Source organism: Segetibacter sp. 3557_3 (assembly GCF_004354985.1).
Lineage (GTDB): Bacteria > Bacteroidota > Bacteroidia > Chitinophagales > Chitinophagaceae > Segetibacter.
The window spans coordinates 1-57,671 of sequence record NZ_SMSK01000020.1 but is presented as its reverse complement, the minus strand read 5'-3'; the positions used below and the strand labels follow the sequence as shown (position 1 = coordinate 57,671).

The following is a 57,671-nucleotide window of genomic DNA, read 5'->3' as shown; positions in this document are numbered from 1 at the left end:
ATCGGCAGCACGTTAAATAGCAGCCTGGAGGGTGGCAATTTTGTGAATACCTACCAGGGCACGTATAACAATTTAAAAACCGACTATTGGACCCCGTTCAATAACCAGAATAGTTTTCCAAAGCCCAACTCGGCAGCAACCAACCCACTTAACCGTTCAGTGTTGAGTTACTTCGATGGCAGCTTTGTAAAAATAAGAAGCATAAGCCTCGGCTATAACCTTCCACCAACTCTTGTACAAAGGATGGGTGGAAGGTCGGTGCGGATTTATGCTACGGCTTCGGATCCGTTTATATTGTTTTCACCCTATCGGAAACAGGGCGGTATCGACCCTGAAGGCGCAGGTACGGTGGGCATTGATACTCCCCCGGTGTGGTCAATGCTTTTCGGCATAAACGTATCATTTTAATTAAACTTACAATGTTTGTAATATGAAAAGGATAAGTAGTTTGATGGTTGTAATCCTGATTACGGCAATGCTTAGTTGCAATAAAAGGTTGATCGAAGAACCACGGTCGGTCCTGGTGCCCGCGGGCATAAATACAAGCCAGGGTTTCCAAATGGCACTTGACGCTGCCTATGCAGGCACCCGCCTGTTTTGGGGCAACCAGGACCTGCTTACCATTACGGTAATAGGGACTGATGAGTTCCAGCGCGGTGTTGACGGAAACAGCGACATCAATGTTTACAGCAGTTCCTATACACCTTCTCACGGCACTGTAAACGCCAATTGGAGAAATGCCTATACATTTATTAATACCTGTAATGCTGTAATTGACAATGCCGAAAAAGTAGACCTCCCTAAAGCAACCAAAGACCGGATGGTTGCAGAAGCAAAATTTTTACGCGCTAATTATTACTTCATACTAGTTCAGTTTTTTGGCGACGTAACCTTGAACAAAAGTTTTCAGGCATCTGCTACCACGTCGGCCAGCCGTACACCAAAGGCCGACGTTTATAACTTTATTATACAGGACCTGAAAGACGCAATTGCCTTGTTGCCTGCTGGACCAAAAAGTAGTGGTGTATTGCCGGGTAAGGCGTCGGCAGCCGCAGCACAACATGTTCTGGCAAAAGTTTATCTCACCCGCGCAGGCAGCGCAGCCAGGCAAGCAGGAGACTACCAGGATGCCTACAACAATGCTACGGAACTGATCAATAAAACAGCATCACTGCAGCTGGCACTGCTACCCGATTTCTCAAAAGTCTTTGCTGAAGGGAATGAAGAGAACAGTGAGGTATTATGGACCGTACAACATACTTCTAATATTGCGTTTAACGGTCCGAACAATAGTGGTGTTTCTAATTTTAGCGCCGACAACGTGCTCAACCATATGTGGGTAGGGCAATACGAACGGAGACCCGGAATGGTACGCGACGTATTTTATGGCCGACCTTACATCCGCTGTATTCCGACACGTTGGTTAACCGATACTGCCTTCCGAGAAAAAATAAAAGATACCCGGTATCATAACACATTTCAAACGGTTTGGTATGCTAATAATCCTGATCCGAAGGGTTACCCGGTGTGGCCCTCAACTTTACCTGCGGGCGCACCTGCTGGAGCCGTTCCAGGGCAGCCAAAATTCAAGTTAGGAGATACAGCCATCTTTATGCCCGGGTATGATGTGAGCGATGCCCAGATTGCGGCATCTCGTTACTTATTAATACCTCCGCGTAAATACGACAATACGCTTGCGCCTACAATGACGAAGTATTTCGATACCAAACGTGCTGATCTAAATTCACCTTCTATCCGGCCGGTTATCGTTTACAGGCTTGCCGAAACTTACCTGGTAGCTGCGGAGGCAGCATTTATGTTAGGTAAAGCGACAGATGCGGCCGCTTTTGTTAACGTAATTCGCGACAGGGCTGCAAGTGCCGGCAGTGTAAACAGGATTACCGCTGCCGATCTCTCGATTGACTTCATGTTGGATGAACGTTCCCGCGAGCTTTGTGGCGAAAACATGCGTTGGTGGGACCTGGTAAGAACAAATAAATTGCTCGAAAGGGTTCGACTTCACAACCCCGAAGCCCGGCCGAACATTCAGCAGAAACATGTGCTACGCCCTATTCCCCAGGCACAAATAGACGCAACAACCACCGGTGATCCCTACACGCAAAATCCGGATTGGTAATAATTCATGATGTGTTTTCTGCAAATGGAGCGAAGCTGTTCGCTCCATTTGCATTTAACTTCCGTTTTTGTAGTCACATTTTGCACCGGTTTTTTATTTAGAAGTCAGGCTTGTTGTGACTAATGCTGACGATTTGAAGGCACCTGCATTGACTGATTTACATTATCCACCAATTGAACCTTTGTAGTTTACCTGGTTTCTGGTTTATACCCGGATCGGAACTTTACTTTACAGTTGCACTCAGCAAATCATACGTACACGTTGCTGACTAAACTTGATCAATGCCCGAATAGTGTAACGGACAAGTTCTCTCACCGGCGGTTCCATTGTTATTAAACCGGAGCAGTAACCCGGCCTGGTCTGCAATCATGATTTCTGAAGAGGGTATACTAAGTGTTGCCTTGCCAGAATTGTTGAATAATTTGCTAATAACAAGGGTTTACCTGCCTTGAAAATTCGCTCAATTGCATCGTTGCTGTATCCAGCTATTTGAGCTGTCCTGATTGCTTAAACGATTCTCCGTATGAAAAAAACAATGTGCGTTTGTTTCGCACTCCTATGTTTATTACTTTTTTTCGACTCCCGTGCGGCAGATACTACCACTGTTTTTAGCCCCGACAAACAAGTCCGCTTCCGGTTATTCCTTCAGCGGGAACAATTAATGTTCAACATAGATTTTAGAGGAATCCACGTTGTTGAGACGTCGCCGTTAATAGCTACTCTTGATCAAAATACAATAACCAATAATGTAGTAATAGCCGGGGCAAAAAATTACTCCCTGACAGAAAGTTACCCCTGGTGGGGAGTGCATTCAACTGCCGTTAACGAATACAATGGCTCGAAGATATTACTGTCGCAAAAGAATTTTTCCTACACCATAGATGTGCGCGTCTTCAACGGCGGCGCTGCATACCAGATGGTTCTGCCAGCCGCTGCAACATCCGCGAGGGTACCCGATGAACAAACCATTTTTAATTTGCCACGCGCAAGTACGGTGTGGTATCATGACCTAAACATGCACTATGAAAGTGTTCATTCGAAAAAACAGGCGGGTAGCTTAGCAGATGGGGAATGGGTGGCTCCACCCGCAACTTACCAGCTGCCACAAGGAGTATATGCTGCAATCACCGAAGCAGACTTGAAAGACTATCCCGGGATGGCACTCCGCCCCAATGGTAAAAGCGGGCTTGAAATTACCCTTGCCCATAAACAACCAACCTCCTACCCATATAAACTTCGATATAGTGCTGCCGATACACAGAGGCTGATGCAGCCTGCCGCGATCGCCGGTTCAATTACCACACCATGGCGGGTTGTAATGGTGGGTGCTGACTTAAACCAGCTGGTAAATAACGATATGGTGCACAATTTATGTCCGCCGCCAGATCCTGCACTGTTTCCGCAGGGTATAAATACATCATGGATCAAACCAGGCAGGGCGGTTTGGAAGTACCTAAACGGCGGCGGGGATGGCACACTGGAGGTGATGAAACATTTTACGGATGGTGCAGCTCTATTGGGCTTCGAGCACAATATCCTCGAGGGTTTTTGGAGCAGGTGGACGGATGCTGAAATCAAAGAACTGGTTCAATATTCCCGTAGCAAAAACGTGGACATATGGTTCTGGAAGCACTCCAGGAATTTGCAGAAGAAAGCTTCCCGGGATTCGTTTTTTGGCAAGTGTGCCGAATTGGGGGTCAGGGGAGTAAAGCTTGATTTCTTTGATCATGAAGCCAAAGAGGTCGTGGACTTATACATGGATATTTTGAAAGAGACGGCAAAGTATCAGCTGATGGTCGATTTCCATGGCGCCAATAAACCGACCGGGCAGGCAAGAACCTATCCCAACGAGATGATCCGCGAAGCGGTGAAAGGCATGGAAGCAAGTAAACTCGCGGATCGGGCAACACATGAAACCACGATACCCTTTACCCGGTTCCTTGCAGGTCCGGCAGAATATACCGTGGTTCACCTGGGGGCGCGCCGTCAAAACACCAGCTGGGCGCACCAGCTTGCCAGCGCTGCAATACTAAGCGCGCCGGTACTTACCTATGCCGCAAACCCTGACACCTTATTGGCACTTCCACGCAAAACTGTAGAAATAATCAAATCGATCCCCGCAACCTGGGATGAAACAATTGTACTTCCACCTTCAGCAATCGGGGAGTTGGCGGTGTATGCCCGCCGGAAAGGCAGCACATGGTTTTTGGCCATAATGAACGGACTCAATTTTAAAAACGTGGAGGTACCCCTTCAATTCTTAGGAGATAGCAAATACAAGGCGCAGGTTGTAAAAGATGCAATGGGGAAAACTGATGAGGTAGTGGAAGAATCGCGAAGCGCTACTGGTGCAGATGTGGTAACCCTGGCTCTTGCAGCAGGCGGAGGTTATTTGTGCATGTTCGAAAAACAGTAGCCTGGCGGTTTATGATAATGCTAAAATGAGGAAAGGCTATGCTAACGATTTGTTGCCCCGATCGGAGGACTGGATACAAATTTGTGCCTGTTCTACGAGCTAGTGATCTTAACTACTGCTTTCCTCAAACCTATTTGCCATGAGTCGAAGTTCATACGCCAGAGCAACATCTGGACTCGCCTTTTTATTCAAGCCCGGTTAAGCTCGGTTGAGCAATACGGGCCTTGCAGTAAAAGTAAATGGTGCCGTAGGTACCGGATCATACGCTTACTGTATATACACTATTAAAGACTGAAGTCAACGAATTGTAATGCTAATTATGTTTCAGGTAAATGGTAAAGCAGATCATTCAAACAATAACCAATGAGCACAAAACCAAATTTCAAAACTACCCTTTTGATGGTGTTTATTGCAGGGGCTTGCCTGCTGCTTAACACCCAGCAGTTGCTTGGCCAGGCAAGTTCAATTGTAGTTAAAGGAACGGTATCCGGTCCCCAGGGTCCGTTAAGCGGGGTATCAGTAAGGGTAGAGGGAGGAGGAACAGGTGTTGCTACCGGCGACAATGGCGCTTACACCATCCAGGCTCCGGCAAATGGTACCCTTGTTTTTACTTCAGTGGGTTATGCCGTTCAGCGTATTCCTGTCAATAACCAAACTACCCACAACGTGGTGCTTTCAGCCGAAACGAAAGCGCTGGAGGAAGTTGTGGTTGTAGGATACGGAACCCAAAGGAGAGGTAGCGTTACCGGTTCAGTAGGAACGGTCAGCGGGGCCGACATCGCGAATACTGCCACCACCGGGGTTGGCCAGGCGATACAGGGTAAGGTTTCCGGTGTGCAGATCACGCGTACATCGGGGCAGCCCGGCGCCGGTGTTGATATTCGGATTAGGGGAGAGGGCACGCTAAATTCCGGCAAGGGGCCCCTGGTAATTGTAGATGGGGTTGAGGGGCAAGACTTGAATACGATCAGCCCGAAAGACATCGAATCGATTACCGTATTAAAAGATGCTTCAGCCAGTGCAATTTATGGCTCACGTGCAGCCAACGGCGTTATCGTGGTTACTACAAGGCGGGGAGCTGCAGGCAAAACTGTTGTAGGTTATTCTTATGTAGCCGGTGCGTCTAATATTATGCGCATGCCGCGTATACTCGGCGCAAAAGATTTTGCCCGCCTTCAGAACGAGGCACGTATAAACAGTAATGCAATTCCTACATGGAGCGACAGCGCCATTGCGTCGTTTGGCGAAGGAACCAATTGGCTTGGTGCAATCCTGGAAACGGGAATTCGGCAGGAGCACAACGTCTCTTTTAGTGGTGGTACCGACAAGATCCGGTACCTGCTTGCTTCAAACTACTTAGATGACAAGGGTATAGTAAAGTATTCATTTTATAAAAGGATCACAGGGCGTGTAAACCTCGATATCAAAATGAGCGACCGCTTCACTATAGGTTTAAACGCCTACGTGTACAACACCAAATCAAGAGGTGGACCTGCACTGCAAAACGCAATTGAGTTTGCCCCAACCATCCCGCTTAATAACCCCGATGGTACCCCAGGCTATCGCTTGCCGGGTGGGCCTACTAACTCCGAAAATGGAGGATTGAACCCTTTGCAAACATTTGCCATTGGCGCCGACTACACAAATCTAAATCCAACTACCGGAACGAATTCTTCAGTTTATATCGAGTACGCAATTCGACCATTTCTTAAGTTCCGCAGTACCGGTGGACTCAACTTAAGTATCAACCACAATAAGACTTTCGATCCATCCTATAGCATCGTTGACCCGTTAGGTGTAACGGTTGGAGAGCGATTAGCGCAGAACAGGCGGCTAGTGGAGCTGAACGCCTATTTCAAAAACTGGATCGTCAATAATGTGCTCACATTTACAAAAACCTATGGCGACCATAATACATCTGCCCTTTTGGGTCACTCCGAACAGTATACCGTTAATGAAACGAACCAGGCAACACGGACCGGTTTTCCGAGTAATGATTTTTTTGTACTTGATGCCGGAAGCAACCTGCTAGACCAGGTTTCGGGCAGTAAAGTGGAATCATCCCTTCGCTCGTTTTTCGGCAGGGTGAATTATGATTATAAACGCCGATACCTGCTTGAACTGGTGGGAAGGTATGATGGCTCATCGCGTTTCTCTCCACGGTTAAAATATGGTTTCTTTCCTTCAGCATCTGTAGGATGGAGGATATCGGATGAAGCTTTTTTCGACCGCTTCAAAGGATTGGTAAACGACCTGAAGTTGAGAGCAAGCTATGGCGCTATCGGCAACGAGGCTATACCAAATTTTGTGTATTTACAGAACATCGGTTTAAATAACCCCTATTTTTTTAATAATACTGCGGTGCAGGGCGCTGCCTTTAGCGGCCTTGTTAATCCCGACATCAAATGGGAGACCTCTTACCTGAGCAACATTGGTCTTGATATAAAGCTGCTGAAAAACAGGGTTACGATTACCCTGGACGCCTATAATAAACTCACGAAAGACATCCTTACATCAGTGCCGGTTCCTTCCACAACAGGTAATTTCAACAACGATATCAATGCCGGAACCCAGGTCAGGAATGTTGGGCAGGTACGTAATAAGGGGATAGAGCTGTTTCTCGAATACAGTAGCAGTGCCGGCAAGGACATCCGGTATTCACTCAGCTTTACGGGTTCTTACAATAAAAACGAAGTCGTGAGTCTCGGTACTCCCGGAACAGTATTATTTGGAGATGCAACGCGCTCAGTAACAAAAGTCGGTTATCCAATTGGAAGTGTATATGGATACCGGTCAAATGGGGTTTGGCAATCAGCGGAAGAGATCAGCAAGAATCCCCACCAGGCAAATGATCAGCCCGGAGACCTCCGCCTGGTAGACCTTAACGGCGACGGTGTAGTTGACGGAGCCGATCGGGAGCCATTGGGTTCATCTGTTCCGAAATACACGATGGGTATCAACGGCGATCTGAGGTTTAAAAACTTTGACTTTAATGTAAGTTCACAAGGAGATTTCGGGCGAAGAATTCTTAGGTATGCAGTAGGTGGCTACTTTGAATTTGGCGCCGGTGTCAGGAACAACTTTGATTATGTGCTTAATCGGTGGCATGGTCCCGGAACTTCAAACCTTATCCCCAGGATCGTAACCTCGGAATACAATACGGGCGAGGCAACGAGCCTGCGTGTTCAGGATGCCTCTTACTTCAAGATCAGGCATATTGAACTTGGTTATACACTTCCGCGCAAACTGCTCGAACAAATGAAAATGGCGAATTTGAGGATCTATATCGCGGCAGAAAACCCCTTCCTGTTTACGCCATTTGTCGGACTGGATCCGGAACGGCCGGGTACCGTGCAACGTCAAAACGAAACCTACCCGCAGGCAAAAACCCTGTTGGCCGGCATCAATCTAAACTTTTAATTTATTTAAAGCATCGATATGAAGTGGTATAAATTAACCCTCGTTTTTGCCTGTACCCTCGGCTTTACCGGTACTTCGTGCAAAAAAAATCTGCTTGAAGTAAGCCCATCAGCGACATATACGGAAGAGAACTTTTTTAAAACTGCAAATGATGCGATACTCGCAGTAAATGGGATTTACGCATATACGCTTAGCGACAATTTCGCACGCGAGATTGTGAATGAAAATGTGTTAACCGACGACCTTGCCCCGCAAATGGAAGGGACTACTGACCACCTCTGGGGATTATCCAACGGCCTTGAAACGCCCTCAGGCCGCAACCACTATCCCTATCGTTTCTGGTCAAGTCATTATGTAATTATCGTTCGTGCAAACGTGTTCCTTGCAAGGGTTGATGCCATACAAATGGACCCTACCCTTAAGAAAAGATTAATCGCTGAAGCGAAATTCCTTCGGGCATTTTGCTACCACCGGTTGGTCTGGCGTTTTGGCGACGTACCCTTGCTCACCAAAGATCCCAATGAAGAACCCGCACTGCCGGAAAGGGCACCAAAGGCTGACGTCGTTAAACAAATCTATGCTGATCTTACTTCTTCGTATGCTGATCTGCCGGTAAAGTATACAGGTGCTGATATCGGTCGTGTTACCCGGGGTGGTGCGCTGCTGTTACTGGCAAAAGAATACCTCTACAACAAAGACTGGGCTAATGCTGCTAAGTTTTCGGGTGAAGCCATGACATTGGGTTATACCCTGTTGCCCAATATGAGTGATTTGTTTAAACCAGGTAATAAAAACACGGCCGAGTCGCTGTTTGAATTCCAGGCAGGCGACGCTAAAGGAGGTGGCTATACCAACCTCGCAACACGGTATCCAAATAATGCAAGCGCCGCTCAACAGGTCCCGGGTGGCGGGGCAAGCTATGGTAACATTTCTGTTTTACAATCGCTGGTAAACGAATTCGAAAGGCTGGATGGATCCCGGTTCGACCCAACTGGAATAGACGTTACCACCAACAATACGCAATATCAAAACCGTGATCCAAGGCTCGGAATTTCAGTGGTGTTTCATGGTGCGCCATATGGCACTGCCACATGGAACCGGGCATGGACCCCTTCAGGTTATACGTTTAGAAAATATACTTCTACACGTACTGAGCAAACTGCACTTAATGGGACCGGTTTAAACTGGATCATGTATCGATATGCCGACGTGCTGCTCGTTTATGCTGAGGCCCAAAATGAAGCCGTTGGCCCTGACGTATCTGTGTTTGCAGCCATCAACCAGGTACGCGCACGGGTAGGCATGCCTCCGCTGCAAAATACCGATCCGTCTAAGCCGACTTATGTGGCCGACAAAAATGCCATGCGCGATCGCATCATGCATGAACGGAGGGTGGAATTTGCTGGGGAGAGTTCACGTTACGAAGACCTGGTGAGGTGGGGCTTATTGAAATCGGCGCTTGAAAATAAACACTTAAGTGTGGGTGCAAATAATTATAGAATTACCAACTGGCAGGAGTTCCGGTATCTGTGGCCGGTCCCCCAGCTGGAAATCGACAACAACCCCAACCTAAAACAAAATCCGGGTTATTAATCTAAAACAGTAAAAGTATGAAGCGACTAAAAAACATCCTCATCCTGGTTTTGTTGGTGCAAGGTGTCGCCCTAGCCGGTTGTGAAAAAAATTTCCCTGATGGTGGCGCATATGAAGAGCCAACATTTTTAAAGATCGTTGGTGGCACAACACAGCCTAAAAACAGTACAAGAGATTATTACACTTACTATCTCGATAATGGCGACTATGTTTGGACAGTTCCTGCAGATGCACAGATTACCAGCCCACAGGGCAAGTCAAAAATGACCGTGAAATTTGGCGTACAAAACGGGAAGATCACCGTTAAAGCAAAGGGTAAAGAAGCGTCTATTGATGTGACACTACAGTAATGATGTATTATGAATTATGAACTATGAATGATGAGACGTGAACTGTCTGTCATTCCGACGAAGGAGGAGTCCTGCAGGGAACGATGAGCCGGTCAACGTTCTTACTTGTTGGAATTTTTTGGTGACCGGCAGAGGAACATCTATGGAGCTCCGGTTACCCGCCCGGCTACCGCCAGTCGGACGGGTGTCACTCCCTTTTACGGCAACAATTCTATTCGGCACGTGTGCGAAGGGGCTTAAGTAAACGACACTTAATTATGAATGATGAATTATCATCGTAGTTCGCTTAATTCATTTACGTGTTTTCTGATCCCCTGACAGTGTCTTCCTGAATGGCCATAAACAAACCATAAGATCTTTCGACTCAACAAGCGCTTGTTGGTGTGCGTGCCATCGTACAAGCGCGTGTCTCAAAGGCTCATACTTAAACAAATTACGGCTTCACAAACAATTAAATTGACCTGTTCAAATATGCAATCAAGAAAGATTATCGCGGGAATTATCCTGCTCGTAGGAACTGCATTAAGCGCACAGGAAATTAAGTTGCCCGACCAAAATGACCGTTGGAAAATTCAGAGCGACGGAAGTATTTCGTGGACAGTAGATAACCGGGTGCCACACCAGGATCATATTGAAATGGGTGGCGAAAAGGTTGCCTTATGGATGCAATACGGCGTTGACAGTATTGCCCGTTCGAAGATTTCGAGAACAATGGTTTTCCCCACGTTCAGGCTCTTGCCGGTAAGAACGATTGCCCATATGACCTATAATGTAGAGGATGGCGACCTTCCAAGAATATTGATCAACGACAGGTTACTTAAGGGTGGTGTGTACAATGCGAACGTTGCTGCCGACTTGCCGGAAAAAGTGACCCGGGTTAAGCATAAAGGCATAATGGAAATGGAGAGTGAAATCGGCCGTGAAGGATTGACCTTAAAACGCACTTACTTCCCGTCTGTAGATAAGCCTGTTGCGATTGAAAAGCTGGTATTTATAAATGGAACAAAGGCGGCGGTAAAAATTGAAATGGAATACCTTGAACGGAAGGTCAGGCCCGCCGCCGAGCGCATGAGTGAAGGTCCACATACTTTTTTCGTGTCCACAATCGGTCACGGACAAAAAACCGTTGCTCCAAACGACAGTGTTGTTTTTGCTATTACTTATCAGGCCGTTCATGGAAACGATGCTCCCCTGGTTGTTGAAGTAAATAATGAAGAGCAACGAAGAAAAATGAGGGTTCAACAACTGTTATCAAAGCTTGTTTTAGAAACCCCCGACCCCATCCTAAACACCATGTTTGCATTCGCGAAAATTAGGGGGACTGAAAGCATTTATAATACGAAGGGCGGCTATATGCATGGGCCGGGTGGCTTACGTTATTATGCAGCAATATGGGCTAATGACCAGGCAGAATACATCAATCCTTTTTTTGCATTTCTTGGTGATACAATTGGTAACAAATCGTCCATGAATGCTTACCGGATGTTTGCCCGCTTTATGAACCCCAACTATAAGCCGATACCCAGTTCGATCATTGCACAAGGCGATGCCACCTGGCAAGGTGCCGGCGACCGCGGCGATATGGCAATGATCGCCTATGGCGCGGGCAGGTATGCCCTCGCATATGGCAATAAGGACTCTGCTGCGGTATTGTGGCCATTGATTGAATGGTGCCTGGAATATTGCCGGCGCAAAGTGAATGCAAACGGGGTGGTTTGGAGTAATAAAGACGAGCTTGAAGGAAGGTTCCCCGCTGGCAATGCGAACTTAAATACGAGCGCTTTATATTATGATGCTTTGGTTTCTGCGGCTTTATTGGGTAAAGAATTAGGTAAGCCAACCTCGCAGCTTAACCAATACCAACAGCAGGCTAAAACGATGCGCACCAACATTGAAAAGTTTTTTGGCGCCACTGTTGAAGGTTTTAAAACATACCGCTATTATGAAGGTAATGATACCCTTCGGGCCTGGATCACCACACCGCTGGTGATGGATATCTTCGAACGGCGGGAGGGTACCATTGCTGCGTTATTTTCACCGAGGTTGTGGACCGAAGATGGGCTTGCATCACTTGCGGGTAACAAAACTTTTTGGGACCGGTCAACCCTGTACGGATTGCGTGGGGTATTCGCTGCGGGAGAAACCGAAAAGGCTGTCCGGTTTCTCAAGTATTATTCCAAACGCCGGTTGCTGGGCGAGCATGTGCCTTATGCGGTTGAAGCATATCCGGAAGGAAATCAACGGCATTTGTCCGCCGAAAGCGGGCTGTACTGTCGCATCTATACCGAAGGCATGTTTGGTATCCGGCCAACGGGTTTTAAATCATTCAACTGCACCCCCCGTTTGCCAAAAGACTGGGATCGCATGTCACTGCGTAACATCAGTGCGTTTGACAATAATTTTGATCTAATGGTGAGTCGAGGTCCGGCTGGTAAACTGGTCATCACGCTGCGGCGGGGAGGAACGGAAAAAAAGTATACGGTTAAAGAAGGTGAGACGTTGAAGATCGGGCTGTAGGGATTAGAGGATTTCGGATTCACGGATGACGGATTCAAGTAACCGCAGAGAACCGGAGAAGCAAAGGTTGCGCAGAGGAAGAAGCGATGAGATACAGGGGTTATGTTGAAGGTTAAATGTTAGATGTTTGATGGTGGTCTCGACGAGCGATGAGATGTGAACGATGAGTGAGTGGCAATTGTCTTGTCATCCTTATGGAGTTGTCCGTCATCCCGAGTAAACGATAAGCGTTGCTTAAGCTCTTTTAAAATGACAAGCAGGAATAAATCGACTTCCAGGCTTTTAGACTCCTATTGAGAATCAAATATTTAAGATACTTGTCATTGGCAAGCACGAGGGATCTCGTCGGGAGCTATGCAATAGGGGTGATAGGATGGAGGATTAGCGAATTGCGGGTTGGAAGAAGAACCGCAGAGAAGGAGAGAGGCAAAGGTTACGCGGAGGAAGTTGTTATGAGAAGATTAGCGGATTACGGATTGGAGAATTTAAGTGATGAGATATGAGTGATGGGATATGAGACGCAATGGTCTGTCATCCCAAGGCACGAGGGATCTCGTGGTTTACCTATGCCTTGCAGCAAACTTTGGCGAATAGAATTGTTGCGGCACAAGAGTGCGACGCAACGATGCCTAATAGAAAGACTCCAGTTGGGTCCACAAAGAAATTCATAACCAAAGCTCCACCAATTTAAAATTCAACATTGAACATCCAACCCAGACCAAACCCTATTCTTCCGTTAGTTCATAAACGTTACTCGTTAACGGCAGTGCCCTGCCGGGTGCAAGGTTAAGGCCAACCTGCATGAGGTATTCACCGGTAAAAACTTTGTCGTTATCGGGTTGGGTTGATTTGGTGTCGGGAAATAAGTTGATTTCTTTTAACCGGTACTTCTTGTTTGCATCAAGGCCCTGCAGCATCACCCTGTTAAAGATGTCTTGTCTGCGGCTGTTGAGATGGTAGTTGAAAAGAACCGCTCTCTTTTTGTCCTCTGCTACATACATTAACACCGCACGGTTTCCCTCGTAAGGCGAAACCAAACGGTACTGTTCGCCAAACCAAATTACAGGACTTATGCCCTTGTAGGTTTGTACTGCAGTATTACTGAACTGCAGTTCCTGGGGCGTAAAATTGTTGGTCCGGATATCGTAGCCCAACTTACCCATCATCGCAACATCAGTTCTGAATTTCAGGCTTTGTTTACCCATGCTGGTGATGTGCGCTGTGAGCGTGTTTGCCGGAAAGAAGTAAGAGTATCCCCACTGTATGAATACCCGTTCAAACGCATCCGTATTGTCGCTCGGCCAAAACTCGGTGAAGTACTTCAGTGCGCCGTAATCAGTCCTTCCACCACCGCCTGAGCACAGCATGATCGGAAGGGTGGGGTATTTGGCGCGGATACGATCCAGTACCTTATAAAAACTGCGGGTATACTCGATGTAAAGGTGGGATTGTTTGTCCTTGAGGTAAGGTGAATAGGCATTTGTCATGCTCCGGTTACAGTCCCATTTGATAAAAGCAAGTCCGGGGCTTTTTACGAGTAGCTCGTCAACGGTATTGAAAACAAAGTCCTGCACTTTCGGGTTAGTGAGGTCAAGAACCAATTGGTTTCTGCCATAGTTCTCGGGCCTGTTGGGTAACTTTAATATCCAGTCCGGATGTTTCTCATACAACTCACTTTTCGGATTTACCATTTCGGGTTCCAGCCATATGCCGAATTTTACACCTCGTTGTTCTGCCTGTTTAACAAGATAGCCAATACCATTAGGCAACTTCTTTTTATCTTCCTGCCAGTCGCCAAGACCTGCCTTATCATCGTTCCTGGGGTACTTATTTCCAAACCAGCCATCGTCGAGTAAAAACAGGTCAACGCCCAGCTTTTTCGCTTCATCAAACAATGTTACCAGTTTGCTTTCATCGAAGTTCATATGGGTAGCCTCCCAATTATTCAAAAGGGTCATTCGGTTACCATTGCCGTTTAGAACGCCATAGTTCCTTGCCCATCTGTGCAGGTTACGGCTGGCCTGTCCTTTACCCTTCCCTGAATAAGTATAGATAAAAGCGGGTGTGGTAAAAGTTTCACCGGGCAACAAATTGTATTCAGAAGCAAATGGGTTTATTCCTGAAATTACCCGAAGGCCATTCCGTTGATCCACTTCAAAGGTGTATTTGAAATTGCCGGTCCACGCGAGTGTGCCTGCGATGAGTTGTCCTTCGGTTTCGGTAGAAGGTTTGTTTAACGAAACAAAAAAGGTTTGGGTCTGGTAGAAGTTTGTTCGGGAGCCCAATTTGCTTTCAACGACTTTGATCCCATTGGTTAGTTTTTCTTCCACCATATTCACTTCCCTGGCCCAATCTCCATGGAATTGTGTAAGGTAATAATCATCGGCATTAAAGTGCAGCATTGAAGACGCATAGTTGCTCACTACTACTGCCTTCTTTTCGTTGTGGTTAATTTCGGTCCAGCTGCTAATGACATCTTCATTATAATATGTTGTATAGTGTAAGGTCACTTTAACCGGATACTGTGGATCCTGTAATGTAATAGACGTAGTAGTTACGTTACTATCCTTGCGGTTAACACTATGGCTGGCATATACGAGCTCCAGAGATGGATTACCATCGTTGTGAACCATTCTGATTGCTGGTTCAAACTGGTTTTCCATGCCAGCTGTAAGCAAAACTTCGCGGCCTCCCTTTAGTTGACTATAGCTGCTTGCAGGTAACCTGTCGCCGAAATACGACTGTAATACCCGTTTGTTATCTCCTATGGTTAATACAAGAGAAGTATGTTTAGTCTCGATTAGAACCGGGTTGTTTTTTTGCCCAAACGCCTGTAAAGTAAACATGGCGGCAAGGGTGATACAAATAAATTTAATCATGGGGCAGGCGTATCGATCTAAGCTGTTTGAAGCAAAGGAAGGACATTAAACAATCTTACGGTTTGGCCGGTTGTCTTTGTATTAAATGATCTTAGCAAGTCCGGTTGCAATAGAGAATGCTAGCTTGTCATAAACTCGCGTTGGTAAGTTAACGGGCTTTTGCCGGTGATTTGCTTAAAGTACTTGTGAAAGCTGGTAAAGTTGTTGAAGCCACTTTCATAACAAAGCTGTTTTATACTGAGGTTATTTTCAATGAGCAACTTGCAGGCATGTCCTACCCGTAATTCAATGAGAAACTGGGAGTATGTCTTTCTTGTTCTTGATTTGAAGTAGCGGCAAAACGAGTTTGGGCTGATGTTGGCTACTGAAGCAATTTCTTCAAGCTGAATCTTACTTTTAAACTTTTTAAGCGAATATTCATAGATATCATTGATCCGGTCTTTTTCGTGGTCCAATAAATCAGGTTTAAACCCAATGGAAGAAAGAGTGCAGACTTCCCTGCTGTTTGCGATGATGTTCAGTGCGTTTAATAATAAGATCAGCCGGGTTGGCCCGTCGGCTTCCAACAGTTGCTCCAAAATCACGGCAACTTCCCGACTGGTTTGTCCGGCGATGCGCAAGCCCCTTTTTCCCTTATCAAGTACAGCTTTAATATTGGTATTTTCCGGTAAGTGCAGGAATGTTTCACCCCAGAAATTTTCATTGAAATGAGCAACGCGAACATCTGATGTGACCTCGCCTTTTTCTGAAAAGTAAATATCATCGAACCTCCAGTAATGTGGAAGATTAGAGCCTACCAGCACCACATCGCCGGGTTGAAAACGTTCTATGCTATCGCCTACAAACTGGGTTCCTTCGCCTTTTTCAAAATGTATGAGCTCTACTTCTGAATGATAGTGCCAACGGTTATTTACATGTGGAACATGATCCTGGCGAACACTAAAGGATATATTCGGCCCCTTTATAACTTTTAATAGCTGAGGTCTCATTCAATCAAATTATCTTATGGTAAAGCGAATCAGTATTTAAAGTGCCAATATAGCTTAATTTTGAGTTTGTAGGGACAAGCAAGTTGCAACAGCACTTCCTTGTTGTTCCGACTTCTTCATGAACATTGACACCTTGATCTAGACATCTTGATTGTCAACAAAAACGAAGAATGAGATTGAGCAGCTGCTAAGGAGAAAACATTTGTTAAACTTCGCTTTTTTTATAGAATGTTTAGTTTGTGGAAGAACGAGCATTATTTTGAAGTCTTTCCATATGCATGATCCTGGGGCCTTTTGAAGCAGAAAACGGTCATAGTTGCGGATTGCTCAGGCGCATGGTTTGTTCGTTGGTTGAAATTCAGTAACCCTCCCCTAAAGATTCTACATCAAATTGTTTGATGCCTGTTTTTCCAATGCAGGGGCTTCTTAAAGGGCAGTTTGCACAGCCTTTCGAACTGCTCCGGTAAACCTTTAAGCGATACGCGAGGTTTGTAGTATATTTTCTTGAAGGGGAGGTGAGCACCGACTGCAGGTACAACAGCCGTTTTACTGATCATAATTAAAGCCCGCCTCTATAAAATTAATTACCAGTTACACGTATATTAAATAGATAGTTTATATCTTACAAAGCGAGTTCTTAGTGCCATATATACATCTGTATGAACAAGATTTCTACTGTAGTAATTTTTAGCGTAGTGTGTTTTTTTACCTTTACAGGCAACGCACAAACTGTTACCGGACCTTTAGGAGAAACGTTTACTTACAGGGTTGTAGCAAATAGTCTTAGCGACCCTTGGGAGATTACTTATGGTCCTGACAACTACTTATGGGTTACAGAAGCTAAGGGATATAAGGTGAGTCGAATAAATCCTGCTACAGGGTCTAAAACAATTTTAGTAGACCTTACTTCAATGCGGAATTTTGGGACAGGCGGATCACCCCAGGGCGGGTTAATGGGTTTAGCACTACATCCGCAACTATTGACCGGTAAGCCATACGTTTACCTTGCATACGTATATTCGTTTTCAGGCTGTGTGACTAATGACGGAGGATGTTTTTATAAGACTAAGATTGTACGCTACAATTACAATTCTACCGCACAAATTCTGACCAGCCCCGTAACTTTGGTAGATACAATACCGGGTAGTAACGATCATAATGGAGGCAGGCTTGCTATTGCTCCTGTTAACGGTATAAACTACTTGTTTTATGGAGTAGGCGAGATGGGTGCTGGCCAGTTTAACAATGCTGGAAGAAAAAATAATGCCCAGGATCCAAACGTTTACGAAGGGAAAATATTACGTTTCAATCTTGAGTCGGATAAGGATAAAGGTTTTGACCAATGGCTGCCAAATGACAATCCTTATATAACAGGGGGAGCTGGCAACGGAAAAAATAATGGCAGGCAAAGTGCAGTGTGGTCGCTTGGGCATCGAAACCCGCAAGGACTGGGAACAGGCGTTTTTTCAGGTGTTACAAGGTTGTTTTCAACAGAGCATGGTCCTTTCTCTGACGATGAACTTAATATAATCGAACGGCGCAGCAATTACGGACATCCATTGATTGTGGGAATGAATGATGGTAATTATAATGGTTTAGCTGCTGCAGCTTCAACCAACACAACACTTTCCGGTATGTGGCAAACTTCCTGCCCGCTAATTACTTCTGAAAATGCAAACTCAACTTCAATCGGACCCGAGTATAAAAATCCTATAAAGACATTTTACCCATCTACTAACACCTATTTAAATACCATTTTAACTGCTGTTAAAAACAGTAATACTGCAACCGGATATCCTAACGGAAATTCAGAGACATGGGAGAGTGAGGCTGTCAGTAATGTTATGCATTATTCATCTTATGCAATTCCAGGTTGGAACAATTCGCTGTTGATTACAACGCTCAAAGGTGGCAAACTTATTAGGTTAAAACTTAGCAGTAGCGGTGATGCAGTTGTTGGTGACACAATTAATTATTTCAAGGCAGCAAACAGGTATCGAGACCTGGCCATTTCACCTGATGGGAACAAAATCTATTTAGCAGTCGATAGTAGTCTTATAACCTCCGGCCCTTCCGCAAATAATCCACAGGTAAATACAAATCGGGGAAGCATTTTAGAGTTTACTTATGTCAGTAATCCTCCAATGGCCAGGTTATTAGGTTTTGCTGCGACAACTTATGCAACTTCAAACAATTTTTATATTTATCCAAACCCTGCTAAAGATTGGCTAAGTGTGACATCTAACTCCAGACATGTTGGTGTCATGAAATATCAGTTGACTGATATAACCGGAAAGTTATTCTTTGAAGGAAGGGGAGATGGTAAAAAGGTCCGTATAAATATCAGGGAACTTTCTGGAGGAATTTATATTTTGAAAGTTGGAAGCAATGAAGCCAAATGGTTAGAAATCCATAAATTCATCAAACAATAAGACTCCCATAGACAAGTTCCTTCTTCTTGTGGCTTTGGACTTGCATAGTTAATACGCAGATAATCCTGGCTATCTAAGAAGTGAAGATAGTTACTTTAGCAAAGGCGCTTTGCAAAAGGAGGTAGTTTTTTGACAGGCAACAGTTGGTAGGTAGGTTGACGTATTATATTGATCAGAAGCCGGTCAATTCTGGATACTCTGTTTTACTTCAGGGGCTTCTGCTTAATAGAGACATATCTTAGCCGAGGCAACGCAAAACCTGTTTGTTAGTGGCCAGCAGGCAATCAGAAAAACAGAATTAATAAGCATCTCATTGGCATTTTATTGAGTGGAACATACAAAGGCACATAACAGGCAGCTTTGGGCAAGTGGGTCACACGGGTAGGAACAATCAGCTCTTTGCATGTCTCGGCACTCAGTTACGGTGGACGAACGGAGCCTGGCAACAGGATAAAACGCTCAACGTTTAATTAATATTTGAAAAGGGGATGTGGGCGGACGTGATACAAGGCTGCAATGGGTATAAGCTTAGAGAATACTACCAGATGAATGCTTTGCGGGTCTTCAATTTCATAGTATTAGGCGTTTGTTTATAGAGCCAGTTTAGAGCTAACAATGTCGTTAGCCCCCCATAGAAGTTGTCTACGCTGAGACGATCTAAAAATTGAAAGCACACTTGCATAAACCTGGGTTCAGCATGAAAAAAACCTTTCTCAAATTGAACAAGATTGTTGGATGCTTGTTAGGTATTTCCCTATAACTGATCATACTGTTAAGTCTGTAGCCTAAACCTTTGCATAAAACACTATTTGAACTTCAAAACATTCATCTAAAAAAAATTGTTGCTTCATGAAAAAAATATGCACGATTGCATTTGTTGGTGGAATTCTATTGTCAGCATGCTCAAAAACATCTCTTACCGACGAACAGCTTTTATCTCCACCCGACAACCAGGTTGCTAATGTAGCAAATCAATCCAACCAGGTACATGATATTGAATTTAACCAGGAAAATCTATTTCCGGAAGGAGTGGTGTACGATAAGTTTAATAACCGCTTTTATGTAAGTAGTACTACCCGCGGGGATATTGGCATAGTTGGTGCCGATGGCAGTTATACTCCCTTTATTACCGATCCTGCGCTAATTGGTAGTACTGGTTTGGAAATTGATGAAGCCCGTAAGTTGCTGTATGTTTCCAATTCAAGTGCAGGCAGTGTTGGTATCTACAACATTAATACAGGTGAAAGGGTAAACTTTATTGATCTGAAACCACTGTCCCCGGGTGCCCCGTTTTTTATAAACGATATAGCATTAGACCCTCAGGGTAACGCTTACGTTACCAATAGTCGCACCCCGGTAATTTACAAAATAAGCGTGGATGGAACTGCCAGCATTTTTTACCAGGATGCAGCTTTTGCAACTACTGGCTTTGGGTTCAACGGCATTGAGTATGGAAACCAAAATGGAGGCTTTTTACTGGTGGCTTTTTCTGTCAACAACCAGGTGATTAAGTTTCCTGTTGCAAACCCTGCTAGTTACAATATAGTTACTTTAAACGCACCATTGGCTGGTCCTGATGGTTTGTTGTTAAGCAAAAATGGTAAAGACTTAATTGTAGTAAGCAATGCAAGTGGCGGCAATGGCAGGGTTACCACATTTACTTCAAAGAATAAATGGGAGAGTGGTGTTGCCGTAAACAACTTTGAAACCGGGGCTGTGTTTCCAACCACCGCAACTACTACGGGCAAAAGCGTTTTTGTATTGTATGCCTATTTAAACAGGCGTGCAGTGGGCCAATCAGTATATACCATAAAGCAAATACCCGGCACTGAGAAGTTTTAAAATCATACCTACTTACTTTTTCTTAAAAGGTTTCAATAAGAGCTTTGGTGAAAACCAGGGCTCTTTTGTTTTAAATCCCCTTCCTTCGCCGGCCTTTGTTTAGCTCGATTAAAATGATAATTGTCAATTGTTTCCGCTGAGGTATTTTGTAACTTCATCAAGTGTTTGATGGATTTTTCGTGCTTTATGTGAAAAGAAAATGTGTGTTATGGAAAAACTAACCAAATCGTGCCATGAGGAGACCTATCCTCACCGGATCTTTGCTGCACGACTTATCACCCTTTATGATCTTGCGCGCTCTAAAAAGCAGTTGGTAGATAAACTTGTAGCTGTTCTTAGCTTGCGTCCACCGTCTCAAACGAAGCGCTGGCTGAAGTCGCAACAAGTGCGAAGAATGTTGAAGATTTCTCCTGGCACCTTCCAATTCTTAACTGGGCTTTGATCCGGCACCTCACTAGGTTTAGAATTGACTCCGGCTCTTCAACCCTTTTTTCAGCTTATCCCGAAGAGAGATACTTGTTATTGTTGAAAGTCGTTTTCGGTAAGTTAAGGCTAAATACTATAGTCAACCCATTTTTAAAACCTAACCAGATCGTGAACCAAACTACCACTAAGGTATCACCCTTGAGAGTGTTACAATGTTAGAATTTTTCAACCTGTAAAAAGAGCTGTATGGAGGTGATATGTATAGAGAGCGAAGCTTTTTACCAGCTTGTCAACCATGTAATTGAGAAACTCACGATTATCAATAAGGTTGAAGCGGACAAATGGATCTCCGGTAAAGAAGCAATGAGAATGCTTCGCATAAAAAGCAAAAGTACGCTTCAGAAATTACGTGACACTGGCGCAATCCGATTTTCTCAACCTGAAAAGAAGCTTATTCTATACGACGTTTCGTCGATTGATGAGTATTTACGAAAAAGTGCTCAAGATGCCTTTTAAATGTCAGGCTGCAGAATTTAAAAATAATCAGGCATTACACGTCCGTTCCAACTGCCGGTTAGAGCCAACCTTAAAGTAATTTGAAGAAGCACATCATCGATGTGGATTTGCGTCGCTGCTTTCCAAAACAGCAGATGGATTTACCATGACTGGCTGAAGTATTAGACGGCAAGTCCAGACAAGTTTGTCGCTCCTAATCCTCGCTCGTTTTACCCGCGCACCTTTTTACTTAAGAAATTTATTGTAGATTATCTTCGGGCAACACCATCATCTTTCCTCGTATATCGAGCCGCAGCATGTTTGCTCCACTAAATTCCAGTCGTTACATTTGGGTTGTATCAACTGTTTCGCCAGATGCTTTTAAGAGCCGATTACGGCGTTTAGACCTTCGTCCAAGTCTTTATGAATAAAATGCCCCTGGTAGCCTATAGTTGTTGCAATTGATGTGTGGCGATAGAGTTTTTGCAGAACACGTATATCAATTCTATCGCCCGCAAGCTGGGCAAAGGTATGGCGGGAAATATGAGCAGTGAGTGGTTTAGTTAACCTTGCTTGTTGCCCAATCAGTTTTAACAGGTCATCAGTGCGACGGGTTCGAGTTTTTATGCGGCGCTGGACTTCCAAAGGATTGTCGAGAGAATCCAAACCTTTGAGATCTGGAAAAACCAGCTTATGCTTCGGCTCGTCATTTCGGTATTGGTCTAAGATCTTAATTGCTTTTTCAGGTATTTTAAGGCTGTCGCCTTTGTTATTTTTACCCATTGAATACCACATTCGACCATCATGAATATCCTTCCAGCTTAGGCGAAAAACATCAGATATGCGCATTCCGGCATGGTAATACGAAAATAGCCAAAGGTTTCTCGCATGGTTCAAATCACGGTCAAGCTGTATTTCCTCAAGTGTTTTCACCTCCTCAGCATTCAATCCAAGCTTATGAGAGTCGGGAAATTTGATTTTTATCTTCCCTCTCCCGAATGGGTAGTACTTAGGATCACATACTTCCTCTTTTATCGCCAGGCTAAACACAGACCTGACCAACACTAGGTGGTTTACTGCTGTTCTTTCTGCCATTGTTCTCTTGAGGTACACTTTGAAACGTTCAAGCGTTCCGATCGTTATATCTTGAAAAGCAACATCAGCTTTCATGAATTCCTTAAAATGCTTTACGCGTGGCTTATCTGCGCTGTATTGGTTATGTTTCCCACCGGCTTTTAATCGTTTAAGATATTTTTCTGCTTGTGCAAAGAAGGTAGAGCAAGCCAATGGCTTGCTCTTTCGCCTCACAGCGGTGGATGTAACGTGAGTTCTGGATGTTTCAAGCTCAAGGGCGCTATCAGTTATTTGTGAAAGTTTTTTTCTCAGGTAATTATTCAGCCTTGCCGAGTTGGAATGGGAGCTTTTTACAGTTGACTTTTTGTTATCCCAGTCTGACTGCCTAATAGCGTATTCTGTATAGACGTAACTTGTTTTTCGATCCTTAGTAATGCGGATACAAAGCGGATAAGTTCCATCTTTTCTAACCTCTTTGCGCAAGACGATTGCTATTGATGCCATACTTGAAAGTAATTAAATCCTACAACAATCCGCAAACATTTTGCATATTAATCTGTTCCATTACGGTTTTAATTATTTGTTCAAAACTGATTATCAGTAGAATGGTACCATATTGAACCATATGAATACATAAATCGCAGAACTTAAAATCCTGTTCGCCGCAACGCGAGTGTGGGTTCAATTCCCATCCCGGGTACAACATAAAAGCCTCATCAGCATCTTGTCTGTGAGGCTTTTTTCATTTATAGAAGTTTACCCAACACCATCGCTAATGGTTAGTTAGATCTGCTTCAACTATTGCTTATCGAGGTTACGCTGACAAGTTTCAACCACCCGGCCTTTCTTCCGCTGCGGCCTTTCTGGCCAGCTCTTCATTGTTAAATTTTTTCATAAGGTCCACGTATTTCTCATTTGCGCTAACAAATGCCTCGTAAACCTTCCGGCTTGCCGCAACATCTTCATGGTCGTAATTGCTTCTTTTTGCGCGCTCAGTTGCGCGGCTAAGCACACGAACCCTTATTTCCACCTGCATCAGTGCCCGATTAAGTTTTTTAACGGTGATCATAGCGCCCTGGATTTGTCATCGTGGAATAAATTTCAATTTCGTTTAAACTAGTTAATGCTTACTGCAACAGGTTTATAGACACAACTGCCGCTTAGCCCATTAGTTGATGGGGTACCAGGAATAACATAGGATATTAATTACCGATCCATTTGTGCGAGGCAAATTTCCATTCTTAGTCAGGTACGGAACTAATTACGCAGATATGTTGAAAAAGGTTCATGTGTTCGAAATTAAAACACCATCGCTAAATATAAATTGCCTGTTTCATTTGCTGAGGATAACCAATGCTCCGAAGGTTCGGTGGTGGTAACCAGGTTGTTGGTATCTACCGCGAGGGCAGACTACCACACAACAAAAAAGCAGCCCTTTAACGGTGCTGCTCTCATTGTTCTCATGTGCCGACTATTGCCTCTCGAGTGGATGGCTATCGCCATTCGTGAGAAGTCTATTTAGTATTCGTTCACTTAATGATGCGCAAACATAGCCCCGGTACTTTGGCCATCCAATCGCATAAACGTGTGACAGTATTTTTCAAACTGGTAATAAATAAATTAGAGCAGGACTTGACCGGTCTAAACACCCGGCTAAATGGAGCGCTTCCGTCGTTGAACAAAAGCAGCCGGACTGCCTAAGCTCTTTTGTGGTGGTTAAGAATACTAGATGAATAGCAGGAGTCCGAGCCTGTTATAATAACCCACATTGCCTACCGGCAATTGTTACAATTCAAACACTTTGATGCGCAGTTGATGAAACCAAAATGGCAATCTGCTATGGGGGGTCTTTCATCCCCCCGGTTTCAATTGCATTTTGTGCTTGTTAATATAAGTAACCCTTCTATGAAAATGTTATTTACCCGGTTTTTGCCAGCATTATGCTTAGTTGCAATTCTGACAGCCTGTACGAAAAGCGTAGAACCTTCAACTTCCGGAGCCGAACAAGGCGCTGTGACCGGCCGCATTACCGACGAAGCCGGCAAACCGCTGGCAGGTATCAGGGTTGTTATTGAACATACGGTTTGGGTGGCCACCTATGTTTATGCCACCACGAATGAAGACGGCTATTATAAAGCCGAACTTCCAAAAGACCCGGCAGGCAGCTGGACCGCCAAAGCACAGGTGAAGAAAAATGCTTATGGCCAACAATATACTTTCGACCTTCATCCTGCGACAGACGAGCCTTTCACCCGCAACGATAAGCCCGTACGCGATTTTACCTGGAAGCTAAGTGGCCCACGGCCCGGGACAGCACAGGTATATGGCGCCCATGTTGACGTGTACCAATGGGGGCTGGACATTCCGATGACAGGCGTTAAGCTGGTTTTTACACCAGTAGCAGGCGAGACACTCGCCGACGGAACAGCGGCTAAACTAATTGAAAGAAACGTGGTGGATCATGCCGGAACCTTTATGGCGCGCGATATTCCCATTGGCAAATACACCGTAAGAGCAGTTTACCCCGGCAAAACCTTGTTGCTGGATAATAGAAAGGACAATGGCGAGCCCGAAGTGCAAAAAACAGTGGTATTTGGTAAAAACGGTTACCTGGCCGAAACAGAATATAATATCGAATTCTGGCTCTCCGAGTAGGCCTTATACAAAGATGAACGTAATAAATAAACATCCTGGCGCCGTAAACGCCAGGATGTTTATTTTAGTAGCATGAGAAAAATCAAACAGGTGCTTATTGCCAGGTACTTAGGTGTATTTATGGGATTAGTTTCCTGCAGTTTAGCCGGAATCCTGAATGCGCAAAACAATGACTCCTTAATTATACAACGCATTGTTGCTGAAGCAAACCAAAATTCCCAGCTTACCACACTCGCCCATGAGCTGCTTGATGTTATAGGCCCGCGTTTAGTTGGTAGCCCCAAAATGCAACAAGCCAACAACTGGGCAGTGGCAAAATACAAGGGCTGGGGCATCGACAGCCGTAACGAAAAATGGGGTGAATGGCGCGGATGGGATCGGGGGATTTCGCATATTGACCTTGTATACCCAAGGGTAAAATCGCTCGAAGGCATGCAACTGGCCTGGAGCCCGTCAACAAACGGTAAAGCGGTAACAGCTGAAACCATCATAGTTCCCGACCTTGCCGACTCAGTGGCTTTTGACAAGTGGTTACCCGCGGTAAAAGGCAAATTTGTATTGATCTCGATGAACCAGCCAACCGGCAGACCTGATTATAACTGGACCGAGTTCGCCACCAAAGAGTCTTTCGACAAAATGAAGCAGCAGCGTGCGGCGCAGACAGAGGCATGGAGGAAGCGGATAGCAAAAACCGGATATACCGCACGAACATTACCCCTGGCACTCGAAAAAGCCGGGGCCCTGGGAATTGTTATGAGTAATTGGTCGCAGGGATTTGGCGTAAACAAAATCTTTAGCGCCTACACCAAAAAGGTTCCAACGATCGATATTTCGCTGGAAGACTATGGCCTGGTTTACCGGTTAACCGAAAACAGCCAAAAGCCAAAGATGAGCATTCGGGCAGAATCGAAAGAAATGGGGATGGTGCCTACTTTTAACACCATTGCAGAAATCAAGGGTACCGAAAAGCCGGATGAATACGTGATGCTAAGTGCGCATTTCGACTCCTGGGACGGTGCGTCGGGTGCAACCGACAACGGTACCGGCACCTTTACTATGATGGAGGCCATGCGCATCCTAAAAAAGTTGTACCCAAATCCAAAGCGGACGATCCTGGTGGGACATTGGGGTAGCGAAGAACAAGGTTTAAATGGATCACGAGCCTTCGTTGAGGACCATCCCGAGATCGTAAAGGGGCTGCAAGCTTTATTCAACCAGGACAATGGCACAGGGCGGGTATCGTCCATTTCCGGTCAGGGCTTTTTAAATTCATACAGCTATATCGGCAAATGGCTGTCGAAAGTTCCCGATAGTGTCCGGTCACATATCACTACAAGTTTCCCCGGATCACCTGGTGCCGGTGGATCCGACTTTGCTTCTTTTGTTGCCGCGGGTGCACCTGCATTTTCGCTCAGCTCGCTTAGCTGGTCATACGGCAATTACACCTGGCACACCAACCGCGATACTTACGACAAGATTGTATTCGATGACTTAAGAAACAACGTTATACTAACCGCCGTATTGGCTTACCTCGCCAGCGAAGACCCAACAACTACCTCGCGCGAAAGGAGCATTTTACCGGTAAACCCGAGAACGGGTGAGCCAGGCCAATGGCCGGAAGTAAGAAAGGCTACGCGGAAAGGAGGAGTGGATTAAGCGAATGCAATTTGAAAATGACCACAATCCATAGGTGTTTAGATCGATTTTGAACAAGCGGGTAGCGATACAAATTTTTATGTGAGCATAGCCGTAGGCAAATAAGTTTACAATCATTATTAATATCAGCAAAACGGCGCAATACATTATCACGAGAAGAGTGGCGTTTGCTGTTGTCAAAAACAGGGGGCAACTGTCTGTTTACAAATTTGATAATTGAAATCAGATGCCGTTTTCGCATGATAGCACGCACAATCATGCGGGGGATTGCAGCGGGCCAAAAAGATAAAGCAGGAGGTTTTACATTCAATTAAGAAGGTTTTTTGTTACTTGCCCAAAAAAAATGGCTTCGAGGTTCCTCATAATTTTCCTTTTTCTTGCAACCGCTGCTGGTGCACAAACCACCATTGTACACTTTGATTTCAACAGTTCTGTGCTTACGAGGGAAACCCGGGAAGTGCTTAACGATCTTATTGCTTCCCGTAACATCCGTTCGCTTGGCATTTTTGGCCATACCGATCAGATGGGTAGTGATCCTTATAATGAATGGTTGTCGTTAAAAAGAGCAAGGGCGGTAAAAGACTACCTCGTATCAAGAGGGGTTAAGGAAAACATGATCGGTGTAGTTCGTGGTTTCGGAGCAGAACGACTGATCAGTAACCAGGATGACTCGCTTTCCCGCCAGCTAAACAGGCGTGTCGTATTGATGAACAACTACACGGTGCTGGCTTCAGATTCGGCCGTAGCTGCCCGGCAATCAACCCTTACAGCTGAACCTTCAAGGACAACTGCTGATAGTATTACCAAAACGAATGCACCTGGCCCTACGCCCGGACTTGACATCGTAAAGCGTCCTGAACCCGTGGTAAAACAGCAGCGAAATGAAAAACTTATCGAAGACATTAAGGATAAAAACACGAGGGCGGGCGAAAATATCGTTCTTAAAAACATCAACTTTTTACCTGGTAGTCACCAGTTTTTAGAGGGTGCATATAGTTCGCTTAACGATCTGCTCGAGACCATGCAAAAAGTTCCGACACTCGAAGTGGAAATACAAGGGCATGTTTGCTGCCAGGATGGTGAAACTGATGCGCTGGACAATGCTACAGGCGAGTTGGCCCTATCGGTGAACCGGGCAAGGGCTGTTCATGACTACCTCGTTGAAAAAGGAATACAAAAGAGTCGGCTCAGCTACAAAGGCCTCGCGCACCAGTTTCCACTAATCAATCCCGAAGTAACGGAGGCTGACCGTGTAGCTAACAGGAGAGTAGAGATCAAGATCATTAAAAAGTAATAATGCCGGTGCACAATAACGCATGAAGTACAAGAGTCCAACACTTGTCCGACCGGCGACAGTAGGGCCGACAACGATCTACAATTGAAATATTACCGCTGGGTCCCAAAAAGATTTTACGCAAACAGGCAGAAGATTAATCCACCATTTGAAACAACGGGTGCGCTACCAGGATTGATTCTTTTGGGGGACCGGCTCCAGGAATACTATGAGGCATCCTTGCGTCGCACTCTTTTGCGGCATTGCTACATTCGGCCCTAAATGCCTGTGTAAAATGTAATATGCAAATTGTAAAAATAAATACCTGCAAAGCATTATTCGTAGTGCAGCAAACATGTATAGTGTCTGGTATTTAGCAGTTAATAAATCAATGCCGTTTAGTTAAGCTGCTTGTCAATTGTTTAGCTCAATAATGCGAGGCTGTACAAGAGTGCGACGCAACGATGTTCAATAGCAATCCTGTAGTTGGGTCCAAAAAAGTTGCTTAAATAAGCGACATTGGTTAATAAATCAGCATTCAACTGTTCGACTTTTTCCCTGGACTAAACTGTTCTTTCGTTAGTCCCTAATCCGCAATTCGGGAATTCACCAGTCAACCTATTCACTGATCAAGTATTCTCCTGAACCATTCCCCAAATTCGCCAATCCGTAATCCGCTAATCCGTAGTCTTCAGCCTTATCTTTGCCGCATGCATTATGTAACTGTTGAGGGACTCACCAAGAGTTTCGGGATTAATCCATTATTTAACAATATTTCATTTCACATAAACGAAGGAGATAAGATTGCGCTTGTTGCAAGAAATGGTGTTGGAAAAAGTACCCTGCTCCGTATTCTTAGCGGACAGGAGACCGCAGACGAAGGCACCGTTTGGATCAATAAAGACGTAACCGTCGCCTTATTTGAACAGGATCCGAAGTTCGACGAGAATAAAACAATACTCGACAATATCTTCCATACCGAAAACCCGGTGTTGAAGGTGATCCGCGAGTACGAAGCCGCGGTTGAAGCAGATGACGGGCATGCAATCTCTGATGCGCTTTCAACAATGGATGAGTTGGATGCCTGGACGTTTGAGGCCAAAGTAAAAGAGATCCTGACCAAATTAAACATTCATAACCTGCAACAGCCGGTTAATAACCTGAGCGGCGGACAACGTAAAAGGGTGGCACTGGCGCAGACACTGATCGACATCGGTTTTGAGCACCAGCACACCTTGTTGATAATGGATGAACCAACCAACCACCTCGACGTAGAAATGGTGGAATGGCTGGAGCACTATCTAAACGGCGAGCACGTAACCTTGCTGATGGTTACCCACGACCGTTATTTTCTGGATGCAGTTTGCGACGAGATCTGGGAGATGGACCGTTCGGAAATACACAGTTATAAAGGCGACTATGCCAATTACCTCGAGAAAAAGACGGCACGCATCGAAAGTGAGCTAAGTACGATCGATAAAGCGAAAAACACCTATCGCAAAGAGTTGGAGTGGATGCGCAAGCAACCTAAGGCACGTACTACCAAAAGCAAAAGCCGGCAGGATAACTTTTACGAGGTAGAAGTGATTGCCAAGAAGAAAATCGAAGACGCGCAACTACAATTGAACGTTAAGATGAGCCGGCTTGGTGGCAAGATTGCTGAGTTTAAAAAAGTTAACAAAGCTTATGGGGATAAAACCATAATGCGAGGCTTTGATTATACTTTTAGTAAGGGCGAAAGAATAGGCGTAATTGGTAAAAACGGGGTAGGTAAGTCAACGTTTTTAAATATTCTGCAAGGCATTGAAAAACCCGACAGCGGTAAAATCAACATTGGGGAAACGGTCATTTTTGGTAACTTCTCGCAGCAGGGTCTTGAGTTTAAAGACGACATGCGGATCATTGAATATGTAAAAACCTTTGCCGAAAGCTTTCCACTTGCAAAAGGAGGCAGTATAAGTGCCTCCCAGTTTCTTGAATTGTTTTTATTTCCCGGCGACAAGCAATATACTTACCTGAGCTCCTTGAGCGGCGGTGAAAAAAAACGCCTTCAGTTATTGGTAATCCTTTTCAGGAACCCGAACTTTCTTATTCTCGATGAACCGACGAACGATCTTGACCTGCCCACACTCGGGGTACTCGAAAATTTCCTGGTTGACTTCCAGGGCTGTTTGCTAATTGTTAGTCACGACCGTTACTTTATGGACCGGTTGGTTGATCACCTGTTTGTATTTGAAGGAGACGGCGAAATCAGGGACTTTCCGGGAAACTATACGCTCTACCGCGAATGGATTAAGACAAACGAGAAAAAAGCAAATAAATGGGATGCCCTCACGGACAAAAAGAACAAAGGCGAAACAACCGAAGCTGTTGCCGGTATGGAACAAAATAAGCCGCTGGTAGCTGCAGCTGCTACAACTTTAAAAAAGGCGAATTTTAAGGAAAAGCGGGAGTTTGAGATGTTGGAAAAAGAAATTGCAGAACTCGAAGCGGAGAAGCAACAAGTGGAGCAAAACCTGAGCAACCCGGAAGCACCTTTTGAACAGTTGAACCTTTTAAGCAAACGAATAGGGGAAATCGACAATGCGCTCGCACAAAAGGAAATGCGTTGGCTCGAATTAAGCGAGCTGATGTAAGCCTAAACGGTTCAACATATTCTATTACCTGAACACCCAAAAACAATACGCATGGAACTCCTCGGAGTTGGATCAAGGGTTAATCATCCGTCATTCGGAACAGGTGTGGTCATCCGCCTGCACAAACGTGTTTATGAGGTTTGCTTTATCGACCAGGGCATAAAAACCGTAGCAAAAGACTTTCAGCTCGAAGTAATTGATCGTATTGAGCCGGAATATAACGTGAGTTTCAGCGAAGCAGAAGATGCACTCATCAAAATTCTTCGCGAATGGAGTGATGTTTCCGAAGTGGTGTCTATTGGCGATCGCTGGAAAAATGGGATGATGGTGTTGCAGCCCGGCGATAAAAAACTGTCGTCGAAAGAAGTGCCGATAGAAGGCTTTTTTCATAAGATCGTCATGCTTCGGGACAGGCTGAGGGTAATGGAGCAAAAGATCAATGCACACAAGTTGTTGAGCGATGCTGAAAAAGTAGATCTTCAGCAATACATCACCCGTATCTATGGCAGCCTCACTACTTTCAATGTTTTATTCAAACACCAGTTCGATCAGTTTGAAGGCACGTCCAGCTAAATTGCCAGCACTTCCAAAGTGGCAGGTGTCTGCAGCACAGTAATCGTGCAGGCGGAGCAAGCTGCAGCGGTTTGCCACCATTATGTCGCTTTTAACGCTTTATAGAGACGCTTATACCGGGTTATCACGCAAAACCTGGTACTTGTCTGCGGTGATGCTCATCAATCGGAGCGGCACCATGGTGGTCCCATTTATGACGATGTATGCCACCCAGCAGCTTGGCTTTTCAATTGCCCAGGCTGGCATCATCATGGGTATATTTGGGGTAGGAGCCATTGTAGGAACCTATCTCGGGGGAAGGCTCACCGACAAAATTGGTTTCTACAAGATCCAGTTGTTTGCCCTTCTTGTTGGAGGGGTATTGTTTATCGTTCTTGGTCACCTGCGTAGCTATACGGGTATTTGCATTGGAACGTTTTTGCTAAGCATGGTAAATGAATCGTTCAGGCCAGCAAACTCCACGGCGATTGCACACTATAGTATACCCGAAAACCGAACACGATCGTATTCTTTGAATCGCCTGGCCATTAACCTGGGATGGGCCGTGGGCGGGGCAGTCGGTGGGTTACTTGCAGAGATGGATTACCAATTGCTGTTTTGGGTAGATGGGATTACAAATATCTCGGCTGCGATCATCTTATTTTTTGTGTTGCCGGTACCAGCAAAAACGGTTAAGACATTATCGGGAGAAGCAAAGCCGGACAGGGCTGGTACATCAGCTTACCGGGACAAGATTTACCTGGGTTTCATTTGCCTGACCGTTCTCTTTGCCTTTTGTTTCTTTCAATTGTTTACCATCTTACCAGTTTACTACCGCCAATCTCTTCGGCTTACCGAAAGGCATATCGGGTTTCTTATGGCCCTAAACGGAATCATCATTGCGTTAACTGAGATGGTACTGGTACACAGTCTCGACGGTAAACACCCACCATTATATTACATTAAATATGGGGTTGTGCTTGTGGGCATTTCCTTCGGCATCTTCAACCTGCTTACGGGCGGGTTTTTGCTTGCCATCATCTCCATACTTATTATAACGGTGGGTGAAATGTTATCGATGCCATTCATGAATACCTTTTGGATCAGCCGGAGTTATGATCATAACCGTGGGGAATATGCGGCACTATACAGTATGGGTTGGGCCAGTGCGCAAATTGCGGCACCATCCATTGGTGGATGGGTTGCGGATCACCTTGGTTTTGATGTACTCTGGTGGATCATCCTGGGTGTTTCACTACTGGCAAGTGTTGGTTTTATTGTACTGGCCAGGTATTCGGCTATTGAATTCCGAGAAGCTCCACGTCGAAAATAAGCGTGCTATTTGGACCAATCTGCGCACTAACCTGGCGATCGCCATAACCTAATGACGGCGGAATAAACAAGCGCCATTTACTGCCGACAGACATTAACTGCAAAGCTTCGGTCCAACCTTTAATAACCATGTTTAACGGAAAGCTTGCTGCTACCCCACGCTGAACTGAACTGTCGAATACGGTGCCATCGATCAGTGTTCCATGGTAGTGGCACTTTACTTTATCGGTGGCTGAAGGTTTACTACCTGTACCCTCGGTGAGCACCTGGTATTGTAAACCGCTTGCCAGTTCAACAACACCTTCTTTCTTCTTGTTTTCGCTTAAAAAATCCTGGCCTGCCTGAAGGTTTGCAGCTGCCTTGTCATTTTTTAGTTGAGATAGCTTATCTGAAATAGACATATGATATATTTAGGCGTGCAAGATAAGGTTACAGTTGAAAGATTACCTGATCACAACGGCATTTCTTGCGTGAACAAAGAGAGAACATTTGAAGACATGTCTACCGGCAACCGAATGAATAGGACTCACCAAAAACAGAGGGTCGCTATACTGGACCACCTGTAAAGTGTTAAGACTAAACGGGCAGGTATAGTTCACATTTAGCTGCAACTTGTGCTACATCTACGTATAGTATAACTAAAATAACTACCTGGAGTATGCAAACTTTTCAAAAGCCGATCGATATACGCTGGAGTGATATTGACATGAATGGTCATGTGAGACACAGCGCCTTTTACGATTTCGGGGCATTTTGCCGGATCAGTTACCTGGCTGAGCATGGTTTAGGGCAACAACAGCTGCTTTCGTACCAGATTGGTCCCGTGCTTTTCAGGGAGGAATGTGTGTTTAAACGGGAACTTACGTTTGGCGACAAGGTTTGGATCAATATGACCCTGCTCAGTTCGCGGCGCGACAGCAGTCGTTGGACGATGCAGCACGAGATATGGAAAAACGATGATGTTCTGGCAGCTATCATCACGATTGATGGCGCATGGATCGATGTTGTGAAACGAAAGCTTACAGGACTTCCGGCCGAAGCGATCGACTCTTTTGCACAGATACCCCGGGCAGCAAATTTCGCGTGGTCGGATTAGGTGGTCAATTGTAGGCGGTGCAGCGCCCGAACAAGTACAACCGCCCATCGGCTACCAATAAATTCTATTAAGCTTTTCCGGCAATTTGGTAGATAATAAGCCCAACTACCTCTTTATTTAAATAAGCCCATTTATCGAGTATGTCGAGCTTAGGCAGAAGATAGTCGTCAGCCTGGAACTTTCTGTCGAGTACCCGGTAGTCACAGGGAAAGGGTTGTATCGCAATCCCGGCTGACTTAAACAGCTGACTTGCCCGTTTCATGTGCAGGGCGGATGTGATCAGCAAAGCCGGCGCAGGAAGCTGAAGAGAATCCATTATCCGCTTTGAGAAAAGTGCGTTTTCATATGTATTTCTTGACCGCAGTTCCTGCAAAACATCATTTGGATTAACGCCGGAGGCAATCAGTTCATTGCGAACAAAGGCTGCTTCGGAAGGTTCATTTCCCCAGAGACTGCCCCCACTGACAATAATTTTCTTAATCACGCCTTGTTGATACAGTTTATTTGCTTGAATAAAGCGATCAGCCGCAGTATTGAAGTATCCTTTTCCTAGCCTGTCAAAACTTGTGAAGCCACCAAGAACAATTCCCACCTGAAAAGTGTTGTTCATTTCAGGTGGTCGTACGGGTTGCCATTGCTGAACAACTTTGCTAAACAGGAATTCATTGCTGAATACCAGGAAAAGCAAGATGGCAGTTGTCAGGAGCCGTTTTTTTAAGATCCTGCTTATGGTGAAATACCGTAAGATGATCAGGCCGGCAATCCAGTACACGGGCGCCAAAAAAAAAGTAAAAAGTTTCGAAAGAACAAGGATCAGGCTCATCAAACTAAGTTATACAATTAGGTACCTGGAACACCAGATTTTAGAATTAGAATATTCGCAGGAACAATTGAGTTTCACTTGACTTAGTTGGTCGCCGACCTGATAATTGTTTACGAACATGGTATAATTTTTAACTTTAGAATGCCATCCAAATCACTATAACTCTCTAAAACATCATATTATGTCAATCAATCTTGTTGAAGCCGTTCAGGCAAAACTCGGGTGTCCGGCGTTACATAAAATTGATCCAAATACCCAGGAGATCATTAAAGACGATAAACCAGTTGACTTGCTGGCCCAGGCTGCCATTCCTACTGTACTGATAGAAATGTATAAAGCTTCAACCAACGAGCAACAAGCAGCTAATTTGTTGCGTGAAAATTCTTCCTCATCGGGAGCAAAAGACTTATTCAAAGACGATTATACATCGGTGGTGGAGCGGGTTGCGGCGTACAGCCACAAGAGCGTTGAAGAAGCCGGACATGAAATGGATAAGGTTACCCATGCATCCCATGCAGTATTGCGTGAAAACCTGAAAGGAACTGATGGAAAGTCGGTTAAAAGTTTCTTTAATTCTCAGATTGCTAACCTAAAGAAATACATTCCTGGGGCCTTGCATATTGGTGACGCATTACACGACAATACCATTGACGACCGTACACATAAGATGGAAGGTCCCATGTCGGATGCTATGCATGCTATAGAGCGTTTGTTTTCGGATGGAACAAATCAGAAAAAAGCATTCAACCCTACCGACGATACCATACACTATAAAAAATAGCTACGGCCTGTTAAGGAATGTGAACAGGTGTTGCATGAAAATATCCGGTGTTTGTATATGAGGTATATGTCCGACACCGGGTATTTCTATAAGTTTAGCCGCAGGTATTTGAGCTTTCAATTGTTTACCCAATTTCGGGTAATTGCCCCTTACTTTTTTCTCTTGCTCCGAAAGAAGGTTTTTTCCTACGACCGTGCGGTCCTCCTGGCCCATTATAAGTAGCACGGGCAGCTTCAGTCTCCTGAATTCATAAGCCACCGGCTGTTCGTAAATCATTTGATAGGTTAATGCGTTTACCCATGCCGCGCTATCAAACTCCGGCGTGCCAAGCGCTTCAGCCTGTGCCTGCACATATTGCTCATATTCCGGCTTCCATTGCGGGTAATACGATTGCTGGTATTTTTTATAAGATTCATAAGATGCTGATTTTTCACCAGCATACGACTCGGAAATGGTTTTATAGGGCACAAAGGTTTTATAATCTTCGAGTCCAATCGGATTTTCGAGTACCAGTTGCTTAACCATCGAAGGAAACATCAGGCTAAAGCGTGTAGCCAGCATTCCACCCATTGAATGTCCCACCACCGTACAATTCTTCACGCCTATGCTATCGAGTAAAAGGCGGGTATTGTTAGCGAGCATATGAAAACTATAGTGCAAATTGGGTTTTGAAGAACGGCCCCATCCTACCTGGTCGGGAACAATCACTCGGTACCCGGCCTCAGCAAGAAAGGGGATAACCGTGCGCCAGTAATATCCATTAAAGTTTTTTCCATGTAATAACAAGATACTCTGGCCGTTTGGCTTTGAAGGAGCAATGTCCATATATGCCATCTGAACAGGCCGACCTTCCAGCGTAAGTTGGAATTGCTGAACGGGGTAGGGGTATTCTACCTTTTGAGCCGGGATATCCACCACAAAAAACAAGAACAAGGCAACCACTGTGAGACGAACCATATCAGCTTTTCTCATCAGGCGTTCAAAAAATGTACCTTGTCAGCTGCCGTTGTTTCCTTTTCGTCTTCCTTCCATGGCAACATAATGTTTAGTTGCCGGGGTTGTATGGCGGCAGTAACTTTCTGAACCTTTCCCAGGTACTCCCCATCTACCTGGAAGTGAACCTTATGGGATGTTTCTATTGTTACAGCAGTAGCATGTAATACTTCTATTTTCTTGGGATTAAATGGTTGAGGCCTGAACCACATTTTAACGAGTTCCGAAAAAGCAAGTTTTCGAACGATAATAACCTCGAACAAACCATCGTAAAGATCACCCTCGGGATTAATTACCGCCCCTGTTCCGTATTTACTTGCATTGGCAAGCACGAGCATCACTGCATTTCTTTTTAGTTGCTCATTTGCGGTTTCAACAACCACCCGCATGACACGACGTTTCAACAAGACTTTAAAAACCATGCGTGCATAGCCTAACTTGCCACGCATATTGCTTTCCTCGAAGTACTTTACAAGTTGGGCATTCAGGCCGATATCGCTCAGGTGCAAACAAATTTCTTTGTTGATTTTTATTACGTCGCAACACTTTACCTGCCCTTTCAGAACGATGTCAAGAGCAGCAGTTATATTTTCAGGAATGTCGAGTTCGCGAGCCATGCCATTAGCAGATCCTGCAGGTAAAATGCCGAGTGGTATGCCGGTTCCCAATAGCTGTTTAGCCACCATAGTTATGGTACCATCACCCCCTACGCCAACAACTCTTTGTGGGTTGAGTCGTTTAATTTCTTTTTGTACGAGTTCTTCATCATTTTTGCCCGTGAGAAAAACGATATTTAAATCGTGCGGCAGGCTTTCGCAATGCTCTTTTATTGCTATCTCAAAATCTGTTTTTTTCTTGCCACCTGAAATAGGATTGATGACAAACAACAGGTTTAATTTTTCTGGCTGGTCCATTTTTTATATTTAATAAAGCTGCTTCATGAATAGTTCGACAAATACACCAAACGTACCTGATCGCCCATTTGTTAAGCGAATAAAGAAAAAGTTACTGCATTGGGTAAGACTTACAAACGACCCGGTTGTTAAGGTTTACCAAGGTTATGGCTTTGGATCTCGATTAGTGGTATTTGGACATGTGTTTACGTTGAGTCCGTTACCACGTAAAAAATATCGAAAGAATCTCTGGACAAATACACTTGCATTATTGCGTTCTTTTATGGTTCGTCCTGTACGCGATGCGAGCGTCAGGTTACGGTGGAAGGATAAATGTGTACAGGTTAGTACCGCAGCCGATGGTTTCTTTAGGTTCGAATTGGACATTGAACAACAATTGCCGCCGGGCAAACACCAGGTAGAAGTTGAGTGGGTTCATGATAGTCCGAATTCGCACGTGGTGAAAGGCGCCGGTAAAGGTTCCGTACTGATCTCTCCACCAAATAAGTTTACGTGTATTTCCGATATTGACGACACATTCCTGATTTCTCATTCGTCCAATCTTCGCAAGCGACTATACGTGCTTTTTACCAAAAATGCTCACAGCAGGAAACCCTTTGAAGGAGTTGTAAGCCACTACAGGCTGCTCGCCAAATCAGGCTCACGCGACACCAATATGCCAAACCCGTTTTTCTTCGTTTCCAGCAGTGAATGGAACCTGCATGATTTTATCACAGAATTTTCGAATAAGAATAGCCTGCCACAGGGCGTGTACCTGCTTAACCAGGTAAAGCGACTCCGGCAACTGCTAAACACCGGACAAAATAATCACTCAACCAAATTTACGCGCATCGTTCGTATTATCGAAGCCTTTCCCAACCAGTCGTATGTGCTGCTAGGCGACGACTCTCAACAGGATCCTTACATATATGCCGCGATTGTAGAACACTTTCCGGGGCGGATCAAAAGCGTTTACCTAAGGCATGTTTACGACAAAAATGTTGATAAGGTTAAAGAAGTTGTCAAAAAGATTGAAGCTAAGGGAATTCCGTGCTGTCACTTTACCAGTAGTGCCGAAGCTATCGAACATTCTTTTAATATTGGACTGCTTACGCTTCAATAGTCTTGATGAAATCCGGCCTTAAAACAGGAGCCGTTCACCTATTCAATAATAGCCATTCCAGGAATAAAGCAGAGAGGAACAGCATGACAAAAAATTGTCCCGGAAATTAAACCGGGACAATTTGAATTTTTCAGCAACTAGAACTGTGGCCTGGTTTCAATTGCTTTCTTATTGGTCTGGCCACTCCAGTGTTCGAGTACCGGCCCCATGTTACCAAAAACAGGATCTGTTTCCGGGATAGGCACCGCTTTAATGTTCTGCTCAGCTAGTTCCCGCTCGCCCGGTTCGCCGCGCATCATATCGTAGTCGGCTCCTTTCGGATAAGCACCGACACATTCAAAATCATCACTGCTGCCCACATTTTTGTGAGATACACCAGCGGGTATTAAAACAACATCTCCTTTCTCGAGCGTTGTAAGAATAGAGTCATCACCCCCTAGCAACAACATGCACCTTCCGCGACTCACACCAACTACCTCATGGGTGTTGCTGTGGTAGTGGTGGTAGGTATAAATCGAGTCTGTCCAGCTATTGCTCCAGCCATTTTGCTCAAATATGCCTTTAATGAACTCAGACTCACCTGATGCCGGCACGTTAAGAATAGCCTGGTAGACGATAACGGGCAGATCGATGTTATTAGGGAACTTTTGATTGCCTGGTATAATGATTTGTTTTACTTCTGATGAAGCATTTAAGTGTGGTGCCATAAATTAAACAGTTTGGATTATTTGGCTTTCATGAAAATGGCGGAACCGGAATGCAAAACTTTTTACGCTTGTTTAAAGCGATTTTAACCATTTTACGATTTCATCGCGGCCCTTACCAAGCTTGGTTTGAAGCCGACCTAAAAATTCCTCGTCTTTACCGTCTTCATATTTCAGGTCGTCGTCTGTAAGGTGGCCATGGGCTTGTTTTACTTTGCCGCGGAGTTCATGCCACTTGCCTCTTAATTCAAGATTGTCTTCCATAATAAATGTTTAGCAAATAAGTGTAAAAACCATGCCATGCGACCATGTGGTTTACAGGTGTAATTACCTGATTTTAAACTGGAAAGACAGCGGAGTAATTTTGTATATCAGGCGCAAATTCCATCGTTGGATAACTGTTCTGTTGCCGGCGGGAATTCAGCGCATTTGGAAGCTGAAACGTAGTTAACGCCGGCAATGCAAAACACCGGGCTTTTTTACAACAATGTGTAGGCGGGCTGCTCTAAGCCAGAATAGGAAGCCTGCAGCCGTTATGCCGGGATAAGATCAGCCGGCCGGAAAATAGCCCTGATTGGAGCGGATAGCCCCACCCCTGTATTTGGGTTTTGGGGTGGGCTATAAGCGGAAAGCAGGACCAATGATGCTAGCGGGCAAACTGATCAGCTCCAAAAAAAGGGCATAAAAAAAGGGCGTAACTGGTACGCCCTTAAATGAGTTTTTAACTAAAAGTTATTGAATGAGTCTTACGTTTACTGCATTCATACCTTTTTTACCGCTTTGTAAATCGAATTCAACACGATCACCTTCCTTAATATCGTCCATAAGGCCGCTTGCATGCACAAACGTCTCATTTTTTCCATCATCGTGTTTAATAAAACCGAACCCTTTTTCAGTGTTGAAAAATTTTACTGTTCCTTGTGTTTTCGTCTCCATCATTAAAAATTAAAATAATTAATGGGTGAAGGTAAGCGTAAAAGTTGAAAACTGTTAGCCAATTCTACTGGAAGGGCGCCTACTTGTTTAGAATTCGATCACGAATGGTTTGCTGCAGTATTTCACCGGTGGGATCGAGCCCTGTTTTCAGGTGGGTAAATTCTTTTGCACTGTCTGAAGTAAGGTACCTGAGTTTTGGTGCAGGATCGGCGATGCAATCAGCAATTACCTGCGCAACCTGCCCCGCGGTTTGAAAAACACGCGCCCTTACTTCGTCGGTAAAAACCTTGCGGTAGTTCATGTAGTCGGTTGCAAGCGGTTCATATGCATCATTGCGTACCCCGCCACTGTCGTCGAAATTCTTCATAACAGTATTGGTAAATTCTGTTATAACCCCACCGGGTTCAACCAGGGAAGTATGGATGCCAAAGTATGGCTTAAGGTAGGTGGCCATGCTTTCGGTAAGACCTTCGAGGGCGAATTTTGCGGCACAATAAATTTCGTTCATGGGCTGACCTACAAGACCGCCCACGGATGAAACATTAATGATGTGCCCGGATTTATGTTCCCGCATAGATGGCAGTACGGCTTTCATACAGCGGATCGGTCCGTAAAAGTTTACCTCCATTACCTGCTGGATATCCTCCATGGTTGCGTGTTCCATTGTTCGCACAAAGCCCGAACCGGCATTGTTGATGAGCACATCGATACGGCTTTCCTGGCTTAAGATAGCACTGACTGCCTTCGTGATCGTGCTATCGTCGAGTACATCGAGAGGCAAGACGGCAACCTCAACATTTTTTTCGTTCGCTAAAAGGTCAAGTTTTTCGCGCCTTGCCGTATCACGCATTGTTGCGTAAACCTTGTAACCCAGTTCTGCGAGCAGAACCGCAGTATGTAAACCAATACCGGAAGAAGTTCCGGTGATTAAAATGACTTTTGACATAGATGATTGTATTTGTACTGCCGGGTGAATGTGTTCGAAATTTATAAAAACATTCCATTGCATTTAAAGGTAGCGGCTTCTGGCCCTACTTCGCCGTGTACCCTACTAAATGTGATTAGTTATGATGACTACGACGTTTGGTGAAGGTGCCTGTTTTAATCTGGTGTCACGGCCGTATGCCGGTGAAGCCTGTGGTAATGTACCCGGGCTGTTGTTTAGAATTCGGATGTAATTGCTGGTCTAAACCGCTTATAAGCATTGTTGCGCATTGTATTTCAATGTGATGTGACGTAAGTGGTACAGTTTTTTAAGCAGGTATCGGACTAAAACTCGTGATATGAAAAAGACCTTAATGGCAATGGCTGCCGTTGCATTGCTTACAACCGTTGGATGTGGCGACACAGCAACCGAAACCCATTCTGAAACAACCAGCGACTCGATGGCTCCCTCCACAGGCGCGGGCAACACAACCGGAACCAATATGGAAACTTCCGGCGACCCGGATCCTTCCGGAACTTATGTGGACCTGGCAAGCGGCAAAGCGGTTAAACTGAAAAGAGACTCTGTGTCGCACTACATCGTTGATGAGTCAACAAGTTCACCGGTATCTTATTATGTAAATACTGCTACCAGCGACACTTTTGACCGCTCGGGCAGGGTAGTTAACAATGCGTTGATTAAAGATGCAAACAATATGTGGTCTGTTGATGAGTCACGTATCAAAATCAAAACCCAGAATGATGGTGATGTGAAGATAAAAGATCGGAATACGGATACAAAGGTGAAACTCGAAACCAATGGCGACGGAAAAATAAAAACAGACTCAGGTAAGATAAAGGTGAAGGACGGAGAAATTAAAGAAAAGAAAAACTAAGCCCGGAATCTTACTAACTTAAAGCTGCTCCCACCGGGGCAGTTTTTGTTTCAGCTCACTAATTTTTGTAACCATGAAAAGGCTCAACCCTTTACCCCTCTTGTTTTTAATTATGCTTTCCTGCAACATTTCAGGTTCGCCGGAAAAAGATTATGAAGCAAGTAAAGAACGTGTTAAGAAGAATGAACGCGAAAACGCATTACGTTTTATCAAGGTAATTGCATCAAACAAAAGAAACCTGTTGGGCAAAACTGTCGTGCGTACGAGCATTTCCAATGCTGCTTCTGTAACCTCGTATAATGACGTCAGGTTGAAGTTCCTATTTTTTCGGCAGGGCCAGGTTGTTGAAAATCACGAAGAGGTTGTTGGGAAAACCCTCGGGCCCAATAGTACCATCGACTTTACGGTACGTTATACAACGCCTAAGGGTACAGATAGCGTGTCAGTTTCCGTGATGGACGCCAAGTTGGAACGTTGACCCGCAAATAAAAAGGCTGCCCCAAAGGGCAGCCTTTAAATAATCACAAAAGTTATTAAGAGATGTTAATCAGGCGTGATGGTTTTTGTTTTACTTCTTCACGTTTAGGTATCAACAAACGTAGCACACCATTTTCATATTTTGCCTGAATGTTGTCAGCATCAACAGACTCCCTTGAGAGTTGAAAACTTCTTCGGAATGATTGGTAGCTAAATTCGCGGCGAGAGAATTTTTCTTCTTCCCTTTGCTCATTTTCATGGGTCTTTTCCGAAGAGATTGTAAGCATATCATTATTCAACTCAACCTTAAAGTCTTCTTTACTCATACCTGGAGCGGCAACTTCCACTTCATATTGGTCATTGGTTTCTTTGATATTCACCATTGGAATGCTGGTGCCGGTTGATGAACTATTAGAAAGTCCCCAGTCAAAGAAGTTGTTGGTGAAAAAGTCGTTAAATAGTCCTGGCAATTGGTTTTGAAGATTGCCATTTTTTTTCATAAGTGTCATAGTTCCTCCTTTTAGTTTAGGTTTTTGTTGGTTTGGTTAGAAGAATAATAACAGATACATGAGGTATAAATCAACTAGAATACCAAAAGGAAAAACTTGCAATTTTTGCAGTGCTGATGGATAGTGTAACTGTCAAAATTTAAGTAAAAAAGAAATTTTTTCAGTTTTGCTTGCGCGGGGCTGAGCGTTCGGCCGTATGCGGCGACCTTAGGAAGCGTTTAAGCGACCGCTACCGGGATATGAGATTTTCGGATAAACCTAAGGTTCAATAATATCGAAGAGGTAGTCAGGCCGGCAATGAACCCGATCCAAATGCCGGAAGCGCCCATGCCCATATGAAAAGCAAGGTAATAGCCAGCCGGTAACCCGATTGCCCAATAGGCAATGGCCACAAAGGCGGTCGGCAATTTCACGTCTCTTACTCCCCTGAGCAGGCCCACCCCGATCGCCTGCGTAGCGTCGGATATTTGAAACAAAGCACCAAGCACCATCAGGCCGGCTGCTAATGATACCACCTCGGGATTACTGGTAAACAGATAAGGAAGATAATCCTGGAACAGGACAAATAGCAGTGCGCAAACCGATCCATAAACAAGACTCCCAAGGATGGTGCTTTTGCCAATGATCTTTAATTCGGTGAGGTCGTTCCTGCCATACGCATTGCTCACGCGTATCGAACCTGCAAGCGAAAGCCCGAGTGCGGCCATAAAAGTTGTAGATGCGAGGTTAAGCGCTATTTGGTGTGCTGCCTGGGTTGTAGCCCCCAGCCAGCCAATCATAATGCCTGATACCGCAAAAGCACCTGACTCCAAGCCGTATTGAATGCTGCTGGGAATGCCAATTTGTAAAAGCTCCTTCCAGCTCCTCCCATCGATTTTCCAGGCATAATAACGTTGTTGTATATAGGGCTGGAATAGCTTATGCCGGTACACGATAACAGCCAGGGTTACGGCCATAATCAAGCGGGTGATCAATGTTGCGATGCCGGTACCAACAAGTTCCAGCCTGGGCAGGCCGAGGTGACCATATATAAAGATCCAGTTGAGCAATGCATTAAGTGGCAGTGACAGGAGGGCGAGGACCATGGCTGTTTTTGTAAATTCCAGAGCGTCGCAAAATTGTTTGATTGCCGTAAATATGATCATAGGAATTAGCGAACATGCCATCACCTGGTAGTAGGGAAGGGCAAGTCGAACAACCTCAGTATCCTGCCCCAATTTTGTCATCAGGTTTTTAGAAAGCAATACGGCTGCTACAATAATGGCGGTGATAATCGTACAAAGCCAAACACCGTTGTATAAGACCCTTGAGGCGGCCCCATGATCCTGTTTGCCGTTTGCAATCGCGACCAGGGGTGAAATTGCCATCGTCATCCCGATACAAAGAATCTGTGGTATTGCAAGCATGTTAATCGCCAGTGCTGAGGCAGCAAGTTGGCGGTAATCTATTGCCCCGATCATTGCACTATCGATCAATCCCAATGCTATCTGTGAAACATTGCTGATGATGAGCGGAATTGCAATTACAAGTGTTTTTAGAAATTCTTTTTTCATCGGGGCGCAAAAGTAGTTATGATTGGCCGACCTGCGATTTAATGGGCGGATGATCAGGGCGAAATACGCTTAGTTGCGTGTTTTCCATGGTTCATTTTTTGCATGGGTTAACGAAAAGCTTGTATGGATACGAAAAACAATGATGCGAACAACAAAGGAAATTCGGCAGAAAACAAAAGTTCATCAAACCAGGACCAAAACATACCCGGCTCTAATACCGTTAAAGATCCGGATGATTGGACAACGGGCGACGAGTCAATGACTGGTGCGCAGCGCTCTTATTTAAAAACGTTGTCGGATGAAGCGGGTGAGGAACTAGATGAAAACCTCACCAAGGCTGAAGCTTCGAAAAAGATCAACGAATTGCAACAAAAAACAGGACGGGGTATAGACGATAACAAATAAATCTTGCCCTTGTAACTAAAAGGCCCGGTTTAGCCGGGCCTTTTACGTTTTGCCGGTTACGGCTAAGGTGTTCCTTCAGTTACAGGATCGTTGTCGGCACTTCCCAAACTATACAGGTTATTTTCTTCATCTTCTTCGCCAATTGCTTCCATTGCATCGTCTGCATCAACTCCGGAGGTATCAAGGTCAGACCCGGATTGGTTCGACGATAAAGCAGTCTCATTTAATGGATCGCCTTCCATGTCGGTATCATCAAGTTCCGCCCTTCTCAAGTTGGTATCATCATCGGTTTGCATATCGAGATCTGCGGTTTCAAGCACTTTTCGCTCCTCAGGGGTAGTATCGGCATCAGTACCCATGATGAAATCGGTATCAGTTTCTTCATCGTCTTCATCGCCAAAAACGGAAACACCCTCTTCATCATCTGAGGAGATCGTAGTGTCGGAAAACTCGCCAAATACCGGGGGCACCACATGTTCCTGGCCGGGAATGTCTTTGACTTCCGGAAGGTCCATGATGATCTCTTCCGATTGCATTCTTTCCAGGTCATGGGGGGAGTCCTGCAAATCGCCTCCGTCGGATAAGTTCTTGTTTAATGGGTCCAGCGGCCGGCCGCCGCTATTGTTGGTGGATTGCTCCCTTTCTGCGTTCATAATCGTTTTTTAAAATGAATGAAAAAGTTGTGCCGAATGGTTTATGAGATTTATGTGTTTGAAAATGCTATCGACCCTTATTCCCCATTTGGATGTAAGCTTAAAAGGTGCCTGGCAGCATCGAGGCCGCTGTGTAAAGCGGATTCAACCGTTCCCATCTCTGGACCATCGTAAAAACCATCGCCCGCAAAATATAGGGTTTCGTTTTCCGGTGCCATCAAAACTTTTCTGGCTTCGCTGGTGTCAACAGTAGAATAGGCATAACCTCCCCGTGTAAAAGGATCTGCGGGCCAATTAAAAACCTCCGAGTGTTCGAGCAGTCTTTGCAGTTCATCGCCTGGTAGCTGAAAGATGGACTGCAACGAAACAAGCGCAGCTTCAAGAATTGCTTCATCTGGTGCCTGTTTGTACGCATCAGCCTTTGGCCCGGCAAGCCAACCGGTGAGCATGGCCACTTGTTTGGGTAACTGCGTCCACCAGGTTGGAACAGGCTGACCTGAAAATACAAAGCTTGCGTTCGAAATATTCCTGTTAAGTTTCAGGAGTAGTTGTTCGTCTTTCCAAAACGCTTCTTTAAAATATAGCAGCACCTTTATGGCCGATCCAAATCCGGCCTTAAGTGCGGCGGCTCTTTTAGCGGGAAGTTCAGGGGAAAACATGATTGCCCCCGGCTCATCCTCCCCGGCTCTCCAAACCCCAAGTGGAATGGTGATTACACATTTGTCAGCGTTGTAAACTGCTCCGGAAACGTCGGTTACAGACACCTGGTTTGTTGACCATTGAATAAGTTTTACAGGCGTATCCAATTTTAAAGATCCTCTGTTGGCCTCGATTTGCCTGCAAAGCGCAGCCATTAATTTTTTATAACCACCTTCAACCCGGTACTGCTGCTCATCTTCGTTCATCCACTCAACGTAAAAAGCCATGGCACTCATCCTTTCGGCATGGCCTGCATAATAGCCTTCGATATACGATAATAAGGATGCGCGTAAATCACTGAATTGGGATCCGGCAAATTCTTGTTGCAGGAACCGGGCAATAGAAATATTATCTTTTAACGCCTTTAGCTTTTCCATCAGCAGGTCTTCGTGCTCAAAGGATTGTTGCCCCGAGCTCCACTGGCCCTCTTCAACCTGCCAGAACTCGCCGTCCATTTCAGTATAGCCGATGTTTGCCTCGTCTAACGCTTTAATTGTAACGTCAAGATTGCCGTGAATAAACTCTGCCCCACCTTCACACACAATGCCATTGTGTTCGAAAGTTTGAACCCTTCCGCCTATTCGATCCCGCGCTTCTAAAACCATTACCTCAGCGCCATTTACTGCAAGTTCTTTCGCAGCCATTAAACCGGCTGCGCCAGCGCCGATAACTATAACTTTCATGGTTAATCTTTTAAAAAGGTAGTAAGTACCATAGTGTTTGGAACGACTTTAACCGGGATGGATCTGGAGTAACAGCTGCACGCAACATTAATCAGGCGTAGGCTTTATCAATGCCGACGCTTTTTCTCCGAAGTTGCCGAACAATGGTTATAACAATCATGATCACGATTATGGCAATACACATTTGTGCGCTACGAATAATAGCAGCACTGCCGGTATCATTCACTGCTTGTTGCTTTACGATAATGCCGTAAAATGCCCAGATAGGTACAAGTGAAAAAAAGATATTGCCCCGGCTTGCCAGCAGTAATAAGGTGATGAGTGTTCCGGCAGCAATCATGATCTGGGTCCAGGTGGGCGCGGTAAACGGTCCGCCGTTCCAGTTGTATGCGGTGAGCAGTGCTGCCATATTCGCTATTGTTGCAATGGTTATCCAACCCAGGTAGAGGCTGAATGGAAGGTCAACGAAAAGCAACCCTCCAACTGGTTTCCATGGGCGCGGAAGCCGGAGCTTATTGTGAATGACAATCAGGGTAAACAGCAGGAGAATGATAATTACCAGCGAGAGTTCAATAAGCAGGTAGTGCCACACGAATATCCAGGTAGCATTTAGCAGGCAGTTTAAAATAAAGTAGGGTAATATGGTCAACACGAGCATGGGCACACGCCGTGCCCGCGCAAATTCATGCACCAGCACGTAAACAATAAATCCAAGTAGTGTAAGATAAATCAATCCCCAGATGGAAAAAGTAATTCCGGCGGGCGTGAAGTAGTTGGGATATAAGGCTGATACATCTCCCGTAGTTTTCCCATTTATGGGGAGCGTATTGGCAAGGGTATTTGCAACAACCATCACGAGGTAAGCAAATACACTTGCAATTACCAGTCTTCTCTGCTGCATAAGATTTTTCATAAGAACAATTATAAAACAATGTCGTTTAGTAAAGAGAAATCTTTGGTGACCAGCTTAAGGAATACTAATCTCCATCGTTGTCCGCCCGGATGAACTCCCGCCAGAATGAATTCTTTCGGGCTGGCCGTTCGCCCGCCCGCCCGGATGAACCGGTTCGGACGGGGGTGTCACTCCCTTGTACCGCATCCCTTTATTCACCAATTTTTGCCACTCACCTTAAGTAAACGAGATTGAATTATAAAGGAAAAAGTCCGGCGCGTTAATTCTTTTAACCGGATGATTCATTCCTGAATAACAGAAACAACCAGGCAGTTACCGGCGCTGCATACCGTCGGTACCAATGCTAAGCCCGATAATCTGAGCAAAAGAATCCTCAGAAGAGCTAATCTGTTTAACCTTGTTTAAAGGATCAAACCAGAGCATACGACAGGATCTACAATACGACAAGCCATTAATAGTGGTATGCGAATTAAAGCTGTTTTTCAAAAAACGCGTTATGGGAGATGTTAAACATTTAAGCAGCCTGGATGCCATTGAAAAGCTCCAGGAGCTTGCAACAGAAGAAACATGTTTGTTTGGAACTTTTACTGGTGAATTTGCGTTGCGGTCACGCCCGATGTCAACGCAGAAGATTGAAGACGACGGCTCATTCTGGTTCTTTAGTGGTAAAGACAGCCATAAAAACCGGGAGATTGCTCAGAACGACAAAGTTGAATTGTTGTATGCCAATTCAAGCAAAGAAAACTACCTGGCGGTTCATGGTAAAGCGGAGATTACAACCGATCGTGCTAAAATAGAAGAATTGTGGACCCCGTTAATTAAAACATGGTTCCAGGAAGGTAAAGATGATCCAAACTTAAGCCTGATAAAGGTTACTCCCCAGGATGCCTACTATTGGGACACCAAACACGGCAAAATGGTCGCATTCGCAAAAATGCTGACTTCGGTAGTGGTGGGTAAAACAATGGATGATGGTATTGAAGGCTCACTTAATGTATAAGCTATTCATAAACGGTTTGGGTCTTAAAGCCAAACCGTTTTTTTCTCGTATCAAAATTTATAGACCAGGACAAACAGGACCAGTTGTAACTCTTGATTCAATGTCGTTTACTTAAGAGAAATCTTTGGTGACCAGCTGTGGAAATTCTATTTGCCATCGTTGTGTCACTCCCTTGTACCGCATCACTTTATTCACCAATTTCTGCCACTCACCTTAAGTAAACGACATCGACTCTTGATTGTAGATCGGTACCCTGGCTTAGTGCTTTTAATTAACTACCTCTTCTCCGATTTTGGTTTTTTTTGGGACCAACATCAGGAATGCTATTTTACATCGTTGCCCGCCCGGATGAACCCTGTTCGGACGCCCGCCCGGATGAACCGGTTCGGACGGGGGTGTCAATCACTTTCTCCACATGATTCGCCACGTTTTTCATTGCAAAAACCCTTGCTGACAATGCGAGAAAACACTCATGGATTGTCGCTGGCAAATTGTTATCGGTTGGGTAAACTGTGCTGCTCCTGGGCGCTTCATCGTAATTCAAACAAAGGCCATTTGGCAGTATGCTTAATCACGTTGACACAATTTGACAATGACTTTTTTTGTTTGTAATTGATAAATGTTTGAATTTGCTGTTATGGCATTTATCAACATTGATGATCTCCCCTCTAAAGAAATTATTAAGGGTTATACAGCCCGTGCAATACATACCGGAACCATGAGTTTTATATATTGGTCGGTTGAAGCAGGTGCAACTATGCCGCTTCACAATCATATGCATGAACAGGTTGCTCATGTACTTTCCGGGTCCTTCGAATTGTCGGTAGCTGGCGAAACAAAGTTGCTTGAACCTGGTTTGGTTGCGGTAATCCCGCCATTTGTTGAACACGGTGGAAGGGCGATCACCGCATGCGAACTTCTGGATGTTTTTTATCCGGAAAGAGATGATTACAAGTTTGCCGATTAAACATTAGGTAGGCGGTACGATCTTCCTTGCGAACTCCACATACGCGAAGCTGTGAATTGTATTTGTTGATTTAAAGGCTGCTATCGCGTCATACTTTGATCAGCTTAACAGGAGCTGTTATAAATTCTTGCCCGGCCGGGTGCAGTTGCTTCGATTGTAATATATTTAGCCAACTGAAAAAGTATTCCATGCGCCTTGCTATTATCATCATTGCTACACTTGTTTTGACCTCCGGCTGTAAATCAAGCTCTACCGAAAAGACATCTCCGGACTTTCTCGCAAAGAATGTTGACACCACCGTTAACCCCGCTGATGACTTTTTCGATTATGCGCTGGGCAACTGGCTTAAAAATACACCCATTCCTGAGGCGGAGAGCTCATGGGGGATCGCTAACCTGGTACAGGAAGAAATCTATACCCGGTTAAGGAAAATTAATGAAGATGCTTCCCGGGAGAAAAGTGCATCAGGTGTACAACAAAAGATCGGTGATTTCTGGTACAGCGGAATGGATACCTTGTCAATTGAACAACAGGGCTTAAAACCGCTTGCAGTGGATCTCGATAAGATTAACCGGATGCAAACGATTACCGACATCGTTGACGTTACTGCCGATCTCCATATCAAAGGCATTGGGGTACTTTTTACCGACTACGTTGCGCAGGACGACAAAAACAGTGATGTTTATGCCTTCCAGATGATGCAGGGTGGGTTGGGTATGCCAAACCGTGACTATTATTTTAATAATGATGAGCGTACAGCAGGGGTGCGTAAGGCATATGCTGAGTACCTGGTAAAAACGTTTATGCAATTGGGCAATGATAGTATTGTTGCCCTTGCAAACGCAAAGTCGGTCATGGCCCTGGAAACTGAAATGGCCAAAAACAGTCGCAAGCTGGCCGACCTCCGCGACCCATACCGCAATTACAATAAAATGGCGGTAAATGCTTTGGGCCAGCTTTCTCCGAATTTTGCCTGGACCAACTACCTGGCTAAAACACGCATTTCAAAGCTTGACTCCGTAATAGTGGGACAGCCTGAGTTTTACAAAGCACTCAACAGCCTGCTCACCACTACACCGCTGGATGTCTGGAAAAATTACCTCCGTTTTCACCTTGTGCGCGCAAGTGCACCTTACCTCGATACCAGGTCGTTTAACAACTTCTTTGTCTATCGGAAAAGCCTGACAGGAACATCGCAACCACGGCCTCGCTGGAAAAGGGTTTTGGATGCAGAAGAACAGGCCATCGGCGAGGCCCTTGGGCAAATCTTTGTAAAAGAGTATTTCAACGAAACTGCGAAAAAGCGGTATTCCGACCTGGTGGAAAACATCAGGGATGCTTACCGCGAGCGTATCGAAAAACTTACCTGGATGAGCGATAGCACCAAGCAGAAGGCTTATCGTAAACTGTCGGGCATAAAAAAGAAAGTGGGCTACCCGGATAAATGGAAAGATTTCAGTGCACTTAAAATAGACCGCGGACCGTTTATTTTGAACGTTCAACGCGCACAGGAGTGGTGGCATAACTACGAGGTAAGCAAATTGGGAAAACCCGTAAACCGCGACGAATGGGAGATGACACCCCAAACATGGAATGCCTACTATAATCCCAGTAACAACGAAATCGTGTTGCCAGCCGGAATATTTGCCGTGCCTGGTATGAAAGATGAGGACCTTGATGACGCCTTTGTTTATGGCTATGCAGGAGCTTCAACAATAGGTCATGAAATCACGCATGGCTTTGACGACCAGGGCAGGCAATACGATGAAAAAGGTAACTTAACAGATTGGTGGTTGCCTGCAGATGCGGAACAGTTTAAGAGCCGGGCAAAGCGGATCATTAACCAGTTTAACGCTTATGTTCCGGTTGATACCCTTCATATCAATGGCGAAGCAACACAGGGAGAAAACATCGCAGACCTCGGCGGTGTCCTCCTGGGGCTTGATGCGTTCAAAAAGACGGCTGCCTACAAGAACAATGAACAGATTGGCGGGTTCACACCGCTACAGCGTTATTTCCTGGGTTATAGCTATAGCTGGATGTTCAAGGAGCGGAAAGAACGCTTGGCCAACCAGGTCATGACCGATGTACATTCTCCCGCGAAACAACGGGTAAACGGAGCTGTCGTAAACGTGCCTGAATTTTACCAGGCGTTCAATGTAAAGCCGGGAAGTAAGATGTACCAGGCAGATAGCGTGCGCGTAAACATCTGGTAACAGCGGTGAAAACCGGATACCGGATGTTTAAAAGCTTTACCGGTTACTCTTCCAGCTTGTATATCAGGGAAGCCAGTTTCTAATCAGGAATACGGCCAGCATTAAAAGCCCAAAGTTGATGCTCAGGTGATTTTGCACTAGTTTGGCTTTTGCACTTTCCATTGAATTACTGTAGTGGATTTCCGCTGGCGGAAAGTAGATCATATGAACTGCTTTCCAATTGGGAGATTTGTATTTCGCAAAAACAAAATACTTTGCCAGCAAGATAACTTTCATCATCATTAAGGACACAGCCTGTACTTTAAACAGTACGGTAAATAGTGTTTCAGTCATTATAGTAGGATATTGGAACCCTTCTAACGCATTCCGCTACAGGTATATTTTAGTACAACCCCGGCACAGGTAAACTATTTTTTGCCCCTGTTATAATCCGATCTAAATACCCTACAATACGGGATAGGGAAAGCTGAAATAAATCATCGGTTTTCACCCCTGTTAAGGGCCTTAATATGTACCTTTCTTAATTCAAACCGGTTCTTATACCAACTAAAATCCTGTTGAAGGATCAGTATTATATGGAGAAAAATAAATCCTGCATGGAAAATGAAAGTGCGAGCCATGCTCCTAACGGATCACGCAGAGACTTTTTAAAGCAATCGTCGCTGCTTACTGCTCTCGCGCTCACCCCTACGGCGGTAATCAAAGCTGCAGAAAACGACGAGGAAATTGCATCTGTGTTTGAAAAAGTGCCTTTGAAATTTGAAGTAAATGGAGTTAAACATTCCCTTTCCATTGAGCCCCGGGTAACCTTGTTGGATTTACTACGTGAGCAAATGAAGCTTACAGGTACCAAGAAGGGCTGCGATCATGGTCAGTGTGGTGCCTGTACCGTGCACATTGACGGACGTCGGGTAAACAGTTGTCTCACCCTCGCCGTAATGCAGGAAGGTAAAAAGGTAACAACAATTGAGGGTCTTGCAAATGGCGATAAACTACACCCGATGCAGGAAGCTTTCATCAAGCATGATGGTTTCCAGTGCGGGTATTGCACCCCCGGGCAAATTATGTCGGCTGTCGCCTGCGTTCGCGAGGGGCATGCCAGTTCTCCCGAGCAGGTTCGCGAATATATGAGTGGAAATATTTGCCGTTGCGGGGCTTATCCCAATATTGTTGATGCCATTATGGAAGTTAAAAACGGAGGCAATAAGATATGATACCTTTTCAATACGTAAGGGCGCTTAAACAGCGATCAGCAATAGATGCAGTGTTAAAGGACAAGTCGGCCCAGTTCATTGCTGGTGGTACCAACCTTGTTGACCTGATGAAAAGAGGGGTTACAGCACCTCAGAAGGTGGTGGATATTACCAATCTGCCGCTTAAGGAAGTGGTGTTGAAAAACAACAAACTTCTAATCGGTGCTCTGGCGCTGAACGCCGATGTGGCGGAACATCCTTTTGTCGTCAAGCATTTTCCTTTGTTGTCGTTGGCGCTTCAGGCGGGCGCATCAGCGCAATTGAGAAATATGGCTACAACAGGCGGAAACATGCTGCAACGCACAAGGTGCCCATACTTCTACGATACCGTGTTACCGTGCAATAAACGAAATCCGGGTAGTGGTTGCGGTGCCCTGGAAGGCTATAACCGTATGCACGCCATCTTTGGCGCAAGCGATAAGTGTATTGCGGTTCACCCCAGCGATATGGCAATTGCTCTTGCCGCACTTGATGCGGTTGTGCTGGTGAGTGGCGCTAAAGGGGATCGCCGTATTCCTTTCACCGACTTTCACCGTCTACCTGGTGACCGGCCGGAAATCGATAACAACCTTGTTCGGGGCGACCTGGTGGTTGGTGTTGAACTGAGCCAAAACGCGTTTAGTAAACACGCACACTATCTTAAGATCCGCGACCGGGCTTCCTATGCCTTTGCCCTTGTTTCTGTCGCGGCTGCGCTGGATATCAACGGCAATACCATCAACAATGCACGACTGGCCATGGGTGGAGTTGCGCATAAGCCATGGCGCCTGTTTACGGCTGAAAAATTCCTTGCGGGCAAACCGGCAACTGAAGAAAACTTTAAGGCAGCAGCAGCACTGGAAATGCAAACCGCAAAAGCCTATGAGCACAATAAGTTCAAGTTAACACTTGCGCCAAACACAGTTGTGGAAGCGTTGAAGATTGCTGCGAAGGTTTAGGGCTTATCACGGCTTTCCCGTTGCCCACAGCATAGGAAAGCTTTCAAAAAATTATACGTTTGTTATGGGTAAGGAATATTTGTTCATCGACGAAAAAGAAGGACTGGACAGGGTTGACGGTAAAATGAAAGTTACCGGTAAAGCCAAATATGCAGCAGAGCACCACCCCGCAGGGTTGGTATATGCTATACTAGTTAATAGTGCTGCTACAAAAGGAAGAATAAAAAGCATCGATACAAAAAAGGCAGAGCGGGCCGCAGGGGTCATCAAGGTCATCACCCATGCAAACGCCCCCAAGGTACCGGGGTATGAAAACGCTCCCCGCACAGGCGGCAACCCCGAAAAGGGACCAACATTAGGGCAGCCACTCCGGATCTTTCATGACGATACGATTTATTTCAATAATCAGCCCATAGCCATGGTAATTGCCGATACGCTCGAAAGGGCAATGCATGCCGCCACACTGGTGAAAGCTGAATTTGACACGGAAACATTTAGCACCAACCTTGCCGCAAATGCGGCCAAAGGAGTTCCCCCATCCAATGCCGGTCGTGCGTTGTATAAGAGAGGGGACGCAGACGCATACAAAAACGCAGAGGTACAGGTTGAGCAAAATTATGTGCTGGCAAGAGAAGTGCACAATCCTATGGAGCTGCATAGCCTTGTTGCTATTTGGGATGGTGACGACAAGGTTAAGGTGTACGAAAAAACGCAGGGGGTGAAGTCATCGCAGCGTGCTATTATGGACGCTTTCAAACTACCAGAGGCAAATGTGCAGGTTATTGCAGAATATGTTGGCGGAGGTTTTGGTGCGGCCCTACGCACCTGGCCGCATACGATAGCGGCGGTACTTGGTGCCAAAGCAGTAAAGCGTCCGGTTAAACTAATGCTTACCCGCGAACAGATGTTTACCCTGGTGGGTTACCGCCCCATGACCGTTCAGAAAATCGGCCTTGGCGCTACCAAAGACGGAAAGCTCACCGGCATAACGCACGAGGCAGTTGCCGAAACTTCGATGTACGAAGAGTTTACCGAGGGTACAGTAAACATGTCGAAATTCTTATACGAATGCCCGAATGTAAATACGGTTTACAAGATTTTGCCGCTTGATATAAGCACACCAACCTGGATGCGCGGTCCCGGTGAAGCAACCGGGGCATGGGCACTCGAAAGCGCCATGGATGAAATGGCTTATGCGCTGAATATGGATCCGATCGAATTCAGGTTGAAGAATTATGCAGAACGCGATCCTGAACGAAACCTGCCCTTTTCCAGTAAGTTTTTAAAAGAGTGTTACCAAAAAGGTGCGGAACAAATCGGCTGGTTTAAACGCAACCGCCAACCACGTTCGATGCAGGAAGATGGCTGGCTTGTTGGCTATGGCATGAGTACCGGTACCTTCGGCGCAGGTCGGGGGAGAGCAAGTGTAAGGGGAACCCTGTCTGCTGATGGCACCATGACAATACAAAGTGCCGTAAGCGATAGCGGTCCTGGTACTGCAACCGCTATGACGGAAATTGCGGCAAATCGCATGGGACTTCCACCACAGAAAATCATATTTGAACTTGGTGACTCATCTATGCCTCCCGGTCCGACACAGGGTGGCTCAACAACAACGTCCACCCTCGGTTCAGCAGTCGTTGATGTAAGTGAGGCCATCAAAAAAAAGATGTTTGAACTTGTTGCAAAAGAGGGTAGGGGATTTGCCAGCGCCAAATACGAAGACCTGAGTTTTAGCCGTGGCGAAATATCTCAGGCAAATGGCCGGGGAGCAAAGATTGCTTATACCGAGCTTCTGCGTAAAAACAACCTTCCGTCAATCGAGATAACGCTTAACTCGCAAGGCGGTAATGAACGCGATCGGTATTCCATGTATTCTTTTTCGGTGCACTTTGTAATTGTGCGTGTGCACCCGACAACAGGTGTTGTTCGCGTTCACCGGGCTGTTGGGGTATCCGATGCGGGTAAGATTGTAAGCAGGAAAACTGCCGAGAGCCAGGCAATTGGCGGCGTTGTTGGGGGTATAGGTATGGCCCTGATGGAAGATGCGGTTATCGATCACCGCTTTGGCCGCTATGTTAACAGCAACCTTGCCGATTACCATGTGCCGGTTCATGCCGACGTTCCAAAAATAGAAGCCTTGTTTATCGATAAACCCGATCCACATACCAACCCTATGGGTTCAAAAGGACTTGGGGAAATAGCGCTGATTGGTTTTGCTGCTGCAGTAGCTAATGCTGTTTACCACGCAACCGGAAAGCGCATCAGGGAATTGCCGATTACGCCGGATAAGTTGACTGGGTAAGATTGGGATTCGCGGATTACGGATGGGCGGATTGAGGATTGAAGAATGGGATGTAGGTATTAGGGTATTAGGGTATTGGGATTTGCGGATTACGGATGGGCGGATTGCGGATCGAGAATGGAATGTAGGTATTAGGGTATTAAGGTATTGGGATTTGCGGATTGCGGATGGGCGGATTGAGGATTGGAGAATGGGATTCAGGTATTGAGGTTATAGGTATAGGGGGGAGTTGATTGGTTGATAAGTTGATAGGTTGATTGGTTGAGAAGTTGATTGGTTGATAAGTTGATTGGTTGATAGGTTGATTGGTTGATAAGCCAGGCAGGTAGGGCTGAGGTATGCTTAATTGTGGAATAGGAAAGTATTCGGTGGTTTGTTTAAGTTGCCTGTGGCCAGGTGGAGGGGTTGAGTAGAAAGTTAAATGCTATTTTGCAAGTATCTCAAGCATTGAATTGCCGTAAAACCAATACTTAATCGGGTGAATATTTTTAATGGTACGTTTTTGCTTCGCTTTGCTGCTGCTGTTATCTTGTTAATGCATAGTATTCCGAGCATAGTTACCAACGACGTAGCTGATTTTGGTAATCGATATTTGAATGCGGTTGGGCTTGCGCCATTTGGATTGCCACTGGCCTGGGCCATCAAATTGTCGCATGTGGCAAGTGCCGTTTGCCTCCTTTTTCAAGTCTTTGTGAAATGGGCTGTTTTAATAACGATCTTGATTTTGGTCGCTGGGATCGTAATGATTCATTTCAAGGAAGGCTGGTTTGTTGTGGGCTTCGGGCGGAATGGCATGGAGTTCAATTTCCTTCTCATATTTGTTCTGTTAGCTATAGCGTTCCCCAACGGGTTCAAAAGAAACAGCCGCTAACATCCCCATTACGTAATAGTCCATCACCGGAAAGGGGGGGAGGATAGTTCTATAATCTGCTTCACCGGTTATGTGCTGCAAGAGATCAACACACCATTATTGTGAGGAATTATTTGTCGTAACATCCACGAAACGGTGTACAAAATCTGCCAGTCGAGTCCTGATTTTGGCAGCGCGTATAAAGTTTATAAGCCCCTTAAGGAAAGTTCCGGTTCCGGCGGGCGGAGTATCGAACAGCTGGTTTGGTTTGTTGCACAATGGTTTATTGTACAAGAGTGTCCTTATAAGCACGCTGATGTTTCCTGGATTGCAACTTTGGGGTAATTTGTAAAACCAAAAACCCTTTGCAATTAAGACCGTTACGCAAATTGAATGCTTACTTCAAA

The 57,671-nt window shown here is 45.2% G+C and carries 48 protein-coding genes (1 of these 48 running past the window's edge); 30 read left to right on the top strand and 18 right to left on the bottom strand.

Annotated elements, in window-relative coordinates; genetic code table 11:
• From EXU57_RS21790 to EXU57_RS21760, 7 genes are all read left to right on the top strand, one after another.
• Positions 1-408 carry the 3' portion of a SusC/RagA family TonB-linked outer membrane protein gene (locus EXU57_RS21790; protein ID WP_133270383.1) on the top strand. Its footprint begins 2,733 nt before the window's first position, so 408 of the gene's 3,141 nt are visible here — the last part of the coding sequence; its start codon lies beyond the left edge, outside the window; the stop codon is at positions 406-408.
• A 22-nt stretch (positions 409-430) separates the two neighbouring features.
• Entirely contained in the window at positions 431-2,137 is a 1,707-nt protein-coding gene (locus EXU57_RS21785) for a RagB/SusD family nutrient uptake outer membrane protein (RefSeq protein WP_133270382.1), read from the top strand.
• 523 nt (positions 2,138-2,660) lie between these two features.
• Positions 2,661-4,553 (top strand): glycoside hydrolase family 97 protein, encoded by a 1,893-nt coding sequence (locus EXU57_RS21780; RefSeq protein ID WP_133270381.1) that lies wholly within the window; start codon positions 2,661-2,663, stop codon positions 4,551-4,553.
• A 363-nt stretch (positions 4,554-4,916) separates the two neighbouring features.
• Entirely contained in the window at positions 4,917-7,973 is a 3,057-nt protein-coding gene (locus EXU57_RS21775; protein WP_133270380.1) for a SusC/RagA family TonB-linked outer membrane protein, read from the top strand.
• Between the two features lie 18 nt (positions 7,974-7,991).
• Positions 7,992-9,566 carry a RagB/SusD family nutrient uptake outer membrane protein gene (locus EXU57_RS21770; RefSeq protein WP_133270379.1) on the top strand — a complete coding sequence of 525 codons (1,575 nt, stop codon included), beginning with the start codon at positions 7,992-7,994 and terminating at the stop codon, positions 9,564-9,566.
• Between the two features lie 17 nt (positions 9,567-9,583).
• On the top strand, positions 9,584-9,916 hold the full coding sequence (locus tag EXU57_RS21765; protein WP_133270378.1) for a hypothetical protein: 333 nt from the start codon (positions 9,584-9,586) through the stop codon (positions 9,914-9,916).
• Positions 9,917-10,387: 471 nt separating this feature from the next.
• Positions 10,388-12,433, top strand: a complete 2,046-nt coding sequence (locus EXU57_RS21760; protein ID WP_207955566.1) for a hypothetical protein — start codon at positions 10,388-10,390, stop codon at positions 12,431-12,433.
• Between the two features lie 725 nt (positions 12,434-13,158).
• On the opposite strand, the gene EXU57_RS21755 is transcribed toward EXU57_RS21760, so the two are convergent.
• Both EXU57_RS21755 and EXU57_RS21750 read right to left on the bottom strand, forming a co-directional pair.
• On the bottom strand, positions 13,159-15,312 hold the full coding sequence (locus EXU57_RS21755) for an alpha-galactosidase (RefSeq protein ID WP_133270377.1): 2,154 nt from the start codon (positions 15,310-15,312) through the stop codon (positions 13,159-13,161).
• A 119-nt stretch (positions 15,313-15,431) separates the two neighbouring features.
• On the bottom strand, positions 15,432-16,301 hold the full coding sequence (locus EXU57_RS21750) for an AraC family transcriptional regulator (RefSeq protein ID WP_133270376.1): 870 nt from the start codon (positions 16,299-16,301) through the stop codon (positions 15,432-15,434).
• Between the two features lie 659 nt (positions 16,302-16,960).
• Here EXU57_RS21750 and EXU57_RS21745 point away from each other — a divergent pair.
• From EXU57_RS21745 to EXU57_RS21730, 4 genes are all read left to right on the top strand, one after another.
• Positions 16,961-18,733 (top strand): PQQ-dependent sugar dehydrogenase, encoded by a 1,773-nt coding sequence (locus EXU57_RS21745; RefSeq protein WP_133270375.1) that lies wholly within the window; start codon positions 16,961-16,963, stop codon positions 18,731-18,733.
• Between the two features lie 849 nt (positions 18,734-19,582).
• Entirely contained in the window at positions 19,583-20,575 is a 993-nt protein-coding gene (locus tag EXU57_RS21740) for an SMP-30/gluconolactonase/LRE family protein (RefSeq protein ID WP_133270374.1), read from the top strand.
• 208 nt (positions 20,576-20,783) lie between these two features.
• On the top strand, positions 20,784-21,017 hold the full coding sequence (locus EXU57_RS21735) for a DNA-binding protein (RefSeq protein ID WP_133270373.1): 234 nt from the start codon (positions 20,784-20,786) through the stop codon (positions 21,015-21,017).
• 230 nt (positions 21,018-21,247) lie between these two features.
• Entirely contained in the window at positions 21,248-21,517 is a 270-nt protein-coding gene (locus EXU57_RS21730) for a helix-turn-helix domain-containing protein (protein ID WP_133270372.1), read from the top strand.
• 360 nt (positions 21,518-21,877) lie between these two features.
• Here the strand turns inward: EXU57_RS21730 and EXU57_RS21725 are convergent, their stop codons facing one another.
• Together EXU57_RS21725 and EXU57_RS21720 are read right to left on the bottom strand one after the other, a co-directional pair.
• Positions 21,878-23,074 (bottom strand): site-specific integrase, encoded by a 1,197-nt coding sequence (locus tag EXU57_RS21725; protein WP_133270371.1) that lies wholly within the window; start codon positions 23,072-23,074, stop codon positions 21,878-21,880.
• 325 nt (positions 23,075-23,399) lie between these two features.
• Positions 23,400-23,639, bottom strand: coding sequence for a hypothetical protein (locus EXU57_RS21720; RefSeq protein WP_133270370.1), 240 nt, complete (start codon positions 23,637-23,639; stop codon positions 23,400-23,402).
• 836 nt (positions 23,640-24,475) lie between these two features.
• Here EXU57_RS21720 and EXU57_RS21715 point away from each other — a divergent pair.
• From EXU57_RS21715 to EXU57_RS21690, 6 genes are all read left to right on the top strand, one after another.
• The gene (locus EXU57_RS21715) at positions 24,476-25,225 is read left to right on the top strand and encodes a carboxypeptidase-like regulatory domain-containing protein (protein ID WP_165958237.1); all 750 of its coding nucleotides are present in this window, start codon (positions 24,476-24,478) and stop codon (positions 25,223-25,225) included.
• A gap of 72 nt (positions 25,226-25,297) precedes the next feature.
• Positions 25,298-26,881, top strand: a complete 1,584-nt coding sequence (locus tag EXU57_RS21710; protein ID WP_133270368.1) for a M20/M25/M40 family metallo-hydrolase — start codon at positions 25,298-25,300, stop codon at positions 26,879-26,881.
• Positions 26,882-27,224: 343 nt separating this feature from the next.
• Positions 27,225-28,175: an OmpA family protein gene (locus EXU57_RS21705; protein WP_133270367.1), complete on the top strand. Its 951-nt coding sequence runs from the start codon at positions 27,225-27,227 to the stop codon at positions 28,173-28,175.
• A gap of 689 nt (positions 28,176-28,864) precedes the next feature.
• Positions 28,865-30,790: an ABC-F family ATP-binding cassette domain-containing protein gene (locus EXU57_RS21700; RefSeq protein WP_133270366.1), complete on the top strand. Its 1,926-nt coding sequence runs from the start codon at positions 28,865-28,867 to the stop codon at positions 30,788-30,790.
• 51 nt (positions 30,791-30,841) lie between these two features.
• Positions 30,842-31,363 carry a hypothetical protein gene (locus EXU57_RS21695; RefSeq protein WP_133270365.1) on the top strand — a complete coding sequence of 174 codons (522 nt, stop codon included), beginning with the start codon at positions 30,842-30,844 and terminating at the stop codon, positions 31,361-31,363.
• An 82-nt stretch (positions 31,364-31,445) separates the two neighbouring features.
• Positions 31,446-32,675 (top strand): MFS transporter, encoded by a 1,230-nt coding sequence (locus EXU57_RS21690; protein WP_165958236.1) that lies wholly within the window; start codon positions 31,446-31,448, stop codon positions 32,673-32,675.
• Here EXU57_RS21690 and EXU57_RS21685 read toward each other — a convergent pair.
• Positions 32,641-33,075, bottom strand: coding sequence for an FKBP-type peptidyl-prolyl cis-trans isomerase (locus EXU57_RS21685; RefSeq protein ID WP_133270363.1), 435 nt, complete (start codon positions 33,073-33,075; stop codon positions 32,641-32,643). The genes EXU57_RS21690 and EXU57_RS21685 overlap by 35 nt on opposite strands.
• A 257-nt stretch (positions 33,076-33,332) precedes the next feature.
• Between EXU57_RS21685 and EXU57_RS21680 the strand changes: the two genes are divergently transcribed.
• Positions 33,333-33,770, top strand: a complete 438-nt coding sequence (locus EXU57_RS21680; protein WP_133270362.1) for an acyl-CoA thioesterase — start codon at positions 33,333-33,335, stop codon at positions 33,768-33,770.
• Positions 33,771-33,837: 67 nt separating this feature from the next.
• Here the strand turns inward: EXU57_RS21680 and EXU57_RS21675 are convergent, their stop codons facing one another.
• On the bottom strand, positions 33,838-34,593 hold the full coding sequence (locus EXU57_RS21675) for a YdcF family protein (RefSeq protein WP_133270361.1): 756 nt from the start codon (positions 34,591-34,593) through the stop codon (positions 33,838-33,840).
• 181 nt (positions 34,594-34,774) lie between these two features.
• Between EXU57_RS21675 and EXU57_RS21670 the strand changes: the two genes are divergently transcribed.
• Positions 34,775-35,374: a hypothetical protein gene (locus EXU57_RS21670; RefSeq protein ID WP_133270360.1), complete on the top strand. Its 600-nt coding sequence runs from the start codon at positions 34,775-34,777 to the stop codon at positions 35,372-35,374.
• Here the strand turns inward: EXU57_RS21670 and EXU57_RS21665 are convergent, their stop codons facing one another.
• Both EXU57_RS21665 and EXU57_RS21660 read right to left on the bottom strand, forming a co-directional pair.
• On the bottom strand, positions 35,375-36,346 hold the full coding sequence (locus tag EXU57_RS21665; RefSeq protein WP_133270359.1) for an alpha/beta fold hydrolase: 972 nt from the start codon (positions 36,344-36,346) through the stop codon (positions 35,375-35,377).
• Positions 36,346-37,281, bottom strand: coding sequence for a diacylglycerol/lipid kinase family protein (locus EXU57_RS21660; RefSeq protein ID WP_133270358.1), 936 nt, complete (start codon positions 37,279-37,281; stop codon positions 36,346-36,348). The genes EXU57_RS21665 and EXU57_RS21660 overlap by 1 nt, the downstream gene beginning before the upstream one ends.
• A gap of 25 nt (positions 37,282-37,306) precedes the next feature.
• On the opposite strand from EXU57_RS21660, the gene EXU57_RS21655 reads away from it, so the two are divergent.
• Entirely contained in the window at positions 37,307-38,383 is a 1,077-nt protein-coding gene (locus EXU57_RS21655) for an App1 family protein (protein WP_133270357.1), read from the top strand.
• 137 nt (positions 38,384-38,520) lie between these two features.
• Here the strand turns inward: EXU57_RS21655 and EXU57_RS21650 are convergent, their stop codons facing one another.
• The 4 genes from EXU57_RS21650 to EXU57_RS21635 form a co-directional block, all read right to left on the bottom strand.
• Positions 38,521-39,090, bottom strand: a complete 570-nt coding sequence (locus tag EXU57_RS21650) for a cupin domain-containing protein (protein ID WP_133270356.1) — start codon at positions 39,088-39,090, stop codon at positions 38,521-38,523.
• A 72-nt stretch (positions 39,091-39,162) separates the two neighbouring features.
• Positions 39,163-39,351: a CsbD family protein gene (locus EXU57_RS21645; protein WP_133270355.1), complete on the bottom strand. Its 189-nt coding sequence runs from the start codon at positions 39,349-39,351 to the stop codon at positions 39,163-39,165.
• Positions 39,352-39,819: 468 nt separating this feature from the next.
• On the bottom strand, positions 39,820-40,023 hold the full coding sequence (locus tag EXU57_RS21640; RefSeq protein ID WP_133270354.1) for a cold-shock protein: 204 nt from the start codon (positions 40,021-40,023) through the stop codon (positions 39,820-39,822).
• 79 nt (positions 40,024-40,102) lie between these two features.
• On the bottom strand, positions 40,103-40,969 hold the full coding sequence (locus tag EXU57_RS21635; RefSeq protein ID WP_133270353.1) for an SDR family oxidoreductase: 867 nt from the start codon (positions 40,967-40,969) through the stop codon (positions 40,103-40,105).
• Positions 40,970-41,306: 337 nt separating this feature from the next.
• Between EXU57_RS21635 and EXU57_RS21630 the strand changes: the two genes are divergently transcribed.
• Both EXU57_RS21630 and EXU57_RS21625 read left to right on the top strand, forming a co-directional pair.
• Entirely contained in the window at positions 41,307-41,843 is a 537-nt protein-coding gene (locus tag EXU57_RS21630; protein ID WP_133270352.1) for a hypothetical protein, read from the top strand.
• A gap of 73 nt (positions 41,844-41,916) precedes the next feature.
• Positions 41,917-42,321, top strand: coding sequence for a hypothetical protein (locus tag EXU57_RS21625; protein WP_133270351.1), 405 nt, complete (start codon positions 41,917-41,919; stop codon positions 42,319-42,321).
• 55 nt (positions 42,322-42,376) lie between these two features.
• Here the strand turns inward: EXU57_RS21625 and EXU57_RS21620 are convergent, their stop codons facing one another.
• Both EXU57_RS21620 and EXU57_RS21615 read right to left on the bottom strand, forming a co-directional pair.
• Positions 42,377-42,820 (bottom strand): Hsp20/alpha crystallin family protein, encoded by a 444-nt coding sequence (locus EXU57_RS21620; protein WP_317130037.1) that lies wholly within the window; start codon positions 42,818-42,820, stop codon positions 42,377-42,379.
• Positions 42,821-43,047: 227 nt separating this feature from the next.
• On the bottom strand, positions 43,048-44,382 hold the full coding sequence (locus tag EXU57_RS21615) for an MATE family efflux transporter (protein ID WP_133270349.1): 1,335 nt from the start codon (positions 44,380-44,382) through the stop codon (positions 43,048-43,050).
• A gap of 123 nt (positions 44,383-44,505) precedes the next feature.
• On the opposite strand from EXU57_RS21615, the gene EXU57_RS21610 reads away from it, so the two are divergent.
• Positions 44,506-44,787: a DUF3072 domain-containing protein gene (locus EXU57_RS21610; protein WP_133270348.1), complete on the top strand. Its 282-nt coding sequence runs from the start codon at positions 44,506-44,508 to the stop codon at positions 44,785-44,787.
• Positions 44,788-44,849: 62 nt separating this feature from the next.
• Here the strand turns inward: EXU57_RS21610 and EXU57_RS21605 are convergent, their stop codons facing one another.
• From EXU57_RS21605 to EXU57_RS21595, 3 genes are all read right to left on the bottom strand, one after another.
• Positions 44,850-45,440 (bottom strand): hypothetical protein, encoded by a 591-nt coding sequence (locus EXU57_RS21605; RefSeq protein WP_133270347.1) that lies wholly within the window; start codon positions 45,438-45,440, stop codon positions 44,850-44,852.
• Between the two features lie 77 nt (positions 45,441-45,517).
• Entirely contained in the window at positions 45,518-46,822 is a 1,305-nt protein-coding gene (locus tag EXU57_RS21600) for a flavin monoamine oxidase family protein (RefSeq protein WP_133270346.1), read from the bottom strand.
• 91 nt (positions 46,823-46,913) lie between these two features.
• Complete coding sequence (locus tag EXU57_RS21595; protein ID WP_133270345.1) at positions 46,914-47,735, bottom strand: hypothetical protein; 822 nt, start codon at positions 47,733-47,735, stop codon at positions 46,914-46,916.
• A gap of 496 nt (positions 47,736-48,231) precedes the next feature.
• Here EXU57_RS21595 and EXU57_RS21590 point away from each other — a divergent pair, with 496 nt between their 5' ends.
• From EXU57_RS21590 to EXU57_RS21580, 3 genes are all read left to right on the top strand, one after another.
• Positions 48,232-48,735, top strand: a complete 504-nt coding sequence (locus tag EXU57_RS21590) for a pyridoxamine 5'-phosphate oxidase family protein (RefSeq protein ID WP_133270344.1) — start codon at positions 48,232-48,234, stop codon at positions 48,733-48,735.
• A 637-nt stretch (positions 48,736-49,372) separates the two neighbouring features.
• Positions 49,373-49,702, top strand: a complete 330-nt coding sequence (locus tag EXU57_RS21585; RefSeq protein WP_207955565.1) for a cupin domain-containing protein — start codon at positions 49,373-49,375, stop codon at positions 49,700-49,702.
• A gap of 188 nt (positions 49,703-49,890) precedes the next feature.
• Positions 49,891-51,918, top strand: a complete 2,028-nt coding sequence (locus EXU57_RS21580; RefSeq protein WP_133270343.1) for a M13 family metallopeptidase — start codon at positions 49,891-49,893, stop codon at positions 51,916-51,918.
• 63 nt (positions 51,919-51,981) lie between these two features.
• Here EXU57_RS21580 and EXU57_RS21575 read toward each other — a convergent pair whose 3' ends face one another.
• Positions 51,982-52,251, bottom strand: coding sequence for a hypothetical protein (locus tag EXU57_RS21575; protein ID WP_133270342.1), 270 nt, complete (start codon positions 52,249-52,251; stop codon positions 51,982-51,984).
• A gap of 263 nt (positions 52,252-52,514) precedes the next feature.
• On the opposite strand from EXU57_RS21575, the gene EXU57_RS21570 reads away from it, so the two are divergent.
• The 4 genes from EXU57_RS21570 to EXU57_RS21555 all read left to right on the top strand — a co-directional run bounded on the left by EXU57_RS21570 (position 52,515) and on the right by EXU57_RS21555 (position 57,285).
• The gene (locus EXU57_RS21570) at positions 52,515-53,132 is read left to right on the top strand and encodes a (2Fe-2S)-binding protein (RefSeq protein WP_133270341.1); all 618 of its coding nucleotides are present in this window, start codon (positions 52,515-52,517) and stop codon (positions 53,130-53,132) included.
• A complete protein-coding gene (locus tag EXU57_RS21565; protein WP_133270340.1) occupies positions 53,129-54,109 on the top strand; it encodes an FAD binding domain-containing protein in 981 nt (326 codons plus the stop codon). Before EXU57_RS21570 ends, EXU57_RS21565 begins: the two co-directional genes overlap by 4 nt.
• A 64-nt stretch (positions 54,110-54,173) precedes the next feature.
• A complete protein-coding gene (locus EXU57_RS21560) occupies positions 54,174-56,414 on the top strand; it encodes a xanthine dehydrogenase family protein molybdopterin-binding subunit (RefSeq protein WP_133270339.1) in 2,241 nt (746 codons plus the stop codon).
• Positions 56,415-56,892: 478 nt separating this feature from the next.
• Positions 56,893-57,285 carry a DoxX family protein gene (locus EXU57_RS21555; RefSeq protein WP_207955564.1) on the top strand — a complete coding sequence of 131 codons (393 nt, stop codon included), beginning with the start codon at positions 56,893-56,895 and terminating at the stop codon, positions 57,283-57,285.
• The last annotated feature ends 386 nt before the right edge of the window (positions 57,286-57,671 follow it).

Excerpts from the sequence above, each read along its gene's own strand:
- EXU57_RS21620 (WP_317130037.1), bottom strand. The coding sequence starts at position 42,820 with ATGAAAAAAAATGGCAATCTTCAAAACCAATTGCCAGGACTATTTAAC.
- EXU57_RS21575 (WP_133270342.1), bottom strand. The coding sequence starts at position 52,251 with ATGACTGAAACACTATTTACCGTACTGTTTAAAGTACAGGCTGTGTCC.
- EXU57_RS21715 (WP_165958237.1), top strand. The coding sequence starts at position 24,476 with ATGAAAATGTTATTTACCCGGTTTTTGCCAGCATTATGCTTAGTTGCA.
- EXU57_RS21710 (WP_133270368.1), top strand. The coding sequence starts at position 25,298 with ATGAGAAAAATCAAACAGGTGCTTATTGCCAGGTACTTAGGTGTATTT.
- EXU57_RS21780 (WP_133270381.1), top strand. The coding sequence starts at position 2,661 with ATGAAAAAAACAATGTGCGTTTGTTTCGCACTCCTATGTTTATTACTT.
- EXU57_RS21675 (WP_133270361.1), bottom strand. The coding sequence starts at position 34,593 with ATGAGCCTGATCCTTGTTCTTTCGAAACTTTTTACTTTTTTTTTGGCG.
- EXU57_RS21630 (WP_133270352.1), top strand. The coding sequence starts at position 41,307 with ATGAAAAAGACCTTAATGGCAATGGCTGCCGTTGCATTGCTTACAACC.
- EXU57_RS21605 (WP_133270347.1), bottom strand. The coding sequence starts at position 45,440 with ATGAACGCAGAAAGGGAGCAATCCACCAACAATAGCGGCGGCCGGCCG.
- EXU57_RS21705 (WP_133270367.1), top strand. The coding sequence starts at position 27,225 with ATGGCTTCGAGGTTCCTCATAATTTTCCTTTTTCTTGCAACCGCTGCT.
- EXU57_RS21785 (WP_133270382.1), top strand. The coding sequence starts at position 431 with ATGAAAAGGATAAGTAGTTTGATGGTTGTAATCCTGATTACGGCAATG.
- EXU57_RS21725 (WP_133270371.1), bottom strand. The coding sequence starts at position 23,074 with ATGGCATCAATAGCAATCGTCTTGCGCAAAGAGGTTAGAAAAGATGGA.
- EXU57_RS21765 (WP_133270378.1), top strand. The coding sequence starts at position 9,584 with ATGAAGCGACTAAAAAACATCCTCATCCTGGTTTTGTTGGTGCAAGGT.
- EXU57_RS21610 (WP_133270348.1), top strand. The coding sequence starts at position 44,506 with ATGGATACGAAAAACAATGATGCGAACAACAAAGGAAATTCGGCAGAA.
- EXU57_RS21655 (WP_133270357.1), top strand. The coding sequence starts at position 37,307 with ATGAATAGTTCGACAAATACACCAAACGTACCTGATCGCCCATTTGTT.
- EXU57_RS21570 (WP_133270341.1), top strand. The coding sequence starts at position 52,515 with ATGGAAAATGAAAGTGCGAGCCATGCTCCTAACGGATCACGCAGAGAC.
- EXU57_RS21760 (WP_207955566.1), top strand. The coding sequence starts at position 10,388 with ATGCAATCAAGAAAGATTATCGCGGGAATTATCCTGCTCGTAGGAACT.
- EXU57_RS21770 (WP_133270379.1), top strand. The coding sequence starts at position 7,992 with ATGAAGTGGTATAAATTAACCCTCGTTTTTGCCTGTACCCTCGGCTTT.
- EXU57_RS21720 (WP_133270370.1), bottom strand. The coding sequence starts at position 23,639 with ATGATCACCGTTAAAAAACTTAATCGGGCACTGATGCAGGTGGAAATA.
- EXU57_RS21775 (WP_133270380.1), top strand. The coding sequence starts at position 4,917 with ATGAGCACAAAACCAAATTTCAAAACTACCCTTTTGATGGTGTTTATT.
- EXU57_RS21565 (WP_133270340.1), top strand. The coding sequence starts at position 53,129 with ATGATACCTTTTCAATACGTAAGGGCGCTTAAACAGCGATCAGCAATA.
- EXU57_RS21590 (WP_133270344.1), top strand. The coding sequence starts at position 48,232 with ATGGGAGATGTTAAACATTTAAGCAGCCTGGATGCCATTGAAAAGCTC.
- EXU57_RS21680 (WP_133270362.1), top strand. The coding sequence starts at position 33,333 with ATGCAAACTTTTCAAAAGCCGATCGATATACGCTGGAGTGATATTGAC.
- EXU57_RS21740 (WP_133270374.1), top strand. The coding sequence starts at position 19,583 with ATGAAAAAAATATGCACGATTGCATTTGTTGGTGGAATTCTATTGTCA.
- EXU57_RS21645 (WP_133270355.1), bottom strand. The coding sequence starts at position 39,351 with ATGGAAGACAATCTTGAATTAAGAGGCAAGTGGCATGAACTCCGCGGC.
- EXU57_RS21665 (WP_133270359.1), bottom strand. The coding sequence starts at position 36,346 with ATGAGAAAAGCTGATATGGTTCGTCTCACAGTGGTTGCCTTGTTCTTG.
- EXU57_RS21670 (WP_133270360.1), top strand. The coding sequence starts at position 34,775 with ATGTCAATCAATCTTGTTGAAGCCGTTCAGGCAAAACTCGGGTGTCCG.
- EXU57_RS21690 (WP_165958236.1), top strand. The coding sequence starts at position 31,446 with ATGTCGCTTTTAACGCTTTATAGAGACGCTTATACCGGGTTATCACGC.
- EXU57_RS21640 (WP_133270354.1), bottom strand. The coding sequence starts at position 40,023 with ATGGAGACGAAAACACAAGGAACAGTAAAATTTTTCAACACTGAAAAA.
- EXU57_RS21745 (WP_133270375.1), top strand. The coding sequence starts at position 16,961 with ATGAACAAGATTTCTACTGTAGTAATTTTTAGCGTAGTGTGTTTTTTT.
- EXU57_RS21650 (WP_133270356.1), bottom strand. The coding sequence starts at position 39,090 with ATGGCACCACACTTAAATGCTTCATCAGAAGTAAAACAAATCATTATA.
- EXU57_RS21595 (WP_133270345.1), bottom strand. The coding sequence starts at position 47,735 with ATGAAAAATCTTATGCAGCAGAGAAGACTGGTAATTGCAAGTGTATTT.
- EXU57_RS21635 (WP_133270353.1), bottom strand. The coding sequence starts at position 40,969 with ATGTCAAAAGTCATTTTAATCACCGGAACTTCTTCCGGTATTGGTTTA.
- EXU57_RS21730 (WP_133270372.1), top strand. The coding sequence starts at position 21,248 with ATGGAGGTGATATGTATAGAGAGCGAAGCTTTTTACCAGCTTGTCAAC.
- EXU57_RS21600 (WP_133270346.1), bottom strand. The coding sequence starts at position 46,822 with ATGAAAGTTATAGTTATCGGCGCTGGCGCAGCCGGTTTAATGGCTGCG.
- EXU57_RS21695 (WP_133270365.1), top strand. The coding sequence starts at position 30,842 with ATGGAACTCCTCGGAGTTGGATCAAGGGTTAATCATCCGTCATTCGGA.
- EXU57_RS21735 (WP_133270373.1), top strand. The coding sequence starts at position 20,784 with ATGGAAAAACTAACCAAATCGTGCCATGAGGAGACCTATCCTCACCGG.
- EXU57_RS21585 (WP_207955565.1), top strand. The coding sequence starts at position 49,373 with ATGGCATTTATCAACATTGATGATCTCCCCTCTAAAGAAATTATTAAG.
- EXU57_RS21700 (WP_133270366.1), top strand. The coding sequence starts at position 28,865 with ATGCATTATGTAACTGTTGAGGGACTCACCAAGAGTTTCGGGATTAAT.
- EXU57_RS21685 (WP_133270363.1), bottom strand. The coding sequence starts at position 33,075 with ATGTCTATTTCAGATAAGCTATCTCAACTAAAAAATGACAAGGCAGCT.
- EXU57_RS21560 (WP_133270339.1), top strand. The coding sequence starts at position 54,174 with ATGGGTAAGGAATATTTGTTCATCGACGAAAAAGAAGGACTGGACAGG.
- EXU57_RS21750 (WP_133270376.1), bottom strand. The coding sequence starts at position 16,301 with ATGAGACCTCAGCTATTAAAAGTTATAAAGGGGCCGAATATATCCTTT.
- EXU57_RS21580 (WP_133270343.1), top strand. The coding sequence starts at position 49,891 with ATGCGCCTTGCTATTATCATCATTGCTACACTTGTTTTGACCTCCGGC.
- EXU57_RS21755 (WP_133270377.1), bottom strand. The coding sequence starts at position 15,312 with ATGATTAAATTTATTTGTATCACCCTTGCCGCCATGTTTACTTTACAG.
- EXU57_RS21660 (WP_133270358.1), bottom strand. The coding sequence starts at position 37,281 with ATGGACCAGCCAGAAAAATTAAACCTGTTGTTTGTCATCAATCCTATT.
- EXU57_RS21625 (WP_133270351.1), top strand. The coding sequence starts at position 41,917 with ATGAAAAGGCTCAACCCTTTACCCCTCTTGTTTTTAATTATGCTTTCC.
- EXU57_RS21615 (WP_133270349.1), bottom strand. The coding sequence starts at position 44,382 with ATGAAAAAAGAATTTCTAAAAACACTTGTAATTGCAATTCCGCTCATC.